Genomic DNA, 55,567 nt, shown 5'->3' on the forward strand with positions numbered 1-55,567 from the left:
CGATCAGGCGCTCAACCTCATCGCAACCAACAGCCTCTTCTGGACCTGGACATGACCAAAACGTACAAAGTCGAGCTGAGAGCCCGTTTGGAAATTCTACTCCAGCGGCCATCTGGAGGCGTTTTCTGCGCTTCCGTTGCTCACGGACTTATGTCCGCTCCGCTACGGTTCTCGAAAACACCACCATATGACTCGCCGGAACGAATTTCGAAACGGCCTCTGACGCCTTGCCTCCGGCCAAAGCAATTCATCCAGGTCGTCACCTTTTGCTGATCGACCGACTTCCTGATGGACACGGCCAGTTTTCGGCGCGAAGCTCCCGCCGGGGCTGGGATATCGTCACGTCACTGGGAAGGAAACCAATGTCGCATCTCACCCACCCCGTCTCTCGTCGCGGTTTTCTTGCCGGTGCGGCCGCTAGCGGGGCGCTGGTCATGCTGCATCCGTTCTCCGCCCGCGCTGAGGCCAATCAGGCGCATCTGAGGATCATGGAGACGACAGACATCCATGTGAATGTGCTGCCTTACGATTACTACGCCGACAAAGCGAACGACACGATGGGCCTGTCGCGGACGGCTTCGTTGATCGCGGCGGTGCGCAAGGAAGCCACCAACGCGATGCTGATCGACAATGGTGATCTGCTGCAGGGAAATCCGATGGGCGACTACATCGCCTACGAGAAGGGCCTCAAGGACGGCGACCTGCATCCGATCATGAAGGGCATGAATCTGCTCGGCTATGAATGCTCGACGCTCGGCAATCACGAGTTCAATTACGGCCTGTCGTTCCTCGACAAGGTGCTGGCCGGTGCCAATTTCCCGTTCGTGTGCGCCAATCTGATCCGTGGCACCGAACTCGCCACCAACCCGCGCGACGACAAGCTCTATCTCAGGCCCTATGTCATCCTCGACAAGAAGATCAAGGACGGGTCGGGCGCCGAACAGCCGATCAAGATCGGTGTCATCGGCTTCGTGCCGCCGCAGATCATGGTCTGGGACCTGAAGAATCTGGAAGGCAATGTCCGGACGCGCGACATCGTCGAGGCGGCCAAGGCCTGGGTGCCGCAGATCAAGGAAGAGGGCGCCGACATCGTCATTGCGCTCTCGCATTCCGGCATCGATACCAAGCAGGGCGACGGAATGGAGAACGCCTCGTTCTTCGTTGCCGGCGTCGAAGGAATCGATGCAGTGTTCACCGGCCACCAGCATCTGGTCTTCCCCGGCAAGAAGGATTTTCAGGCGCTCGACGGCGTCGACACCGAAAAGGGCACGCTGCAAGGCAAGCCGGCGGTGATGGGCGGCTTCTGGGGATCGCATATGGGCCTGATCGACCTGCTTCTGGAACGCGACGGATCGAAATGGCGCGTGGTCTCGGCGACCTCGGAAGCACGGCCGATTTACGAGCGCGTCGACAAGGCGAACAAGCCGACTGTTGCCGACGACCAGCGCATCGTCGATGCGTTGAAGGCCGACCATGAGGCGACACTTGCCTATGTTCGCCGTCCGGTCGGCAAAACGTCGGCGCCGCTCTATTCCTATTTTGCGCTGGTGGCAGACGATCCGTCGGTGCAGATCGTCAACCAGGCGCAGAGTTGGTACCTCAAGGACATATTGAAGAGCACGCGGTGGAAGGACGTGCCGCTCCTGTCGGCGGCAGCACCCTTCAAGGCCGGCGGGCGCAATGGCGCCGACTATTACACCGACGTGCCGGTTGGCGACATCGCCATCAAGAACGTCGCCGACCTCTATCTCTATCCCAACACCGTTCGGGCCGTCGAAATCACCGGGGCGCAGGTTAAGGAATGGCTTGAAATGTCAGCCGGCATCTTCAAGAAAATCGAACCTGGCAAGGCCGACCAGGCGCTGATTGACACCGAATTCCCGTCCTACAATTTCGATGTGATCGACGGTGTCAGCTACAGGATAGACCTGTCGCAGCCGCCGAAATACGATGCCAAGGGTGGCGTCGCCAATGCCGGCTCCAGCCGCATCGTCGACCTCAGCTTCGACGGCAAGCCTATTGATACCTCAGCGAGATTCGTCGTAGCCACCAACAATTACCGTGCCGGCGGCGGTGGTAATTTTCCTGACATCAACGCCTCGAAGATCATCTACGAGGCACCGGACACCAACCGCGACGTGATCGTGCGCTACGTCGTCAGCGAGGGCACGATCAATCCGTCGGCCGACGACAATTGGTCGTTCACGCCGCTGTCCGGAACCAGCGTCGTGTTCGAAACCGGACCCAGGGCGAAGGATTTTATCGCGGGGGTGAAGTCCCTCAAGATCGAGCCCCTTGGCGAGGGTGAAGCCGGGTTTGCGAAGTATCGCATCCTGCTTTGAGAAAGAAGCGGGCCAACACCCGCTCAACAGCCTCTACGCCTTGTAGACCACCTGGCGCACGTCGATGTAGCTGGCGCGGAAGCCGGCTTCGCAATAGTGGAGGTAAAACTCCCAGAGCTTCTTGAAGCGGTCGTCGAAGCCGAGCGGGACGATCTTTTCCCACGACTGCCAGAAGCGGTTGCGCCATTCGGCAAGCGTGCGGGCATAGTCGTCCGGAAAGACGCGCTCGCGCAGATGGGCAAGGCCATGGTCGCTGCCCAGCGACTTAAGGATCGACGGCGTCGGCAGCATCCCGCCCGGGAAGACGTAGCGCTGGATGAAATCCGGCCGCGCGCGATAGGTGTCGTAGGCGGCCTCGTTGATGGTGATGATCTGCAGGCCGGCGGTGCCGCCGGGCCTCAGGCACGCCTTCATCTTGCCGAAGAACACCGGCCAGTATTTCTCGCCGACCGCCTCGAACATCTCGATCGACGCAATGCGGTCGTAAGTGCCTGTTTCGTCTCGGTAATCCTGGAGCTTGATGTCGACCTTGTCAGACAGTCCGGCCTTCTGGATGCGCTCCTTGGCGAAGTCGTGCTGTTCGCGGCTGATGGTCAGGCCGGTGACGCGGCAGCCGATCTCGCGCGCGGCAAATTCGGCAAAGCCGCCCCAGCCGCAGCCGATCTCCAGCACATGGTCCTTCTTGCGGATGCCGGTGTCCTTGGCCAGGGCGCGGTATTTGGCGGCCTGCGCGCTTTCCAGGTCGTTGGCGCCCGTGGCATAGAGCGCCGACGAATAGGTCATCGAGGGATCGAGCCATTGCTTGTAGAAGGCATTGCCGAGATCGTAATGCGCCGAAATGTTGCGCTTCGAGCCGGTTCGGGTGTTTTCGTTGAACCAGTGGCGGATCCGCTGGACGGTGTTGATGAGCCAGTTGGCACCGCCGGCGACGCGTTCGCCGATGGCCGAGTTGACGACGAACAGTTCGAGGAAGCTGGTTACGTCAGGGCTTTCCCAGTCGCCGTCCATGTAGGATTCGGCAACGCCGATGGTGCCGCCGGAAAAGGCGCGGCCTGGCAAGCGCCAGTTCTTCAGCACCAGTTCGGCATCGGGGCCGGGCGCATTGCCACCGACAAGAACAGCGCGGCCATCCGGCATTCTTACCTTGAGCGAGCCGCGCGGCAGTTTCATCGCCGCCGACAGCACCATGCGCGCCTTGGCCGGCAAGCCCTTGACGATCTCGGCGAAGTTGAGCTCGTCCAGCCTGATGGCGTCGCCGATGCCCTTGTTTTCCCTAGCAGCCATCTCGCGTCCCCCTGGACTTCCGCGGGGACGGCGCAAAGATCTGCCGGCCTCCACATCCTCCACATTTCATTCGCAGGCGCGAACGCCGCTACCTGCGTGAATTTTCGCCACAATCTTCCACCGCATCGACCAGAACTTCAAGAGGCAGGCTGTGTGCGCGGCGGGACCCAAAGGCAAACCGGCCCGAGGCCAGAATTCGGGCGAGTATCGGCCGTCGGCGAAATCTCTATGGTTACGAACACCCGCATGCGCTAGCTTCAGTCATGCGTTATGTCGTCATCATCATGGCCATCGCCTTTTTCCTGATCTGGGATGGCCTCTACAACAATGGCCGTTATCTCGACAGCACGGTCAGGGAGATGTCGCGCGTCGTGCGCTACGTCACTGGCGGGGGCTAGGTTTTTGCGCCTGTGCAAAGTCGCCTTCCGGCGTTGCCGGGCGCGACATCGTGGCGGTTGACGCGACCGTTTCGCTCACACAAAACATGCCGGCAAATCGAATTTGGAGGCAGGCGTGATCCGGCATATCGTTTTCTTCAGCGCGCGGCGCAAGGACGATGTCGAGGCCGTGCGCACGGGTTTGCTCACGCTGGGCAAGATTCCGCATTCAAGCCTCTTCGAGGTCACGCTCAACACCAAGGTCGATCCGCTATCAGACGCGATCGACGTGGTCGTCTATGCCGAGTTCGAGGACGATGCGGCCTTGGCCGCCTACAAGGCGCACCCGCTCTATGCCGAGGCGACCAGTCGGGTCAAACCCTTGCGCGAATTGCGCTATTCGGCCGATGTCGTGGCGATGGCCTGATCAGGCCGGTAAGAAACTTGGCAGTACTTCACAGGCGGAATTCGTACATCGAGGTGCGCGAGCAACCGAAGCCGGCCTTGAACGGCTCGTCGCCAATGGCAGCCACCATCCGGCACATTTGACGCGCATCCTGGGCGACAGCTGCACTTGCCGTGGGCTGCCCGGAATATAGGTGGTGAGCACAGTCTGGGAGACGCCCGCACTGTCCATGCCTTGCGCGATGATCCAGGTCTGGTTCTGCAGCCCGCCGACCGGGTCGAATGCCGCCGGCCAGATGCCGGGGCGATAAAAATGCGGCGTGATCCGCAAGATCCTGAACGTGCTGCCCGTCATCTATCGCTCAATCCAGAAGTTCAAACGGGGGCAACGCTTGCCATTCGAAAACCGAATCGCACTTCAGAGCCATTTCGCCCAAAGCGAGACCCTTGGCATCTCCCGCGCGGGGGATGCCGTGGCATCAAGTTGGTTCCCGATTAGGGAAATCGCAGGAAACCGTCCTGGCATGACATGCTCCCTCATGAGCGGACGACGCCCCGATCAAGGCGCCATCGGCGGAAATGCTTGAATGGATTTCCGGAATGATGCACACCGCGCCGGCATGACCAGCACAATCCATCCGCTCGACCACCTGGTGCTGCCGACCGCGCGCCTCGATGTGGCGCGGGCGCGGCTGACATCGCTTGGCTTCATCGTCGCTCCAACCGGCATTCACCCCTTCGGCACCGAAAATTGCTGCGTCTTCTTCGCCGACGGCACCTATCTCGAACCACTCGCCGTGGGAGACCACCAAGCTGCCGCGCTGGCGATTGCCGATGGCAATGTGTTTGTCGCGCGCGATCGCCTTTATCGCGCCAATCTGGGCGATGAGGGCTTTTCCGCCGTGGTGGTGGGCACCGGCAATGCCGACGCGGATCACGCGCGCTTTGTCAAAGCCGGCCTGTCGGCGGGCGAGGTATTGAGTTTTTCGCGCGCGTTCACCGACACCGCCGGAAAGAGCGACATGGCGTCGTTCAAGCTGGCATTCGCTTCCGGCGTCGGGTCGACGGACGCTTTTCTGTTTGCCTGCGAGCGGATCAATGCGCCTGACATCGACCGCAGCGCGTTGCAAGCCCATGCCAATGGCGTGACCGGCATTGCCGAAATCGTCGCGGTCAGCGATGCGCCGTCCGAACAGGGCAAGCTGATTTCCGTGGCGACGGGTTTGGAGCAGGGCGCAACGTTCGACCTGCCGAATGCGACCTTGACCGTGCTTGACCCCCAAGCCTTTACCGCGCGCTTCAGGCTTGCGGCTGGTGAGCCGAGCGATCTGCACTTCGCTGCGGTAGTGTTCTCAGTCCGCAATGCCGATGCTACCGCAAGGCTGCTTGCAGCCAACGCCATCCAATACGATATAGCGGGCAACGAAATTGTCGTGCAGCCGGCATCCGGGCAGGGCGCGGCATTCATCTTCCGGGAGATTCAATGAGCAAGCCCATGGCTCCGAATTCGGCGGTAACCGTCGGCAACGTGGTCTTCGACAACAACGCAGCCCTGGCACTGATTGCCGGTCCGTGCCAGTTCGAATCGCGCCAGCACGCCTTCGACATGGCCGGCGCGCTGAAGGAATTGACCGGCAAGCTCGGCATCGGCCTCGTCTACAAGACCAGCTACGACAAGGCCAACCGCACCTCGCTGTCGGCGACGCGCGGCGCCGGGATGGATGCGGCACTTCCGGTCTTCGACGAGTTGCGCAAGGAATTTTCGCTCCCCATTCTGACCGACGTCCACACCGAGGAGCAGTGCGCGATCGTCGCGCAGCATGTCGATGTGCTGCAAATTCCAGCCTTCCTGTCGCGTCAGACCGATATGCTGGTCGCCGCCGCCAAGACCGGCAAGGTGATCAACGTCAAGAAGGGGCAGTTCCTGGCGCCCTGGGACATGAAGAACGTCGTCGCCAAGATCACCGGGTCCGGCAACGCCAATGTGCTCACCACCGAGCGCGGCGCTTCCTTCGGCTACAACACGCTGGTGTCGGACATGCGGGCACTGCCCGTGATGGCCGAGATCGGCGCGCCGGTGATTTTCGACGCCACCCATTCGGTGCAGCAGCCGGGCGGGCAGGGCGGTTCTTCCGGCGGCGAGCGCCGCTTTGTCGAAACGCTTGCTCGTGCTGCCGTCGCCGTCGGCGTCGCTGGTGTCTTCATCGAGACCCACCAGGATCCGGACAATTCGACCTCGTCAGACGGTCCGAACATGCTGCCGCTGAGGGACATGCCGGCTCTGCTCGAAAAGCTGATGGCGTTCGACCGCATCGCCAAGAACGCTGGCTGACCGGCCACGGTGACGGCTAGCTTGTAGTCGGCAAAGGCCGGCTGTAGGCTCCACCTTGCAAATGAGCGTCTTGGCAGGAGGAAGCCATGTCTGTCGCCCGCGTCACCGAAATCACGTCGTCGTCGAAAAAGAGCTTTCAGGACGCCATCGAGAAGGGAATTGCGCGCGCCTCAAAGACCCTGAAGAACGTCGAAGGCGCCTGGATCCAGGACCAGAAGATCGTCGTCGAGGACGGCAAGATCGCGGCCTATCGCGTCAACATGAAGGTGACTTTCATCCTCGCGGATTGAGCGCCTGCCGCTGAAAAAAATCGGGAACTTTCGCCCGCGCCCCTCATTGTCAAAGTACCATCAACGACAGTGAGGAGCATCGGACATGACCACCCAGACAGGCCACACCGAAGCCATTGCCGCTTCGCGCGTCATCGGCACGTCGGTGTACAACACTGAAGGCAGGAACATCGGCAGCATCGAGGACATCATGCTCGACAAGACGTCGAACGGCATCATGTTCGCGGTTATCGGCTTTGGCGGCTTTCTCGGCATCGGCGAGAAGTATCACGCCATTCCATGGGCGAGCCTCGACTACGATGAGAACAGAGGCGGCTATGTCGTGCCGTTCTCCAAGGACCAGCTGAAAGCGGCTCCAGCCTATTCGATCAATGAACTGGCCGGCGCCGACGGCGAGGCCGCACGTGACGCTTCCTATGACTACTACAAGGTCACGCCCTATTGGCATTGATCCGGCGCGCTGACGCCTGACGTGAAAAGGCCCCCGAGGGGGCCTTTTCAATCCGATGGGACGGTTCCTATTGGCCGGCGTAAAGCGTCGACAACTCAGTTGCCGCCTTTGGCGACTGCTGGGTGTCGCATGACGTCAGGAACGCCGCCGCGATCAGGAACAAACTCACGATACCGCTTAACTCGGACATGGCGAAACTCCTCCTGTTTCGCCCCGCGCAGTTGCAACCATAAACCAGAAACGGCCACGCCATGCATGAATTATGATGACAGAAAATTGCGCTTCGTGAATCCCTGACGCGGCACTATTTGCAAGCGCCCCGATTGCCTTTTGCGGCGCTTTGGCTAAGAGGGGCGCGACGCTTAATCGATCAATCGGGGACATCGCAATGACCGCCATCATCGACATTATCGGGCGTGAAATTCTGGACAGCCGCGGAAATCCGACCGTCGAGGTCGATGTTGTTCTCGAAGACGGCTCGATGGGCCGCGCCGCGGTGCCGTCGGGCGCCTCGACCGGCGCCCACGAAGCCGTCGAGCTTCGCGACGGCGGCGCCCGCTATCTCGGAAAGGGCGTGCTCAAGGCAGTCGAGGCCGTCAATGGCGAGCTGTTCGAGGCAATCGGCGGCATGGAGGCCGAGAACCAGATCCACATCGACCAGACCATGATCGAGCTCGACGGCACGCCGAACAAGAGCCGCCTCGGCGCCAACGCCATCCTCGGCGTCTCGCTGGCGGTGGCCAAGGCGGCCGCGGAAGCCGCCAGCCTGCCCCTCTACCGCTATGTCGGCGGCACCAAGGCCCATTTGCTGCCAGTGCCGATGATGAACATCATCAATGGCGGCGCGCATGCCGACAACCCGATCGACTTCCAGGAATTCATGATCCTGCCGGTCGGCGCGCCGACGCTGCGTGAAGGCGTGCGCTGGGGTTCGGAAATCTTCCACACGCTGAGGAAGAAGCTCAAGGACGCCGGCCACAACACCAATGTCGGCGACGAAGGTGGCTTTGCCCCGAACCTGAAGAGCGCGCCGGTGGCGCTCGACTTCATCATGGAATCGATCGAGAAGGCCGGCTTCAAGCCGGGCGAAGAGATCGCGCTCGGCCTCGATTGCGCGGCGACCGAATTCTTCAAGGACGGCAACTATGTCTATGAAGGCGAGAAGAAGACCCGCGATCCCAAGGCGCAGGCCAAATACCTGGCCAAGCTCGCCGCCGACTATCCGATCATCTCGATCGAGGACGGTCTGGCCGAGGACGACTGGGAAGGCTGGAAGTACCTGACCGATTTGATCGGCAAGAAGACGCAGCTGGTCGGCGACGATCTGTTCGTCACCAACACGGCGCGGCTGCGCGACGGCATTCGCATGGGCGTCGCCAACTCGATCCTGGTCAAGGTCAACCAGATCGGGTCGCTGACCGAGACGCTCGACGCCGTCGAGACCGCGCACAAGGCCGGCTACACTGCCGTCATGTCGCACCGTTCGGGCGAAACCGAGGATTCGACCATCGCCGATCTCGCCGTCGCCACCAATTGCGGGCAGATCAAGACCGGTTCGCTGTCGCGCTCCGACCGCATGGCCAAGTACAACCAGCTGATCCGCATCGAGGAAGAGCTCGGCCAGCAGGCGCGCTACGCCGGCACGTCGGTGGTGAAGGGCTGATCTGCGCGTCCTCGGTCGGGCCCCTGGGCGCCATGCACTAGCGAGCTTGAACTGGAACGCTTTCTGCTGCGGCGGAAAGCGCTCAAGCGCTTCCCGTGCGATGCACGCCTAGCGCCACCGAGAGATTTGCAGTGATTTTCTGCATTGCATCCGGCAAGTTTCGGTCGACACCGTAGACGAAGCTTGGGAAATCGAGCGGTTTCTGGTGAGACCAGATCGCCTCATGCTGGTCGGGAGGCAGGAGTTGAGCCGGGTCGCCAACGGCAATCCAGCCGATCGGTACGATCGTACCAGGTTCGAGGCGGGTGCGCAGGTGAACGGTGCCATTGATGCGGACTTCCGATCCGCGCCCTATGTGCGCACCATGGAAAACCGCCGCACCTGTGGCGATAAAAACTTCATCGCCGACTTCTGCACCAACCACGTGGCTGTTGGGACCTACAACGCAATAATTCCCGATAGTACAAGGGTGACTTGCTGTGGCCCGGATCACCGCATTTTCCAACACGATACAGTTGCGGCCAATGCGGATCGATCCGCCAGCCTCGGCCACAAGGCGTGCGCCATGCATAACCCGGCTGCCAGCGCCGATGACGACATCGCCGGATACTGTGGCATCTGGGGCGGCCCAGGCATCGGTATCGATCGCAGGCGAATGCCCCGCATAAGAAATGATCATCGCTCGCTCTCCTTTATCTCGATCTCAGCCGCGCGGCAGCCGATCGGACAAATCTCAGCTCCGCAAAGATCATGCTCGCAGAGCCGACACGTTGTTTTCGCGAAAGCACGGGAAGTAGTCGCGTCGGCAAGAATCTCGTCCAGCATGGACACAAAGTGCCGCCGCTCATCCGGTTGCAGCACAGACAGCAATCCGTCGAGCGCCACGAGCCGGAGAGCTTGCATTTCCTTTACCTGTACGTGGCCAGTCTCCGTCAGCGTCAGCGGAGTGACGCGACCCTCCGGTTTGCCACGCACTATTAGCGCCTGCCGCTCCAGTCCGTCGATCAAACGCACGGCAGTCGGTTGACTGACGCCGACGACCTCGGCTAGCTCCGTCGTCGTCAACCCCGGTTTGAAGTGCAGCATCGACAGCACTGCCGCCGCGCTCGGTGAAAGCTCTCTCAAGGACCCTTCCGTCCTGTCGCGAATTATGGCGCCGAGCGCGCCGAGTTTGTTGGCGTCTAATAATTGCATAGCGTATGCATATATTACTGGGAGAGAACGTCAACCGCTTTTCGCGCATTGCAAGCTGCGACCGCAAAGGGATGGAGAAGAAAATCGACAAGCTGGGATGCAACTTGCCGAGTTGGTCATCTCCGCTCGCAAAATCCCATGGTCCGTAACCCTCCATTAAGCACAATCGGGCGACAAAAGGCGGTCAAAGGATTGCGACCATGTGGACACGCCAGCACAAGCAGAGAAACACCGGCCGGCTGATCATCCCGTCGCTTTGCGTGGCGTTCCTGGCCTATTTCGGATTCCACGCCTATCATGGCGAGTTCGGCATCTACTCCAAATACCAGCTCGAAGCACAGACCGTCGAATTGCAGGCGAAATACGATGCCATCAAGGCGCGCCGGGTCGATCTGGAGCGGCGCGTGCAACTGATGCATGAAGGCACGCTTGAGAAGGATATGCTTGACGAGCAGGCGCGCCGGGCGCTCAATCTGTCCCAGGCCGATGAAATCACCATCATGCTGCCGGCCAATCGAAATAACTGAATTCCAGTTAATCGTTGTTATCTCTAATGATTCTAACCGTTTAGACGCATGCCAGCCATGCATTTTTCTGCATGGCGAAACGCGGTCTCGCATGTTAGCCTCCTCCAAATCGGTGGGGAGGAGCTGATCTCCCCAGAGCAGGCTTGATCTGCTTTAGTGTCCGCAAAGAGACGCCAACAGGGAGTGATGCATGGCCACCGCCGCCAAAAAAGCGCCTGCCAAATCCGTTAAATCGACATCCGCCAAATCGTCGGGACTTTCCGCCCCCAAACCGGCCGACTTCACCAAGGACGAGGAGCTTGCCGCCTACCGGCACATGTTGCTCATCCGCCGCTTTGAGGAAAAGGCCGGCCAGCTCTACGGCATGGGCTTCATCGGCGGCTTCTGTCACCTCTATATCGGCCAGGAAGCGGTCGTCACCGGCATGAAGATGGCGCTGATCGACGGCGACCAGATGATCACCGCCTATCGCGACCACGGCCACATGCTGGCGATGGAGCTGTCGCCGCGCGGCGTCATGGCCGAACTGACCGGCCGCCGCGGCGGCCTGTCGAAGGGCAAGGGCGGCTCCATGCACATGTTTTCCAAGGAGAAGCATTTTTATGGTGGCCACGGCATTGTCGGCGCGCAGGTGTCTCTCGGCACGGGGCTGGCCTTCGCCAACCGCTACCGCGACAACAACAATGTGTCGCTGACCTATTTCGGCGATGGTGCTGCCAACCAGGGCCAGGTCTATGAAAGCTTCAACATGGCCTCGCTGTGGAAGCTGCCGGTGATCTACATCATCGAGAACAACCGCTACGCCATGGGCACTTCGGTGTCGCGCTCGTCGGCCGAAACCAATTTTTCGCATCGCGGCGCCTCGTTCAAGATTCCCGGCATCCAGGTCGACGGCATGGATGTGCGTGCGGTCAAATCTGCAGGCGATCAGGCGACTGAATGGTGCCGTGCCGGCAACGGGCCGATCATTCTGGAAATGCAGACCTATCGCTATCGCGGTCATTCGATGTCGGACCCCGCGAAATACCGCTCGAAGGAAGAAGTGCAGAAGATGCGGTCCGACCATGACCCGATCGAGCAGGTCAAGGCACGGCTGACGGCCAAGAAGTGGGCCAGCGAGGACGAGCTCAAAAATATCGACAAGGAAGTCCGCGACATCGTCGCCGACGCCGCTGAATTCGCCCAGCACGACGCCGAGCCGGATCCGTCCGAGCTCTGGACCGACATCGTATTGTAACGGGAGGGCAAGGACATGCCGATCGAAATTCTCATGCCCGCTCTCTCGCCGACGATGGAAGAGGGCAATCTTTCCAAGTGGTTGAAGAACGAAGGCGACAAGGTCGTCGCCGGCGACGTGATCGCCGAGATCGAGACCGACAAGGCGACGATGGAAGTCGAAGCGGTGGATGAAGGCACGCTTGCCAAGATCGTGGTGCCTGCCGGTACCGAAGGCGTCAAGGTCAACGCGGTGATCGCCGTGCTTGCGGTCGACGGCGAAGACGTCGACAAGGCTGGCGAAGGCATCGGCGAAGAGCCTCCCAAGGCTGATGCAGCCGCGCCTGCGCCGGCTGCTGCCAAGAGCGAGGCTGCCGCGCCCGTCGCTGCCGCACCGAAGACGGAAGTCGCCGCCGATCCCGACATCCCGGCCGGCACCGAGATGGTCTCGACCACGGTGCGCGAGGCGCTGCGTGACGCCATGGCCGAAGAGATGCGTCGCGACGGCGACGTCTTCGTCATGGGCGAGGAGGTTGCCGAGTACCAGGGCGCCTACAAGATCACGCAAGGGTTGCTGCAGGAATTCGGCCCGCGCCGCGTCGTCGACACGCCGATCACCGAGCATGGCTTTGCCGGCGTCGGCGTTGGTGCGGCGATGGCCGGCCTGAAGCCGATCGTCGAGTTCATGACCTTCAACTTCGCCATGCAGGCGATCGACCAGATCATCAACTCGGCGGCCAAGACGCTTTACATGTCGGGCGGCCAGATGGGCGCGCCGATCGTGTTCCGCGGACCGAACGGGGCTGCCGCCCGCGTCGGCGCCCAGCATTCGCAGTGCTACGCCGCCTGGTACAGCCACATCCCCGGCCTGAAGGTGGTGATGCCGTATACGGCGGCCGACGCCAAAGGCCTGCTCAAGGCGGCGATCCGCGACCCGAACCCGGTCATCTTCCTCGAAAACGAAATCCTCTACGGCCAGTCCTTCGACGTGCCGAAGCTCGACGATTTCGTGCTGCCGATCGGCAAGGCGCGCATCCACAAGCAGGGCAAGGATGTCACCATCGTCTCCTTCGGCATCGGCATGACCTATGCCATCAAGGCGGAAGCCGAGTTGCGTGGCATGGGCATCGATGCCGAGATCATCGATCTCAGGTCCATCCGTCCGCTCGACCTCGACACAATCATCGCTTCGGTGAAGAAGACCAACCGCCTGATCGTGGTGGAGGAAGGCTTCCCGCAGAGCTCGGTCGGCGACCACATCGCCAACCAGGTATCGCAGCGCGCCTTCGACTTCCTCGACGCGCCGGTGATCACCATTGCCGGCAAGGACGTGCCGATGCCTTACGCGGCGAACCTCGAGAAGCTGGCCCTGCCCAATGTCGGCGAGGTCATCGAGGCGGTCAAAGCCGTCACCTATCGCTAAGCCGGCCGGGAGGACATCATGCCAATCAACATCACCATGCCGGCGCTCTCGCCCACGATGGAAGAGGGCAATCTTTCCAAATGGCTCGTGAAAGAGGGCGACAAGGTTTCGCCGGGTGACGTGATCGCTGAGATCGAGACCGACAAGGCGACGATGGAGGTCGAGGCGGTCGATGAGGGTACGGTAGCCAAGCTCGTCGTTCCCGCAGGCACCGAAGGGGTCAAGGTCAATGCGCTGATCGCGATCCTCGCCGGCGAAGGTGAGGATGCAGGGGCCGCGGCAAAGGGTGGCGGCGATGCCGCGCCCAAGGCCGAGGTTCCGAAAGCCGAAGCTCCGAAAGCTGAAGCACCAAAGGCGCAAGCCGCTGCCGCGGCGCCCGCGCCGACGAAGGCCGAGGCCGCGCCAGTTGCTAACGGCCACGCCGGGGGCGAGCGTACCTTCGCATCACCGCTGGCACGTCGCATTGCCAAAGACGCAGGCGTCGACGTCTCTGCCGTGACGGGCACTGGGCCGCATGGCCGAGTCGTCAAGGCCGATGTCGAAGCGGCGATTGCCGGCGGCGGCGCCAAGGCGGCCCCGGCCGCAAAGGCACCTCCTGCTGCCGGCGCGCCCGCTGCTCCGGTTGCCGCGCCCAAGGCGATGTCGGACGAGCAGGTGCTGAAGCTGTTCGCCGAAGGCTCCTACGAACTCGTTCCGCACGACAATATGCGCAAGACCATCGCGCGCCGCCTGGTCGAGGCCAAGTCGACCATCCCGCACTTCTACCTGACGCTCGATTGCGAGCTCGATGCGCTGCTCGCCCTGCGCACGCAGTTGAATGCCGCCGCTCCGACGAAGAAGACCGACAAGGGTGAGGCTCCCATCTACAAGCTGTCGGTCAATGATATGGTGATCAAGGCGATGGCGATGGCGCTGATGGCGGTGCCGGATGCCAATGCGTCGTGGACCGACAGCGCCATGGTCAAGCACAAGCATGCCGATGTCGGCGTTGCCGTGTCGATCCCCGGCGGCCTGATCACGCCGATCATCCGCCACGCCGACGAAAAGACGCTGTCCACAATTTCCAACGAGATGAAGGATCTCGCCAGCCGCGCCCGCAGCCGCAAGCTGAAGCCGGAGGAGTATCAGGGCGGCACCACGGCGGTGTCCAATCTCGGCATGTTCGGCATCAAGGACTTTGCCGCCGTCATCAACCCGCCGCATGCGACAATCCTCGCGGTGGGTGCCGGCGAGCAGCGCCCGGTGGTCAAGAATGGCGAGATCAAGATCGCCAACGTCATGTCGGTGACGCTGTCGACCGATCACCGCGCCGTCGACGGTGCGCTTGGCGCCGAACTTCTGGTCGCCTTCAAGCGCATGATCGAAAACCCGATGGGCATGCTGGTTTAGGGTAGGAAAAGGGCGGTGCGGATAGTCTTCACCTCCTTCATGGCCTTCTTCCTGTCCTTGCTTGCCGGCGCCATCGGTGCGGTAGGATTGGCAGTAAACACAGGCGCGCACGAGGAATACATTCTCGTGTTCTTCGCGAGCGGGCTGGTCACCACTGTCGTGACGATATTGTTTTTCATTGCACAGTTTTTTCCCAATTCGCTCAAGGCCATCAATTGGGTTGGGATCGGGACATTCGCCTTGTTCGTTCTGATTGGTTTCGGCTTGATCGGCTGGACTTTTTCCCAACCGCCCGAGGGACGCGATTGGGGAGGGAACCTGCCAATCATCGCAGGGTTGGTTCTGCCGAGCCTGGGTACGATTGTGGTGCATTGGCTGTTCGTACGGTGGCGGGTTAGACGCGGGCAGCCGGGTTTTGGCAGAGGCGAGGCAAGGGCGTGAAGACAATTCTCTGCTATGGCGACTCCCTGACCTGGGGCTACGACGCCGCAAGCCTTGGCCGGCATGCTCTGGAAGACCGCTGGTCGAGTGTGCTCAAGGTGGCGCTGGACGACGATGATATCGAAGTCATTGCCGAGGGCTTGAATGGCCGCACCACCGCCTTCGACGACCATCTGGCAGGCGCGGACCGCAACGGTGCAAGACTGCTGCCGACGATCCTGACGACGCATGCACCGATCGACCTGATCGTCATCATGCTCGGCGCCAACGACATGAAGCCGTGGATCCACGGCAACCCGGTCGCCGCCAAGCAGGGCATGCAACGCTTGATCGACATCGTGCGCGGCCACGACTATCCGTTCGACTGGCCCGCGCCGCAGATCCTGATCGTGGCACCGCCCGCGGTCAGCCGCACCGACAATGCCGAATTCAAGGAAATGTTTGCCGGCGGCGACGAAGCTTCGAAGCGGCTGGCGCCGCAATATTCGATCCTTGCCGACGAGGTCGGCTGCGGCTTTTTCGACGCCGGAACCGTGGCTGAGACCACGCCGCTCGACGGTGTTCATCTCGATGCGGAAAACACACGCAACATAGGTGAGGCATTGGCGCCATTGGTGCGCGTGATGCTGGAACTCTAGATCATAGAAGTGAGCATGACGTCGTCCGAAAACCGCTTCACACATTTCGGCATCATGCTCTGAACAATCAGGGAGAAACCCCGTGGCAGAATCCTACGACGTCATCATCATCGGCTCCGGCCCTGGCGGCTATGTCACGGCGGTGCGCTCCGCGCAGCTCGGCTTCAAGACGGCGATCATCGAGCGCGAGCATCTCGGCGGCATCTGCCTCAACTGGGGCTGCATCCCGACCAAGGCGCTGCTGCGCTCGGCCGAGATCATGCATTATTCGGATCATCTCAAGGACTACGGCCTCAAGCTCGAAGGCGGCAAGGTCAGCGCCGATACGGCCGCCGTGGTCGACCGCTCGCGCAAGGTGTCGCTCAGGCTCAATGGCGGTGTCGCTTTCCTGATGAAGAAGAACAAGGTCGACGTCATCTGGGGCGAGGCCAAGCTGTCCAAGGCTCCTTCAGGTGAAAAATTGGGCGAGATCGTCGTTTCCAAGACCGCCAAGAAGCCGATGGAGCCGCAGCCGCCGGTGCCGAAAGGCGTCAAGGGCGAGGGCACCTACGCCGCCAAGCACATCATTCTGGCGACCGGCGCACGGCCCCGCGCGCTGCCCGGCATCGAGCCGGACGGCAAGCTCATCTGGACCTATTTCGAGGCGATGGTGCCGAAGGAAATGCCGAAGTCGCTGCTGGTGATGGGCTCCGGCGCCATCGGCATCGAGTTCGCCTCCTTCTACCGCACCATGGGTGCCGAGGTGACGGTGGTCGAACTGTTGCCGGCGGTGATGCCGGTCGAGGATGCCGAGGTCTCGAAATTCGCGCAGAAACAGTTCGAGAAGCAAGGGATGAAGATCATCCTCGAGGCCAAGGTGACCAAGGTCGAGAAGGGTGCAAACTCGATCACCGCGCATGTCGAGATGAAGGACGGCAAGGTCGAGAAGATCACCGCCGACCGCATGATCTCGGCCGTCGGCGTGCAGGGCAATATCGAAAACCTCGGCCTCGAGACGCTCGGCGTGAAGACCGACCGCGGCTGCGTCGTCGTCGATGGCTACGGCAAGACCAACGTGCCTGGCATCTACGCCATCGGCGATGTCGCCGGACCGCCGATGCTGGCGCACAAGGCCGAGCATGAAGGGGTGGTCTGCGTCGAGAAGATCGCTAATTTCCCTGGCGTGCATGCAACAGACAAGCTGAAGATTCCGGGCTGCACATACTGCAACCCGCAGGTCGCCTCCGTCGGCTTGACCGAAGCCAAGGCCAAGGCTGAAGGCAAGGACATACGCGTCGGCCGCTTCCAGTTCGGCGCCAACGGTAAAGCGATCGCGCTCGGCGAGGACCAGGGTTTCATCAAGACCATCTTCGACAAGAAGACCGGGCAGCTGCTCGGTGCCCACATGGTCGGCGCCGAAGTGACCGAGCTGATTCAGGGCTTTGTCGTGGCGATGAACCTCGAAACCACCGAGGAAGAGCTGATGCACACCATCTTCCCGCATCCGACGCTGTCGGAGATGATGAAGGAAAGCGTGCTCGACGCCTATGGGCGCGCGCTCAACGCATGATAAATTGCTGCCGCGAGACTCAGACGCATGCGCCGGAGGAACCTTACGGCAAGGCAGTTCGTATCCGGATGCATTTTCACCTGATCAAGGAGGAGTTGGCATATGGACGTGAATGGCGTGGGCTGGATTGCAGCCATCATCATCGGCGGCTTGGCCGGGTGGCTGGCCGAGATGGTCATGAAGAGCAACACCGGCATCTTGATGAACATCATTATGGGCATTGTCGGCGCGGTGGTGCTCAACGCCATCCTCAGGGCTCTCAACATCGAGCCCTTCGGCGTCGGCTGGCTCGCTTACCTGATCACCGGCTTCATCGGCGCCTGCCTGCTGATCTTTGCAGGGCGGCTCATTCGCCGGTAGAGCACGCTATGCGAAAAAGGCTGTGGCGGCATGCGCCGCCGCGGCCTTTTTCTTTGCCTCGAAAAGTCTTAAGTGACGTTTTAAAGGCGAATGCCGACGGGCAGACGCCAACAAGTCAGGTTTGAGATGGTCACTGTCCTCGACACGATCGCCAAGGCGCCGCGCCTGCGGCACCCCGAAAAGGCGCACAAGCCCGACCAGGAGGTGCTGCGCAAGCCCGACTGGATCCGCGTCAAGGCGCCGGTGTCCAAGGGTTATGCCGAAACGCGCGAGATCGTGAAGTCGCACAAGCTGGTGACGGTGTGCGAAGAGGCCGGCTGCCCCAATATCGGCGAATGCTGGGAAAAGAAGCACGCCACCTTCATGATCATGGGCGAGATCTGCACGCGCGCCTGCGCCTTCTGCAATGTCGCCACCGGCGTCCCGACCGCGCTCGATGCCGATGAGCCGGCGCGCGTCGCGCACGCCGTCAAGCAGATGGGGCTGAGCCACGTGGTCATCACCTCTGTCGACCGCGACGATCTTGCCGATGGCGGCGCGCAGCATTTCGCCGAGGTCATCCGCGCGATTCGGGCGGCGACGCCTTTGACCACAATCGAAATCCTGACGCCCGATTTCCTGCGCAAGGAAGGCGCGCTGGAGATCGTCGTGGCGGCGAAGCCCGATGTGTTCAACCACAATCTCGAAACCGTGCCGTCGAACTATCTGACGGTGCGACCGGGCGCGCGCTATTTCCACTCGATCCGGCTGTTGCAGCGGGTGAAGGAACTCGATCCGTCGATCTTTACCAAGTCCGGCATCATGGTAGGCCTCGGCGAAGAGCGAAACGAGATCCTGCAGCTGATGGACGATCTGCGTTCGGCCAATGTCGACTTCATGACCATCGGCCAGTATCTGCAGCCGTCAAAGAAGCACCATCCGGTGATCCGCTTCGTCACGCCGGAAGAGTTCAACTCCTTCGCGACGATCGGCAAGACCAAGGGTTTCCTGCTGGTGGCGTCGAGCCCGCTGACGCGCTCCTCGCATCATGCCGGCGACGATTTCGCCAGGCTGCGGGCGGCGCGCGAAGCGCAGCTCAAAAAAGCTGCCAACGCCCTGCTTTAAATCTGTGATGCAAGTCGTTTTCTCAAAACCGGGGCCACTTTTGAGCGACATGCATTAATGCCGAAATTCGAAGCCACCCGCCGCGTTTCCCACACGCCGGAGCAGATGTTTGCGCTGGTCGCCGATATCGAGACCTATCCGCAGTTCCTGCCACTCTGCGAAGCGCTGACGGTGCGCTCGCGCAAGGAGCGTGACGGCCGCACCATTCTCGTCGCCGATATGAGCATCGGCTACAAGGCGATCCGCGAGACCTTTACGACGCAGGTGCTGTTGAAGCCGGACGAGAACACCATCGACGTCAAATACATCGATGGGCCATTCAAATATCTCTCCAATATCTGGCGCTTCGAGCCGGCCGACGGTGGCGGCTGCAGTGTGCGCTTCTTCATCGACTACGAGTTCAAGAGCCGCATCCTCGGCGCGCTGATGGGGACCATGTTCGACCGCGCCTTCCGCATGTTTTCGGAAGCCTTCGAAAAGCGCGCCGACGTCATCTATGGAACGACGCCCATTTCGTGAGTGTCGCCCAGCGCCCGCAGGCCGATCTCCAGCGCATGCCTGACCGTCTCGCTGCGAATGAAGTCGCGGCCATTGTCGGCAAACAGATTGAGCTCGGCGGCCACCGGCCCGCCCTTGAGCGCCACCCCGAACCAGACCAGGCCGACCGGCTTGTCCGACGAGCCGCCGCCGGGGCCGGCAATGCCGGTGACGGCAAGCGCCAAGCCGGCGCGCGAGCGGGCCAGTGCGCCGGCAGCCATCTCCAGAACCGTTTCGCGCGAGACGGCGCCATGCGCTTGAAGCGTGGCGGCCGAGACGCCAAGCATCTCCATCTTGGCTTCGTTGGAATAGGTGATGAGGCCGCGATCGACGACGGCGGACGAGCCGGCAATGTCGGTGAGGGCAGCAATGATCATGCCGCCGGTGCAGCTCTCGGCCGTCGCCAGCATGATGCCGCGCTGCTGGCAGGCCTGGAGGAGGGCGTTAGCGAGGTCGCTGTTACTCATGCCGGGACGTCACCGGGAAAGACGACGCTGGCGGTGGCGATGGCGGCAATGCCTTCCTCGCGGCCGACAAAGCCGAGTTTTTCGTTGGTGGTCGCCTTGATCGAGATGCGATCGGCGGAAATTCCTAGCATCGCCGACAAGGCCATTGTCATGGCCTCGCGATGCGGGCCGACGCGCGGCGCCTCGCAGATCAGCGTGATGTCGGCATTGGCGATGCGCCCGCCGCGTTCGCGCACCAGCTTTGCTGCATGTTCGACGAAAAGTTTTGAAGCCGCGCCCTTCCATTGCGGATCGGAAGGCGGGAAATGCGTGCCGATGTCGCCGGCGCCGCAGGTGGCAAGCAGCGCGTCGGTAAGCGCATGCAGGCCGACATCGGCATCCGAATGTCCGGAGAGCTTTTTGCCGTGGGGAATGGCAACGCCGCACAAGGTGACATGGTCGCCAGGCTCGAAGGCATGCACGTCATAGCCATTGCCGGTGCGGATGTCGGGAAAGCGTTCGCCGGTAAGCCGCTGATCGGCCATCGCAATATCCCTTGCCCAGGTGAGTTTGACATTGTCCGGCGACCCCTGGACGATTTTGACCGGAATATGCGCCCATTCGGCGATCGCGGCATCGTCGGTGAAATCCGATTTGCCAAGATGATGGGCCTTTTCGTGTGCCGCGAGCAACGGCCAGAACGGAAAGCCTTGCGGCGTCTGTGCAGCATGAAGGCCGGCCCTCGGCACCGTCTCCTTGATCATGCCGGTGACCGATTCGCGCTTCAGCGTATCGGCGACGGGCAGCGCCGGCAGCGCGCCCTGGCGCTCGCCAATGGCCGCGATGGTGCGGCCGATCAGGGCCGCGTCGACAAATGGCCGCACCGCATCGTGCACGAGGACACGGCCCGGCGCCTGGCCTCTCAGTTCAAGCAGTCCCAGCCGAACCGAAGCTTGGCGCGACTCGCCGCCAATCACGGTGGTGACCCGCTCGGCATTGGCGCCGGCTGCCTTGTCGAAAAGCGCGCGGTCATCGGCATGGATGGCGACGACGACTGGCCCAATCTCAGGGTGCGCCAGGAATGTCTCCAGCGTGCGCGCAATGACGGCACGGCCGCCGATGCGCTGATATTGTTTCGGTCCGTCGGCCTGTCCGGCGCGCGCGCCGCGGCCGGCGGCGACGATGACCACGCCGACCTTGTCGGTCGCCGGCCCGGCCAGTTTTTCGCTTGCTTGTGTCATGGCGAGAGGCTTAGTCGCGGCTCATGGCTAAGGCCAGCAATTTCCCAAATACGCCTCAATGTGACGTCATTGCGCGTTGCACAATGCCTTTCTTATGTCTAGAGAATGTGCAGCGATCCGATATGCTTGGTTTTTGTGCATGCCTGAAGTGACAAAATTGGCCTCGCCGCTCGATGTCGGCGGTGTAAGGATCCGCAATCGCGTCTTCCTCGCGCCGATGTCTGGGATAACCGACGAGCCGTTCCGGCAGCGCGCTTACGCGCATGGCGCAGGCCTGGTCGTATCGGAGATGGTGGCGAGCGGCGAGCTTGCCAAGGGCAGGGCCGGCTGCGACCTGCGCATCCGTCATTCCGGGCTGCCTGTCCACATGGTCCAGCTTGCCGGCCGCGAGGCCGTGCACATGGCCGAGGGCGCGCGCATCGCTGCCGGTGAGGGCGCCGACATCATCGACATCAATATGGGCTGCCCGGCCAAGAAGGTGACCGGCGGCTATGCCGGTTCGGCGCTGATGCGCGATCTAGACCACGCACTGTCGTTGATCGAAGCGGTGGTCGGCGCGGTCCAGGTACCGGTCACGGTGAAGATGCGGCTCGGCTGGGACGACAATGCGCTGAACGCGCCCGCTCTGGCGCGCCGTGCTGAAGAGGCCGGTGTCAAAATGGTGACGGTGCATGGCCGAACGCGGTGCCAGTTCTATCAAGGCAAGGCCGACTGGGGCGCGATCGCCCGAATCAAGGACGCCGTCTCGATCCCGGTCGTTGCCAATGGCGATGTCGGCTCGCCGGCGGAAGCTGCCGAAATCCTCGAACAGTCGGGCGCCGATGCGGTGATGATCGGCCGCGCGCATTACGGCGCGCCGTGGACGGCCGGCCGTATCGCGGCGACGGCTGCGGGCGGGGCGCCCTCCGGCGTGCCGGACAGCCCGGAAGCCATGGCCGACTACATTGCTACCCATTACGAGGACATGCTGACGCTTTACGGCGTTGAAAGCGGCCTGCGTCAGGCCCGCAAGCATCTCGGCTGGTATATCGACCGCCATGCCGCCGGCGTCACTGACGACCGGCGCAAAGTCGTCCTCACCTCGTTCGAGCCCGCCCGCGTCATCGCTGTGTTGCATGAGGTGTTTTCCGGCGAAGCCGCGCCCCTGCGGAGTGCCGCATGAACGCGCCTGCCGCTCCGGGCACCGAGATGGCGGATGCCGCCCATATCGTGCTCAACACCATCCGCCGTCCGGTGATCATGGTCGATCCCGATGGGTTCATCACCTACGCCAATGCCGATGCGGAGGATTTCTTCCGCTCGAGCGCGACCATGCTGGCGCGCAACACGCTATCCAAGCTTATCCCGTTCGGCAGCCCGCTGTTACAGCTGGTCGACCAGGTGCGCGAGCGCCGAGCGCCGGTCAACGAGTACCGTGTCGACGTGTCGTCGCCGCGGCTCGGCATCGAGAAGGTCGTCGATCTCTATGTCGCGCCGGTGCCGGAATTCCCGGGCTCGGTCGTGGTAATGTTCCAGGAACGCTCGATGGCCGACAAGATCGACCGGCAGATGACGCATCGGGGTGCTGCCCGTTCAGTCACCGGCCTTGCCGCCATGCTGGCGCACGAGATCAAGAACCCTCTGTCGGGCATACGCGGCGCGGCACAGCTGCTCGAACTGTCGGCGTCCGACGAAGATCGCGCTCTGACCCGGCTTATCACGGATGAGACCGATCGCATTGTCTCGCTGGTCGACCGCATGGAGGTGTTTTCCGACGAGCGCCCGATCGACCGATACCCCGTGAATATCCATGTCGTTCTGGATCACGTAAAGGCGATCGCCAAGAACGGTTTTGCCAAAAGAATCAGGATATTGGAGGACTATGATCCATCATTGCCTCCGGTTTTCGCCAATCGCGACCAGCTGATCCAGGTGTTTCTCAACCTGGTCAAGAACGCCGCCGAGGCGATCGGCGGCGACCCGCAAGGCGAGATCGTGCTGTCGACCGCGTTCAGACCGGGCATTCGAGTTTCCGTGCCGGGGACGCAAGACCGCGTATCGCTGCCGCTGGAGTTCTGCGTGCGCGACAATGGGTCCGGCGTTTCGGAAGACATCCTGCCGATCCTGTTCGACCCGTTCATAACCACCAAGCCGAACGGCTCGGGGCTCGGCCTGGCGCTGGTGGCGAAAATCGTCGGCGAGCACGGCGGCATCATCGAATGCGATTCGACGCCGCGCGGCACCACGTTCCGCATCCTGATGCCGGCCTGGAAAGAAACACCGATCGACACTGCCGATGATGAAGGCGAAGGAGACCGCAAATGACGGTTCGCGGCAATATTCTCGTCGCCGACGACGATGCGGCCATCCGCACCGTGCTCAACCAGGCGCTGTCGCGCGTCGGCCATGAGGTACGCGTGACCTCCAACGCTTCGACGCTGTGGCGCTGGGTGGCGGCGGGCGAGGGCGATCTGGTCATCACCGACGTGGTGATGCCGGACGAAAATGCGTTCGACATGCTGCCGCGCATCAAGAAGGCGCGGCCTGAGCTGCCGGTCATTGTGATGAGCGCCCAAAACACCTTTATGACCGCGATTCGTGCTTCAGAAACAGGCGCTTACGAGTATCTTCCGAAGCCGTTCGACCTGACCGAACTGCTCAGCATCGTCAACCGGGCGCTGTCCGAGCCGCGGCGGCCGAAGATCGACGCCCGGCCGGAAGAACAGCCTGACGCGATGCCGCTGGTTGGCCGCTCGGCGGCCATGCAGGACATCTATCGCATGCTGGCGCGCATGATGCAGACCGATTTGACGGTGATGATCTCGGGCGAATCCGGCACCGGCAAGGAACTGGTGGCGCGCGCGTTGCACGAGTACGGCCGGCGCCGCGGCGGTCCGTTCGTGGCCATCAACATGGCGGCGATCCCGCGCGACCTCATCGAATCGGAACTGTTCGGCCACGAGAAGGGCGCGTTCACCGGGGCGCAGAACCGGTCGACCGGCCGTTTCGAGCAGGCGGAAGGCGGCACGCTGTTCCTGGACGAGATCGGCGACATGCCGATGGAGGCGCAGACGCGGCTGCTGCGCGTGCTGCAGCAGGGTGAATACACCACGGTTGGTGGGCGCACGCCGATCAAGACCGACGTGCGCATCGTCGCCGCCACCAACAAGGATCTGCGCACACTGATCAACCAGGGGCTTTTCCGCGAGGATCTGTTCTATCGCCTGAACGTCGTACCGCTGCGGCTGCCGGGCTTGCGTGAGAGGTCGGAAGACATTCCCGATCTGGTGCGGCATTTCTTCAAGGTCGGCGCCAGCGAAGGCTTGCAGACCAAGCGCATTTCGACCGGCGGCATCGAATTGATGAAGCGCTATCCTTGGCCGGGCAATGTGCGCGAACTGGAAAACCTGGTACGCCGGCTTGCCGCGCTCTACTCTCAGGACGAAATATCTGCCGAGATCATCGAAGCCGAACTGAAGACAGGCGAAAGGCCGGTCGTTCCCGGCGGCGGCAACCTGATCCCGGACGATCTGTCCATCGGCCAGGCGGTGGAGCACTTCCTGCAGCGCTATTTTGCCTCTTTCGCCGGCGAACTGCCGCCGGCCGGCCTCTATGAGCGCATCCTGTCCGAGGTTGAATATCCGTTGGTCCTCGCTTCCATGACGGCAACGCGCGGCAACCAGATCAAGGCGGCCGAATTGCTGGGTTTGAACCGTAACACGCTGCGCAAGAAGATTCGCGAACTCGGGGTCAACGTCTACAAATCGTCGAGATCGTGAACGCGCATCGGTCGAAGTGACGCGAGGTCATCCCCTTTTCAGGGGATCGGCGGCTGAAAGTTTCCCTCGCGGCCACACTTGTTGCATAATCGCCACAATGCGTTGCATACATCCGACGCAATCACTGGCTCTTAGACGGCGACATGGCTTCGCAGGCTCTTACATCAAACGAACCGCTTTTCAGCAGGCCCGGCGGAAGGGATGGACGCCGGCTGCTTGCGCTGCCCGGCGTTGTCGCAATCGCCGGTGCGCTGGTTACGGCCGCAATCTCCTTTGCGATCCTCGTCGGCGCGACGCCGATCACGCCGGACGCAAACACGACGCTGACGCTGATTGCCGTCAACGCCGGGTTCGTGCTGGCGCTGATTGCCCTGGTCGGCCGCGAGGTGCATCGCATCGTCATGGCGCGACGGCACGGCAAGGCGGCGTCGCGGCTGCATGTGCGCATCGTGGCGATGTTTGCGCTGGTCGCCGCCATCCCCGCCATCATGGTGGCCATCATTGCCTCGATCACGCTCGATATCGGCCTCGACCGCTGGTTCGAGATCCGCACCAAGACGATCGTCAACTCGTCGCTGTCGATCGCCGATGCCTATGTGCAGGAAAATGCTCGCAATCTTCAGGGCACGACGCTGTCGATGGCTTACGATCTCGATGCTTCACGCACGCTTTACGGCCTCGATCGAACCGGTTTTCTCGACCTTATGAACAAGGAAGCCGTGGGCAGGACCCTGGCGCATGCGGCGCTGATCAAGCCGGATGGCTCTTTCGTCATGAGCGCCAAGACCGATACGAATTTCGCCATGCCGGAGCCGCCGGAAGGGGCTGTGGCGAGTGCGGCCGACGGCAAACCGGTGCTGATCGAGCCGAAGACGCGCAACATCATGGGCGCCATCGTCAAATTGCGGGAGATCGAAGGTCTCTACCTCTACACCATTCGTCTCGTCGATCCCCAGGTGATCAAGGCGCGGCAGATCGTCCAGTCCAACACCGCAGAATATCGCGGCCTGGAAGATAACAGACGGACCTCGCAGGTGGCGTTCGCGCTGCCCTATCTGTCGCTGACGCTGATCATCATCCTGTCGGCCATCTGGACCGGCATGGCGGTGGCCGACCGTCTGGTGCGGCCCATTCGGCAGCTCATCGGCGCGGCCGACGAGGTTGCCACCGGCAATCTCGATGTCGCCGTGCCGGTGCGGCCTTCCGACGGTGATGTAGCCTCGCTTGGCGATACGTTCAACAAGATGCTGCTTGAGCTGAAATCGCAGCGCAACGAGATCCTGTCGGCCAAGGATTTGATCGACGAGCGGCGGCGTTTCTCGGAAGCGGTGCTGGCCGGCGTCACCGCCGGCGTCATCGGCGTCGACCCCTACGGCATCGTCACCATCGTCAACAAGTCCGCCGAAACGATGTTGGCCATATCGGCGACGGCAGCGCTCGGGCAGAACCTGTCGGCCGTGCTGCCTCATGTCGGCCGCGTCTTCGAGATCGGCCGCAAATCCGGCAAGCCGGTCTACCGCGAACAGGTCACCTTCTACCGCGCCGGCGCCGAGCGCACCTTCAACGTGCAGATCACCATCGAGGCCGGCGACGACGGCTCGGAGGAGAAATCCTACGTGGTGACGGTCGACGACATTACCGATCTGGTCCAGGCGCAGCGCTCTTCGGCCTGGGCGGACGTGGCACGGCGTATTGCGCATGAAATCAAGAACCCGCTGACGCCGATTCAGCTTTCGGCCGAGCGCATCAAACGCCGTTTCGGCAAGGTCATCACCGAGGACCGCGAGATTTTCGATCAGTGCACCGACACCATCATCCGGCAGGTCGAGGACATCGGCCGCATGGTCGACGAATTTTCTGCTTTCGCCCGCATGCCGAAGCCCGAGATGAAGGTCATCGATCTGCGCGAATCATTGCGCGAGGCCTCGTTCCTGGTCGAGGTGAGCCGTGCCGACATCGCTTTCGAACGCGTCTTCGGCAACGAGCCGCTCAAGGGCACTTTCGACAGCCGCTTGATGGCGCAAGCTTTCGGCAACGTCATCAAGAACGCCGCCGAAGCGATTGACGGATTGGAACAAAAGGACGGTTCGCACGGCATAATCCGGATTCAAGCAACCCGGCAGAATGGCGCGATCAGAATCGACGTCATCGATAATGGCAAAGGCCTGCCGCGCGAGAATCGCCAAAGGCTGCTCGAGCCCTATATGACGACACGCGAGAAGGGCACCGGGCTCGGCCTCGCCATCGTCAAGAAGATCGTCGAAGACCACGGCGGGCGGCTCGAACTGCACGATGCGCCTGCGGACTTCCACGGTGGACGCGGCGCGATGATCTCGATCATCCTGCCACCAGCCGCCGCAACCGCGCCGCCACGCGGTCAAGGCGAAACGGAACACGAAAGAGAAACTGAAAAGGTCGGTAATGGCGTCTGATATTCTCATCGTCGATGACGAGGAAGACATCCGTGAACTCGTTGCGGGCATATTGAGCGACGAAGGGCATGAAACCCGCACGGCGTTCGATGCCGACAGCGCGCTCGCGGCAATAGCCGATCGTGCGCCGCGGCTGATTTTCCTCGACATCTGGCTGCAGGGCTCGCGCCTGGACGGGCTGGCGCTGCTCGACGAGATCAAGACGATGCATCCGAGCCTGCCGGTCGTGATGATCTCGGGCCACGGCAATATCGAGACGGCGGTGTCGGCCATCCGCCGCGGCGCCTATGATTTCATCGAGAAGCCATTCAAGGCTGACCGGCTGATCCTGATTGCCGAGCGGGCGCTCGAAACCTCGAAGTTGCGGCGCGAAGTTTCCGACCTCAAGCAGCGCAGCGGCGAAACCTTCGACCTGATCGGCATGTCGTCGGCGATGAGCCAGCTGCGCCAGACCATTGAGCGCGTCGCGCCGACCAACAGCCGCGTCATGATCATCGGTCCGTCCGGTTCGGGCAAGGAGCTCGCCGCGCGGGCCATCCACACGCTGTCGACGCGCAAGGGCGCGCCGTTCGTGACGCTGAGTGCGGCCAACATCACGCCCGAGCGCATGGAGATCGAGCTGTTCGGCACCGAATCGAACGGCACCGAGCGCAAGGTCGGCGCGTTGGAGGAGGCGCACCGCGGCATTCTCTACATCGACGAAGTCGCCGACATGCCGCGCGAGACGCAAAACAAGATCCTGCGCGTGCTGGTCGAACAGCAGTTCGAGCGGGTCGGCGGCACCAAGCGGGTCAAGGTCGACGTCCGCATCATTTCCTCGACCTCGCAGAACCTCGAAGCGATGATTGCCGACGGTCGTTTCCGTGAGGACCTCTATCACCGTCTGGCGGTGGTTCCGGTCATGGTGCCGGGTCTGGCCGAGCGGCGTGAGGACATTCCGTACCTCGTCGACAATTTCATGAAGCAGATCGCACGCCAGGCCGGCATCAAGCCGCGCCGCATTGGCGACGATGCGCTGGCCGTGCTGCAGGCGCACAACTGGCCGGGCAATGTCCGCCAGTTGCGCAACAATGTCGAACGGCTGATGATCCTGGCGCGCGGCGACGATGTCGATGCACCGATCACCGCCGACCTTCTGCCGTCGGAGATCGGCGATGTCATGCCGCGTACGCCGAACCAGTCGGACCAGCACATTATGGCGCTGCCGCTGCGCGAGGCCCGCGAACAGTTCGAGAAGGATTACCTGATCGCCCAGATCAACCGGTTCGGCGGCAACATCTCGAAGACGGCGGAGTTCATCGGCATGGAGCGCTCCGCGTTGCACCGCAAGCTGAAGTCGCTGGGGGTCTGATCCATCTAACGCTTTGCTTTAAGCAATTCCGGACGGAAAACCGCTTCTCACTTTTCCTGGAATTGCTTTGTTGTTGGGCCAGCGGGCCGTGGCCCATGCAATTGCGGTTACGGCAGCGGCGGAATCGCCTAGAAATAGCGGGACTTTTCTGAGGGACCACTGGATGCCGCGCATTGCCTATGTGAACGGGCGCTATGTCGCCCATGCCGACGCTGCCGTGCATATCGAGGATCGCGGCTATCAGTTCGCGGACGGCGTCTACGAGGTCTGCGAGGTGGCGCAAGGCTTTATCGTCGACATGCCGCGCCATCTTGCCCGGCTCAACCGTTCGCTCAGCGAACTGTCGATCGACTGGCCGGTCACCAAAGGCGTGCTGCCGCTTCTCCTGCGCGAGGTCGTGCGGCGTAATCAGGTCGTCAACGGCCTGGTCTATGTCCAGGTGACGCGCGGTGTCGCCAGCCGCGACTTCGTTTTCCCGGCCGACACACCGTCGTCCCTGGTGATTACGGCCAGAAAAGCCGACCCGGCCGCTGCCGCAAAACGCGCCGAGACCGGCATCAAGGTCATCACCGTGCCGGAAAACCGCTGGGACCGGGTCGACATCAAGAGCACCGGCCTGCTGCCCAATGTGCTGGCCAAACAGAAGGCCAAGGAAGCCGGCGCCCAGGAGGCCTGGTTCGTTGACAACGACGGCAACGTCAAGGAAGGCGGGTCCTCGAATGCCTGGATCGTCACCCGGGACGGCGTCCTGGTGACCCGGCCGGCCGAGCACGGCATCCTGCGCGGCATCACCCGTACCACCATGTTCGAGGTGGCGGCCAAGCTCGGTTTGAAGATCGAGGAACGCGGTTTTTCGGTCGCCGAGGCCAAGGCGGCGCGCGAAGCTTTCATCAGTTCGGCAACGACAATCGCCATGCCGGTGGTGGCAATCGACGGCGCTGCGGTCGCCAATGGCCATCCCGGCTCAATAACACTTTCATTGCGGCAAGCCTTTTTTGACGTTGCGGAAAAAAGTCCAGCCTGATAACCGCACAGGTGGAATGAACATCAATATATCTCGTTCTGCTTGTCGTTACTGACGGCAAGGGGGTGTTTGCAAGCTTGACATGTGCCAGCTAATTTGGCGCATTGGCCTGCAAACCGAAGGGGATCGGCGAAAGACAAAAACAATGGCGGAACGATCGCAAAACCTTCAGGACCTGTTCCTGAATTCAGTTCGCAAGAGCAAAAATCCACTCACCATCTTTCTCATCAACGGCGTCAAGCTGACCGGCGTGGTCACTTCCTTCGACAATTTCTGTGTTCTGCTGCGCCGCGACGGCCACTCCCAGCTCGTCTACAAGCATGCCATTTCCACGATCATGCCGAGCCAGCCGGTTCAGATGTTCGATGGCGAGGAAAGCCAGGGCGCCTGATTGGCACGTGAGAAAGACGCGGACCGCAGCGTCCGCGGGAAACCAGCGCATCACACCGGGACGGAAGCCAAAGGTCCGACCCGGGCGGTTGTCATTGTGCCGGTGCTTACCCGGCATCAGCGCAGCGATGACGAGACGAACCGTCCACGGCTAACTCGATCGACCGAGGCCCGCCACGACGAGGCGGTCGGCCTTGCCCGCGCCATCGACCTCGACCTGATTCATGCGGCGGTGGTGACCGTCAACGATCCACGCCCGGCAACCTTGCTCGGCAGCGGCAAAGTCGCGGAGTTTGCCGAGATCGTCAAAGAAGGGCACGCGGAGGTGGTCATCGTCGACCATCCGCTGACGCCGGTGCAGCAGCGCAATCTCGAGAAGGAATTCAACGCCAAGGTGCTCGACCGTACCGGGCTGATCCTGGAAATCTTCGGCGAGCGCGCGCGGACCAAGGAAGGCACGCTGCAGGTCGAGCTTGCCCATCTCAACTACCAGAAGGGCCGCCTGGTGCGGAGCTGGACCCACCTTGAACGCCAGCGCGGCGGCGCCGGCTTCCTCGGCGGCCCCGGCGAAACGCAGATCGAGTCGGACCGGCGGCAGCTGCAGGAAAAGATCATCAAGCTCAAACACGAGCTGGAAACGGTGCGCCGCACCCGCGACCTGCACCGCGCCAAGCGCAAGAAGGTGCCGTTCCCGGTGGTGGCGATCGTCGGCTACACCAATGCCGGCAAGTCGACGCTGTTTAACCGGCTGACCGGGGCAGACGTGCTGGCTGAAGACATGCTGTTTGCCACGCTCGACCCGACGCTGCGCCGCGTGCGCCTGCCGCACGGCACGCCGATCATCCTGTCGGATACGGTCGGCTTCATTTCGGATTTGCCGACGCATCTGGTCGCCGCCTTCCGCGCCACGCTGGAAGAGGTGGTCGAGGCGGACCTGGTCATACATCTGCGTGATATCTCGGATCCGGACACCGCTGCCCAGGCCGAGGACGTCGAACGCATCCTGGCCGATCTCGGCGTCGATGCGGGCGACGCCAAGCGGGTCGTCGAAGTGTGGAACAAGGTCGACCTGCTCGACGACGGCAACCGGGAGCGCCTGCTTGCCGATGGCGCCGACGGCAACAAGGCGCCGCCGATCGCCATCTCGGCCGTTACCGGCGAGGGCATCGATGCTCTGAAGGCGCTGATCGAGACCAGGATGTCGGGCGAGTTGGAAGAGCTGACGGTGACGATCGAGCCGGCGCAGTTCGGCCTCGTCGACTGGCTCTACCGCAATGGCGACATCGTTGCGCGCACCGACAATGAGGATGGCAGCGCGACCATCGCGCTCAAGGCGACGCACAGCGCCCGGCAAGAGATCGAAAGCCGATTGCACCGTAAAAGCAAAGCGTAAGCCCGCTCACGTCTTGCCCTTGGCCTGCTGCCAGAGGGCTTCCATCTCGTCCAGCGTGGCTTTTTCCAGCGTGCTTCCCGACGTCTCAATTGCGCGCTCGACATAGTGGAAGCGCGAGCGGAACTTTTCGTTGGTGCCGCTCAGCGCCGCCTCCGAATCGAGCTTGAGGTGACGTCCCAGATTGACGACGGCAAACAGCATGTCGCCGAACTCGTCCTTGATCTCGGCCGTTTCGCCCTTGGCCAGCGCCTCGCGCAACTCGCCGATCTCTTCCTCGAACTTGTCGAGAATGGGGGCTGCCTCGCTCCAGTCGAAGCCGACCCGGGCCGCCTTCTCCTGCAGTTTCAGCGCGCGCGTCAAGGCGGGCAGGGCGACCGGCACGCTGTCCAGAAACCCTTTTCCATTGTCTTCCGGGTCGAGGCCGCGGGCCAGCCGCGCGCTTCGCTTTTGGGCCTTCTCCTCAGCCTTGATTTTTTCCCACATGCCCTTGGCCATGCCAGCGCTTCGCGCCTCTTCGTCGCCGAAGACATGCGGATGGCGGCGGATCATCTTGGTGGTGATGGCCTCAACCACGTCGCCGAAAGCGAAGTCGCCGGTCTCCTCAGCCATCTGCGCGTGGTAGACAACCTGCAGCAGGAGGTCGCCGAGCTCGTCGCGCAGATCGTCGAGATCGCCGCGCGCAATGGCGTCGGCAACCTCATAGGCTTCCTCGATCGTGTAGGGCGCGATGGTCGAGAAATCCTGCTCGATGTCCCAGGGACAGCCGGTCTTCGGCGCCCTGAGCGCGGCCATGATCTCGATCAGCCGGGAAATGTCTTGCGAAGGTTTCATGGCCAGGATGCTATCGTGCATGCGGCTTGCCGGCCAATGCCGTCGGCCGGCGAGGGGAGATTGTCCACAGGCGGCGGCAGACCCAGCCACTCTGCGAAGGTCGGTTGACCAAGACTTCTCGCCGCCGGGCCGCGGTGAAGGCTATCCTTCGTTATCCACACGCTGCAGGATCGCGCGATAACGGCTGCACACGGCGGGATCGGCATAGAAGTCCACTTCCGTATCAATGATCTCGTCAAGGCTTAGTTCAGGGTAATGCGCCTTGACTTTTGCCAGCACGTCTTGCGCTTGCTTGATTTCGCCGAGTTCGGAATGGCAGATGACAACACGAACGAGCGACCAGGGTGTTACAGTCGCCATTTTCGCGTAGCAGGCAGCCGCCTCGCGATATCGGCCAGCCGTCGTCAGTAAGACGCCGCGAAAGTCGTCATACCATCCCACAGCGTACGGGTCGCGGCGCTGAGCTTCGTTTATTTCACCGAGCCCTTCCTCGGGCCTGTCCGTGTGGTTGAGGAAAATAGCGCGGATACTGAGAATTAACGGGTCGTTCGGATTAAGCGCGACTGCCCGCTCAAGGCTGATTTCGGCTTGCCTGAACTGGCGCAAATACAAGTGAGCGAAGCCGGTGGCGAGATGCCCATAGGCCTCGTCGGGGTCAAGGCTCAATGCGGTTCTTGCTATCTCCAGTCCGGAACGCAAATGACCGGGATTGTTGTAGTCCCAATAGTACTTGAAGGACTCGACAAAGCTGAGCATGGCGTGGGCGGCAGCAAACCGCGGATCGAGCTTCACCGCCTGGCGCAGAAAGGGTTCTGCTTCGAGCACCGTGTCATAGACGGCTGCGAGTTGCAGCGCCCGCAAGTAATACTCATAGGCCGACATATTGTTGGTCGGCCGGGACCTGGCGCGCGACGCAATCGCTGTTCTGGTCTGTCGGGCCAGACGCGCCGCAATCATCTGGGTGATTTCGTCCTGAATGGCGAAAATGTCGTCGAGCTCCCGGTCGTAATGTTCGCCCCAGATATGAGCCATCGAGACTGCGTCTGTCAGCTGCACGGCAATCCGCACCCGGTTGCCGATCTTTCGCACGCTGCCATCGACGACGTACTGCACGCCAAGTCTCTTTGCCACCTCGGCTAGGTCATTGGCCTTGCTGCGGAACTGGAAGGATGAGTTCCGCGCAATGACCAGAAACTCCTTGAACTTGCCAAGCTCGGCGATGATGTCTTCGGTAATCCCGTCGCTGAAATAGTCCTGCTCCGGGTCGCCGCTCATATTGTCGAAGGGAAGTATGGCAATTGACGGTCTGGTCGGCGCCTTAGCATCTGCCGTCGCCACTAAGGGCTTGGGGCCTGCATATTTATAGCCGCGGCCATGCACGGTTACGATCATCTCGGCGGGCAGCAGTTTTCGCAGCGCCGAAATGTGCACCTGCAGCGTGTTCTCCTCCACCACCAGGCCGGGCCAGACCGCATCGAAGAGCTCGGTCTTGCCGACCACCTCGTCCGGCCTCGCCAGCAATGTGGCGAGGATGTCGAAGGATCGCCCCGAAAGTTCCACCGGCCCATTGGGGCCCAGCAGCAGCCTTTCGGTGCGTTTCAGTTGATAGTTCCCGAACTCCAAGTCCATTTGCCAAGAACCTGTCCCTCGGGGGCAAGGATAACCCAAGACGGTTCTGAAGGCGAACTTCAGAGCTGTTCAGGACTGGTCAGGACTATTCAGGTCCGAACCAAGGACCTGAGTGGGGAGCGGTGTCATGCTTACCGTCACAGGAGGACACCATGACCGACATCTCCACCACCGCAGCGATCACCCTTCGCCGCCTTAGCCGGCTACGGCCAAGCCTTCCGAGGCTCGAAATCGGTGCATCGCTTGCCGCCGTATCCAGCGTGGTGGGAGATGCGCTCAAAATGGCATACGTTGGCCCCTACGCCAGTCGCCGTCGCCAGACGGAGGTCGTCCCGGACGATGATCTTGAAGGTCGGGATCCCACCTGGTGAGAGGCGAAAGCCCGTTTCACACTTCCCGGAATTGCTCTAGTCGAGCACCGAGACGACCGCCTTGGCGAGATCGTCCATGCCGTCCTCGGGTAGGCCGGCGACGTTGATGCGGCTGTCGCCGACCATGTAGACGCCGTATTCGGCCCGCAGCCGCTCGACCTGCGCTTCGGTGAGACCAAGCCTTGAAAACATGCCGCGATGGCTGGCGATGAAATCGAAGCGGTCGGAATTGGATTGCCGCCGCAACGCGTCGGCGAACTGGACGCGAAGTCTCAGCATGCGCAGCCGCATCTCCTCGAGTTCCGCCTCCCAATCGGCGCGAAGGCCATCGTCTTCCAGCACCATGCGCACCGCGGCGGCGCCATGGTCCGGCGGCATCGAATACATGGCGCGCGCCGCCGCCAGCATCTGGCTCATCGCCACATCGGCCTCAGCGCTGTTCCTGGCCATGATCATCGCCGCGCCGACGCGGTCACGGTAGACGGCAAAGTTCTTCGAACAGCTCGAGGCAACGACCATTTCGGGAACCTTTGCCGCCAGCAGGCGCAAGCCGGCGGCGTCGGCGTCGAGGCCTTCGCCAAAGCCCTGATAGGCAATGTCGACGAACGGCAACAACCCGCGCTCGGCGACGAGATCGGTGACCTTCGCCCATTGCGCGGCATCGAGATTGGCGCCGGTCGGGTTGTGGCAGCAGCCATGCAGCAGCACGATGTCGCCGGCCTCAGCTGTACCCAGCGCTGCCAGCATGTCGTCGAAGCGCACAGCGCCCGAAGTTGCGTCGAAATAGGGATAGTCGCGCACTTTGAGGCCGGCGCCGCGCATCACCGGCGGGTGGTTCGGCCATGTCGGGTCCGACAGCCAGACGGTTGCGTCCGGGCGGGTCCGCTTAAGCAGCTCCGCCACCAGCCGCAGCGCGCCGGAACCGCCCGGCGCCTGCGCGGCACGGATGCGTGTCATGTCGGCCGCGGGACCGAAGGCCAGCTTGACCATCGCGATGTTGAAGCCGGTGTCACCCGGAAGCCCGAGATAGGTCTTGGTGTCCTGAGCCTGCAGCAGCCGCTTCTCGGCCTCGCGCAGAGCGCGCATGACCGGCGTCCTGCCGTGGCGGTCCTTGTAGACGCCGACGCCGAGGTCGATCTTGCCGGGCCGCGGATCGGCACGGTAGGCGCCGATCAGAGCGATGATCTTGTCGGCGGGAGCAGGCTGCAGTGTTTCGAACATGGAGAGCGGTTTCCGGTGGCGGCGGAGTGATACGCAAATCGGCCGTGCTTCGCCAGCGCTTTCATGTGCGCCAGGCGGAAAGCCCTGCCAGGACCATTGTCGAGGCCGAAGCCCAGCCTACACGTTCCTGTCACATCGGCGTAGTTTGAATAGGTTTGCCGGGATAGGACAAAGAGCGGTGGCGAAAGGACAATGATGAGTCAGCACGACAAGTTCGATCTCGCCATTGTCGGCGCCGGCATTGTCGGTCTTGCGCATGCGCTCGCAGCCGTCCGCCGTGGCCTTTCCGTCGTCGTCGTCGACCGCGACGCGCAGGCCAACGGCGCTTCGGTGCGCAATTTCGGCTTTGTCACGGTGAGTGGCCAGGAACGCGGCCAGGTGTGGCGGCGCGCCATGCGCTCCCGCGACATCTGGCTGGAAGTGGCCGGGCCGGCCGGTATCGGCGTCATCCAGCGCGGCACGGTCGTTGTCGCGCGTCGCTCCGAAGCCCGCAGCGTGGTCGAGGCATTCCTGCGGACCGAGATGGGCGAGGGATGTTCGCTGCTGGAACCGGACGGCCTGCGCCGCCAGTATCCGCATCTCGCCGGGCAGGATTTCGCCGGCGCCCTTTGGAGCCCGCACGAGGTGCGCGTGGAATCGCGTGAGGCAATTCCGCGCCTTGCTGCTTTCCTCGCCGAGCGGCACGGCGTCGAATTCCGGCGCGAAACGGTGGTGCGCGGGATCGACCCGCCTGCCATCGAGACCAGCCGCGGCACAGTTCGCGCGGACAAGGTGGTTGTCTGCCCCGGCGACGATTTGGCAACGCTCTATTCCGAACGCATCGCGCTTTACGGCGTGAAGCGCTGCAAACTGCAGATGATGCGTCTTGCCGATCCCGGCTTCCGGCTTCCGGCCCCGGTGATGTCGGATCTCGGGCTTGCCCGTTACGCCGGCTACGCGGCCTTGCCGGAAGCTGTGGCCTTGCGGCGTCGGCTTGAGAGCGATCAACGCCATGCGCTGGACAATGGCGTGCATCTGATCGTGGTGCAGAGCGCCGACGGGACGCTGGTGGTCGGCGATTCGCACCATTACGCGGCGACTCCCGACCCGTTCGCCTCGGAGCGGGTCGACGAAATCATCCTGGAGGAATTCAGCGCCGTCTTCGGCGGTACGCCGCCGCGCGTGCTGGAACGCTGGACCGGCATCTATGCCTCGGCGGCCGACCGCACGATGTTCGCCGACGCGCCGCAGGAGAATGTGCGACTGGTGATGATCACCAGCGGAACTGGCGCCTCAACCTCGTTCGCAATCGCGGAAGAGGTGATCGACGAACTCTTCGGTTCAACTACGGCAGCCGCCAGAAAGATCGCCTGATGACCCCCCAGCACCTGCTTCGCGCCGTCGTTTTCGACTGGGCCGGTACTGTTGTCGATCACGGCTCGCTGGCGCCAATGGGTGTCTTCGTCGAAGCGTTCCAGGAATTCGGCGTTGCCATCAGCATCGAAGAGGCGCGCGGACCGATGGGCATGGCCAAGCGCCCGCACATTGCCGCGCTGATGGCGCTGCCGAGAATCTCGACCGCCTGGGCCAGGCAGCATGGCCACGCACCGACCGAAGCCGATATCGACGCCGTTTACGATGTCTTCGTGCCGAAGAACCGGGCGGTGGCCGCTCGCTTTTCCGATGTCATTCCCGGCGTTGCCGACGTGGTCGCCACACTGCGCGCGCACGGCCTCAAGATCGGCTCGACCACCGGCTACACGCGCGACATCATGGCCGAAATCCTGCCGGGTGCGGCAGCGCATGGTTTTGCGCCGGATTGCCTGGTCTGCACCGGCGACACGCCGGATGGCAGGCCTACGCCGTTCATGCTGTGGAGGGCGCTGACCGAGCTCGGCGTCTATCCGCCATGGCTCAGCGTCAAGGTCGACGACACCGAGGTCGGTATTTTAGAAGGCATCAATGCCGGCGCCTGGACGGTCGGGGTGTCGGTCACCGGCAATGTCTTCGGCCACTCGCTGGCCGAAACGCAGGCACTGGCGCCGGACCTGTTTCGCACCAAGCGCGCCGAGGCAACGGCCAAGCTCAGCGCTGCCGGCGCGCACTATGTCGTCAACGGCGTTGCCGATCTGTTGCCGGTCATCGCGATGATCGAGGGCAGGCTGCGGCGCGGCGAGCGGCCCTGAGCAGGGCCATTCCGAGGCGGTCAGTGTCTCGTGATGACCCGCCGCACAAGCGCCCTCCCAAGCACGGTGAGCACGATGCCGATCAGCAGGAAGAAACCGCCCAGCACGCCCGCCAACCCGGCAAGGAACCAGCGTCCGGCGAAGCTGTCGACGGAGGCATTCTGCGGATTGGTTGGATCGTAGGCGACTGGGACGCTGTCGCCATCGCCCCAGAACGAGCTGTGGACGGCATTGTTGAAGCGGACGACAGTGCCGTCGGCTGTCGAGAACTCGATGAGGGGATTGTATTCGGCGGCGACAATCTTGCCTGTCGCCGAAGAGGTGCGAGGGCCATACATCTCGACGATGGTCAGCACGCCGGAGACGATCACTCCGACAATGCCAAGAATCATGAACACCCTGCCGACGATCGGCAGCGCCGCGGCACCCGTCACCCGATCCCCGCCGACCATCTTTTGCTCCTTGGAAAGACGGAAAGGCTAAGCTATCAGCATAAAGCAAACATCTGCCGCGCGGGAGATGGGCGGTTGCGAAGTGCACTTCTGACGGCATGGATGCGCACGCCGCAGAAAGTTTTGGCGTGCGAGGGATTAAAATCCCCACATGCTCCGTAAACGGGGCATGAAACGGTCGATGCCACGCTTCGATATTGTCGGACAGCTGGGTTCGCTGCGGCGCTACGCCCGATCGCTGACGCGCGACAGCACCGATGCCGAGGATCTGGTGCATGATGCGTTGGTGCGCGCCTATGAGCGGCGCGGCACGTTCCGCTCCGGCGGTAATCTGCGGGCATGGCTGCTGTCGATCGTCCACAACGCTTTCATCGACAAAATGCGCTCACGCCGTTCGGAAGCGGCGCGTGTCGAACAGGCCGGCTATCTCACTGACGCCAGCACCCCGCCGCCGCAGGAGCATTCCGTGCGTCTGGCGCAGGTGCGCGAAGCCTTTTTCAGCCTGCCGGAAGAGCAGCGTTCGGCGCTGCATCTGGTCGCCATAGAGGGCCTTTCCTACCAGGAGGCTGCCGACGCCAGCGGGGTGCCGCTGGGAACACTGATGTCGCGCATCGGCAGGGCGCGTGCCGCGCTGCGCTCGATGGAAAGTGCAGCCTTCTCGCCGGCCAAAAACCATCTGAGGATCGTGGGAGACCCGTCATGACCGATCTGTTGCGGGACCCGGTGACCGATGCCGATCTCGACGCCTATGTCGACGACCAGTTGGATGTTGCGCGCCGCATTGAGGTCGAAGCGTTTCTGTCGGCTCGTCCGGAAGCCGCGGCGCGGGTGATGTCAGACTTGAGGACGCGCGACGAGCTGCGTCTGGCGCTGGCTGCGTCCACCGGAATGGCGCGGCCGGCCACGACTGAAGTCGCACGCCGGCTGGGCAGGGGGCTGGCCAGTCGCCGTGTCTTCGCCGTGCTGCAGCGGGCGGCCGCGGTCGCCGTCTTTGTCGCCGCCGGCTGGCTGGCGAACGGCCTCTTCGGACCGCTGCTGGTGACCAAGGTGGTGGCTTCACCGCCGCCACCGGCCTATGTCGAAGAAGCGATCCGGGCGCACAAGACGACGCTTATGCGCGAGGCCATGCCCTCGCAGCTCGAGGCACCGAACTACAATGCCGATGAAATTCGCGCCGCGACCGCCATCGTCATGCCGTCGCTGCCCGCAAACTGGACGATCCGCGACGTGCAGATCTACCCGTCGCGCTTCGGGCCGAGCGTTGAAGTGGCGCTGGAGACGAAGGATATGGGGCTGGTCTCGCTGTTTGCGATCCGGCCGGGAACGTTCGACGTGGTCAAGCCGGCAATAGCGCCCTCGGGCGATATTTCCTCGGCCTATTTCCAGATTGGCGAGGTCGCTTACGCGGTCGTTGCGCGCAGCGACGTCCACGACCTCGACCGCGCCGCCGAGACACTCGCCAAAACGCTCTACTGATTTAGACCCCAAAGGAGAATCCGCATGAACACCCCCGACCTCGGATACCGCATGGGCGCTGGTGCCCGCGCCGGCGCCGTCTATGACGAGGGCCTGCGCAGCCACATGCTGCGTGTCTACAACTATATGGGCATCGGCCTGGTCGTGACCGGCCTCGTCGCCATGTTTGTGGCCTCAACGCCGGCGCTTTACGTGCCGATCTTCTCCAGCCCGCTGAAATGGGTGGTGATGCTGGCGCCGCTCGGCTTCGTGCTGTTGTTCTCGTTCAAGATGCAGACGATGTCGGCATCAAGCGCCCAGGCAATGTTCTGGGCCTTCTGCGCGGTGATGGGCCTGTCGCTGGCCTCGGTGTTCCTGGTCTTCACCGGCACCAGCATCGCGCGCACCTTCTTCATCGCCGCCACCATGTTTGGTGCCACCAGCCTCTACGGCTACACGACCAGGCGCGACCTGACCCAGTTCTCGTCGTTCCTGATCATGGGCCTGATCGGCGTGGTGATCGCCAGCGTCGTCAACATCTTCCTTGGCTCGACCGCGCTGCAATTCGCCATCTCGGTGATCGGTATCGCCGTGTTCGTCGGCCTGACCGCTTGGGACACGCAGACGATCAAGGAACAGTATGCGGAGAATTTCGATGCGGAATCGCGGCAGAAGCTCGCCGTCTTTGGCGCGCTGTCGCTCTACCTGAACTTCGTCAACATCTTCCAGCTGTTGCTGAATTTCACCGGCGAACGCGAATAGTCGAACCGTAGCAGGCAACAATCTCGATCTTGCAGTGGCCGGGACACCTCCGGCCACTGTTGTTTTTGCCATGGGTCATTTCCCGCGGCTCCGTAAGCGGTGTCCTGCCGCCTTTGAGTCCACGCGGGCTTTTGCTAACCTGCCGCTCGCACGCAGCTTTCCGCGAGGACGCATGGAACAAGTGACGCTTCACGGCGACGGGATTTCGGCGACCATTGTCGGGCAGGGGGCTGAACTGGTTTCTCTGCGCAACGCCGAGGGTATCGAGTTTTTGTGGCAGGCCGGACCGGAATGGCGGCGGCATTCGCCGGTGCTGTTTCCGATCGTCGGTCGGCTGAAGGGCGACCAGCTGCGCCACCGTGGCCAGGCCTATCCGCTGACGCAGCACGGCTTTGCTCGAGACAAGCCGTTTGTGTGGGCTGAGACGACCACCGGATCCTGCACGCTGGTGTTGACCGACGACGCCGACACCCGCGCACGCTATCCTTTCGCGTTTCGCCTGGCGGTCACCTACACGCTGGAACGCCGGCAGCTTGATATTTCCTTCGATATCACCAACACCGGCGACGAGATGCTGCCTGCCTCGATCGGAGCGCATCCGGCATTCAACTGGCCGTTGCTGCTAGGCCTCGCCAAGACCGATTACCAGCTGACCTTTGCCGCTGATGAGCCGGCGCCGATCCGCCGGCTGAAGGACGGCTTGGTGCTGGCTGCGCCGCAGCCGACGCCCATCGAAGGCAGAACGCTGGTGCTGTCGGAACGGTTGTTCGACGCGGACGCCGTGATCCTCGACCGGCCAGCCACTGAGAGCGTTCGTTATGGCGCCACGCACGGTCCGGCGATCGAAATGGCTTGGCAGGGTTTCAAGGAACTGGGTATCTGGTCGAAACCCGGCGGCGCGCCGTTCCTGTGCATCGAACCCTGGCACGGCTTTGCCAGCCCAGTCGATTTCGATGGCGAGTTCGCGGACAAGCCGGGAGTGATGCTGATCGCGCCCGGTGAAAAGCGTCTGCTGAGCTATCAGGTAAAGCTGACATCCACCTAACTGACGCTGCACTCTTCAGGTGCTTGAATTTCCCTGAAATGACCAGAATATGTGTCCGACAATATTTCCGGACGGTTGGGAGGGGTCGGCGGATGCCTGGCGGCTTGAAGATCGCTTTTGCCGCAGTGGCGCTGGCGGCGCTGGTTGCCTTTCCCGTCGCGGCCGCTGACATTGACCGCGCCAGTCTCTACCGTGCGCAATCGGTGACCAGCGGCACTGGTGACGAGAATCGGGCGTGGGGCCTGGCACCGTGCCTTGAAGAAGTGCTGGTCAAGGTTTCCGGCGACCCGCGGCTGATTGGCGATCCGCGCGTTGCGGAGATGAGCCGGCATGCAGCCGACCATGCCGCTGATATCAGCTACCGCGACCTGCTCAACAACCGCCCGCCGCATGACGAGCAGGGCACTCACGACCGGCCGCAATACATCACCGCCGATTTCGATCCGGACAAGATCGATGCCTTGCTGGCATCGCTGGGACGTAAGCCATGGCTGTTGCCACGACCCGCAATCGTCGCGTTGCTCGAGGTAAAGCCGATGAAGGGGAACGGCTTCACGCTGGTGCGCGATGGCGGCGACAAGCTTGAGGCGGATATGCGTGTCGCGTTGGCGGACGCCGCGCACCGGACCGGTTTGCCGCTGGAGCTCCCCAAACCGCAGGACGTCGCCGTTGCCGATGTAGCCAACACCCTGGAAGGCGATGCTCTGCTTTCCGGCACTTTGGCATGGCGCCAGAAAGCGCTGGGTTGGGTCGGCGACTGGCGGCTCGGCTTCCACGGCAGGGAATATGGCTGGCAGGTGCGAGGCGTCAGCTTCGACGATGCGTTCCGCAATGCTGCGCGGGGAACATTGCAGATCCTGTCGGGCAACGGACAGCCGGACACGCCGCACTGATCCAGGCGTTTTCCTGGGTGCGAAGGCTGGCCCATTGCGGGCACAAGTTAGCCAGTGAACATTTGGTTCTAGCGTTGCCTTCTGGAGGAATAGTGCGGCCAAAATTCTCCTCGCGGGCAGGGTTCCTTGTCGGCCTCGGCATCACTCCCATTGCCTTCTTCCTGGCACTCTATTCGGTCGGCGCAGGGCATGGACACTATGTGTTGGCGCGCCTTCTCTATCCGATTCCCATGCTGGCAACCCTTTTGACCAACACAACCATCACCGGCCTTTCCATCGGATTGGCGGCGCTGCAGTTTCCTGCCTATGGGGCATTTGTTGGTCAAGCTGGCGCAGGCCGCTTGAGATGGCTGGCCCTTGGCGTCTTCCATGGTGTCGCAATCCTAGCCGCCTTCAGCGGGGCCCTGGCGAGTTTTTCGGGATGAAAACTTCGCGATAGCCGCTTATCGCGGAGAAAGCCCGCCGAGCAGGAAGCCGAGGCCTTTGCGGAAGGCGCCGTCCCAATCATCGTCCAACAGCAGGCGGGAGCGCCCGATTGTCGGGTAGGGTGGTCCGCCAAGATGCTCAAGGTGCTGCTGCGCGGCGGCCCTGTCTTCGGCAGAGACATCGAAGCTTGCCCGGGTGATGGTGGCCCCCATCACATAGTTCCAGAGCGACCATATCGCCGCGTTCAGGTCGGCGTCCGCGACGCCGGCCGTGGACAAGATCTTGCCCATGAGTTCCAGGCGACCGAGGATGTTCTGGCCGAGCGCCCGGCGCGGCAACAGCGATGTCGACCAGGGATGGAGGAGCATGCTGGCCCGCCAGTCGTCGAGCATATGAATGACTTCCGCGCGCCAATCTTGAGGCTCGTCCAACTGCTGCAAGGCGCGATAATCAAGCACCGAATCGAGCGCCAGATCCAGGACGTCGTCTTTGTTGTCGACGTGCCAATACAGGCTCATCACGCCCGCACCGAGGCGGTCGGCTAGCCGACGCATCGTCAATCCGTCGAGCCCCTGAGCGTCCAGCAATTCCACCGCGGTCGCCACGATACGGTCCCGGGAAAGAGGCGGTTCGCTGGTCGGCTCCTTCACGGGCCTGGGCTTGGTCCGTGGCGGTCGTTCGCTTCGGGCGCCGTCGCGTTTGGCTGCCATCTGTCGTCCTCGCTGACTGAGCGTCGATTTTGGCAGGCAGCGTCAGGAATGTCGACGCTCACCGCTTGACTAGTACGTTGTACCATAGCATGACTCGTACATCGTATGAGTCATGCTATGGCTGATATGGCCAAAGTTCAAATCATGCGGCCGCGAGGGACTTCGCTCGCGGTCCACGGAGCCAAAGAAAATCATGTCACGCGCAATCAGGCATCTGCTTATCGGAGGGTTAATCATCATGAACCTATCAATTCCCACAGCGACGACGGCCACTGAGCTGACCATCGTCAATCCGCAAACCCTCTACGACCCGTCGCCAAACGGTTACAGCACGGCGGTGATCACGCCGCCCGGAGCCCGGGTGGCGTATATTTCCGGGCAGGGCGGCCAGGACGCCACGGGAGGCTTGTCGCCCGACTTCGCTGTCCAGGTGAAACAGGCCTATGCGAATTTACGCGCCGCGCTTGAGGGTATCGGTGCGAAACCCGATCAGGTCGCCAAGCTTACGGTGTTCGTGGTCGACCACGACATGTCCAAGCTCGCGGTGCTGACCCAGAACGTCAAGGAGATGTTCGGCGACGCGCTGCCGGCACAGACCCTGGTTCCCGTTCCCAAACTTGCGATCGACCCGATGCTGTTCGAGGTTGAGGCCGTGGTCATGCTCGACTAGCGGGCCGACCACATAACGGGCAAATCGGGGCGTGACATAGAAGAGACTGGCAGTTCTCGACCGCATCGCGGATATTGCCTTACGTCAGCGAGCGTAGGCATTTTGTGTCCACTCCAATTAGGACTGGCAGATTTGAGCGATGACCGGGCCAACGAAACTGTTGCCGCAGAAGGATCGCCGACTCCCGCCACGAAGTTAAGGTGCATCGTGACGGCGATAGCGACTTGCCTTCCCATCGCCGCAGCGGGTGCTTCCGAAGTCGCGCCCGACCAGCTCGTCGGGAACTACATTAGGCTTTCGATCGAAAATCCGGACCAGAGCAAAAGTTTCCTGGCGCCTGATGCAGCCTGGATCATATTTGACTACGGAGCGGCCTTGGCGGGGGTTTTTCCAGAGTTTGTAAAACGTCTTCCTGAAGCGGATTGTTCGAAGCCTCTGATTCAAACAGAAAGAAAAATCACTAGCGACAAAGGCGTTGATGCAGAGGTTGTTAGAGTTGAATGGAAATGCGCGAAGCCCACGGAGTTCATGCTGGCATCAAACGTGCTGCGTTTCGTCGTCGTCCAGCAAAAGATAGTGATGGTAGTGGTTGAAGATCCGCCCGGCTATCCGCCCGAACTGCCTCGCTCCTCGAACCAACGGTGATAGCTGCCGTCGATCTGCACCAGTTCGCCATAAAGCTCACGGTCGGAAAAGTGTTCTCGGACCAACCGAATCTCCAGTTCACCAACGCCGGTTCCATATCTAGGGTTCGACGGCCCAGAAAGTCGCATAAGATAGATTATGGAACTTATGCGTTGAGCGGTAGCCGGGAATTGCTGCTGATTTTCCTAGGCTTGGCAAGATCGATCCGTGTTGCCTCGAGCTTAAGACCAACGCTACGCTGCATGAATGACGACAGCAAAGCGTGAGATCCAAGCGGCGATCGAAGTGTTCGTCCACGGCTACAGCACCGACAAGAGCCGCACCTTTCCATATGAGGCCAGCCGCGTCGGACCCTTGTGGCTGATGCGCGATGCCGAGCGCAAGAATGCGCGCGACTACCGTGGCCAAGAATGGGTCGTCCATGACGTCGCGGCCGAGGAAGCCGATGCGATCGTGCGGCAGCATGCACGGTCAAGCTTTGCTGTTTCGGTCGCGATCGCCGACGGCGAACCGGAGGAGCCGGTGCGGACCGCCTACAGGGCTCTCGGCTACCGGCTGCTGCGGACGGAAGGTTTCTTCGTCCAGCCATTGCGTCAGATCCCGGATCCGCCGGCGGCCGTCTTGCCAGAGGTCGTGTCGATTGAGCGCGTGCAGACAGTCGAGCGAGCAGCGCAACTGGCGGAGATCATTCGCAGGAGGCCGATCGCGGCCGATCTGCTCGGCGACGGTGCGCCGTTGCGCCAGTATGTGGCGCTCGATGGCGACACTATCGTTGGACGCGTGCGCAGCATAGACGCTGTCGGCGCCACCTGGTGCACGGCCATGTATGTCGAGCCTTCGCACCGGCGTCGCGGTATCGGCAAGGCACTGATGTCTAAAATGCTGCAGGACGACCGCGCTCGTGGGGCGCGATGCTCGATGCTGTTGGCGACGCATGCCGGAGCGCTGCTTTATCTCCGGATGGGCTATGAGCGGATTGGAACGCTGCTGATCTTCGGACCAAAGAGCCGAACGCCCTCATGAAAAGCCGTTGACATCACGCTGATTCATAAGGGATTTCGATCACCATGCCATCATAGGCCGGGGTGATGCTGGCCGGCACCTCGGCCTTGACCGTCGCATAGTCGAGCGGCACATGCATATGCGTCAGCACGGCCTGTTTCGGGGTCAGTTTTTCAATCCAGCCGAGCGCCTGACCGAGCGACAAATGGCTGGGATGGGTGTTGTACTGCAAGGCATCGATGACCAGCATCTCCAGGCCGCGCAACCGGTCGGCGGTGGCGTCGGGAAAGTCGCTGATATCAGGGCAATAGGCCAGCCCGCCGATGCGGAAACCAAGCGAAATGATGTCGCCGTGGATCTGCGGCAGCGGCTCAAGGGTGAGGGCTCCGCCCTCACCTTCAATCGTCACCGGCCTGGCGTGATCGATGATGTGCGGCCTGACGATCGGCGGATAAGAGCTGCCCAGCGGCGTCTCGAAGCAATAGCCGAACGCTTCGCGCAGCCTAAGCATCGTCGGCTGGTCGGCATGGACATCGATCAGATGGCGTTGTTCGAGCACGTAGCCGCGCAGATCGTCGATGCCGTGGATGTGGTCGGCATGCGGATGCGTATAGACGACGGCGTCGATGCGCCGGACCGCCGCCATCAGCATCTGCTCGCGAAAATCCGGCCCGGTGTCGATGACGACCGTGGTGCGCTCGCCGTTGGCGGCGATCCGCTCGACCAGGGCGGCCGTGCGCATGCGGCGGTTCTTCGGATTGGCCGGGTCGCAATTGCCCCAGTCGCCGGTGATGCGCGGCGTGCCGGGCGACGAGCCGCAGCCGAGGATGGTGAGGCGCAGCCGGTCGCCCATGCGTCAGAGCCCGGCAGGCCGCGGCATCTTGCCGAACAGACGGAAGAAATTCGCCGTCGTCAGCGTCGCGATCTCGGCCTCGCCGACGCCAACGGTTTCGGCCAGCACCTTGGCGGTGTGCGCAACATAGGCCGGCTCGTTGCGCTTGCCGCGAAACGGCACCGGCGCCAGATACGGCGCGTCGGTCTCGACCAGCAGCCGGTCATGCGGCATATCGGCGGCGATAGCGCGCAATTCGGCTGAGTTCTTGAAGGTCAGTATGCCCGAGAAGGAGACATAGCCGCCAAGCGCCACGCCCACTTCGGCCAGCCGGCGCCCCGAGGAAAAACAATGCAGGATGAAGGGGAAGGCGCCCTTCCCTGTTTCGTCCTCGAGGATGGCAGCCATGTCGTCGTCGGCGTCGCGCGAATGGATGACCAGCGGCAGGCCGGTCTCGCGCGCAGCTGAGATGTGGGTGCGGAAGCCTTGCGCCTGCGCGTCGCGCGGCGCCTTGTCGTAGTAATAGTCGAGCCCGGCCTCGCCGATCGCCACCACCTTTGGATGCGCGGACAGGCGAACCAACTCCTCAGCCGTCACATCGAGCTCTTCGCCGGCATTGTGCGGATGGGTACCGACCGAGCAGTAGACTTCGTCGAAAGCCTCCGCAATCTCAAGCACTTGCGGAAACCGCTTCACGCGTGTCGAGATGGTCACCATGCGACCGATCCCGGCGGCCTTGGCGCGGGCGACGATGGCCGCCCGCTCCTCGGCGAAATCCGGAAAGTCGAGATGGCAATGGCTGTCGACGAGCATCAGGCGCTCGCCTCCGGCTTTTCGACGTAACGCGGAAACACCCCCTCCGGCACGGGCAGTTCCGTGCCGGGCACCAGCGCGTAGTCGGCGTGGACATGGGCGAAGTCACGATTGTCCGCCGGCACCGCCAGCAGGTCGAGCAGCTTCGCCGCCGATCCCGGAATGTAGGGCTGGCACAGAAGCGCCACGCGACGCACGAGCTCGGCGGTCGTCCACAACACCGTTTCCATGCGCGCCGGATCGGTCTTCTTCAGCGCCCAGGGTGCCTGCGAGGCGAAGTAGCGATCGGCTTCCGCCACCACACTGAAGATTGCCGCCAGCGCCAGATGGATGCCCTGTTCCGCCATCGCCTTGCGCGCCGCCCCAAGCGCTTCCACTGCCTGGTCGAGGATGGCGCTGTCGGCCTCGGTCAGTTCGCCGCGCTGCGGCACCGCGCCGCCGCCGTTCTTGGCGATCATCGACAGCGAGCGCTGCGCCAGATTGCCGAGGCCGTTGGCAAGGTCGGCATTGGTGCGGTTGACGATCGCGTCATGGCTGTAGCTGCCGTCCTGGCCGAACGGCACCTCGCGCAGGAAGAAATAGCGCACCTGGTCGAGGCCGTAATGCTCGACCATGGTGAAGGGGTCGACAACGTTGCCGACCGACTTCGACATTTTCTCGCCGCGGTTGAACAGGAAGCCATGTGCGAACACGCGCTTTGGCAGTTCGACGCCCGCCGACATCAGGAAAGCCGGCCAATAGACCGCATGAAAGCGGACGATGTCCTTGCCGATGATGTGCGTGGCCGGCCAGTAGCGCCATTGCTCGGCCTTGGTGTCGGGATAGCCGGCGGCGGTGATGTAGTTGGTCAAGGCATCGACCCAGACATACATCACGTGCTTGTCATCGCCGGGCACCGGCACGCCCCAATTGAAGGTCGTGCGCGAGACCGAGATATCCTTGAGGCCGGACCTGACGAAGCTCATCACCTCATTTCGGCGCTCGGCCGGACCGATGAAATCGGGCTGGTTTTGGTACAGCGCAAGCAATTTGTCCTGATAGGCGGAAAGCCGGAAGAAGTAACTTTCCTCCTCGTTCCACTCGACGGGCGAGCCAAGCGGCTCGCGCCGTACACCGTCGTCGCCGAGAGTGGTTTCGCTCTCTTCGAAATAGGCTTCCTGGCGGACCGAATACCAGCCGCTATAGCGGTCCAGATAGATGTCGCCATTGGCGGCCATCGCCTTCCAGATCGCCTGGCAGGACGCGTAGTGGCGTGGTTCCGTCGTGCGGATGTAGTCATCATTCGAGCCGCCCATCGCCTCGGTCATCGAACGGAAGATCGCTGAATTGCGGTCGGCCAGCGCCAGAGGCGTTATGCCATCCTTCTCGGCTGTCTGCTGCATCTTGAGGCCGTGTTCGTCGGTACCGGTGAGGAAAAACACATCCTTGCCGTCGAGACGCTGGAAGCGAGCCAGCGCGTCGGTCGCGATAACGGTATAGGCGTGGCCGATATGAGGCTTGCCGTTCGGATAGAAAATCGGTGTCGTGATGTAGAATGTGTCGCGTGACATGAATGAACCGTCATGAATGTCCGAATTGAATGTGAGGCGGTGGATATCGCATCGAGACGGCGATTGCCATCCCGACCCGAGGCCGGATCCGGTCACATTCGCATTGCGGAATTCAGGCGGTCGATCATGGTCAAGGCGTGCTGCTTCTTGTCGAGATTGTAGGTATCGGTCTCAGATATAGCGTTCAGCGCCTCGTGCCAAGTGTCCGACAGGGTTTTCGCCCGCGCGAGATCACCGGCCAGTGCCGCTTCGCTGGCGCCTGACGACAGCAGATCGAGTGCCCGACGGTTGAAGATGTCGAACTGGATCGCCTGGTCGCGACCGGCGACGGCCTCGGCAAGGCGATAGGCGCCGGCGACGTCGTTCTTGCCTGATGTGACCAGGGCATCGAGCGTGCCCGCAATCTCCAGTCCGCCATATTGCGTCAACAGGATCGCGTTGCGGGCGCTGCCCCCTGCCCGTTCCGCCAGTGCCGCGCGCGCCGCCGGATCGGCTGGCGGCGGCGGCTCGACAGTCTCCAGAACGCTCATCAGGCTGACGGCATCGAGCGGCGTCAGCCGCACCATCTGGCAGCGCGAGCGGATCGTCGGCAACAGGCTGCCCGGCGCATGGACGATGAGGATGAACAGCGTGCGGGTCGGCGGCTCCTCAAGGTTTTTCAGCAAGGCATTGGCGGCGTTGGTGTTCATGTCGTCGGCCGGATCGACGATCACCACCCGGTAGCTGCCGTCATGCGAGGTCAGCGACAGGAAGCGGTTGACCTTGCGGATCTCATCGACGGTGACGACGGTCTTGAAGCTCTTGGTCTTGTCGTTCAGCGGCCGGGTCAGATGCAGCACGCCAGGATGCGCCCCGGTGGCGATCTGGCGAAACAGTGATGAGGCCGGATCGGGAACGGCAAACACGTCCGGCGCCCGCTCGAAGGCCGGATGCTTCAACAGATGATGCGCCAGGTGGAAGGCGAGCGTCGCCTTGCCGATGCCGACCGGTCCGGCAAAGATCAGCGCATGCGGCAGTTTTCCCGAGCGATAGGCGGCGGCGAGCATCGCGGCCGCCTGCTCATGGCCGACCAGGCGCAGCGTTTCGGACGGCTCCGGCACGCCGTCCAGCGTGTCGTGCTGCTCAGGGGCGATGCGTTCGAACATCATGCCGGCGCCGCCTGTCTGTTGCGCGCAGGCGCCCTCGCCTCAAGTGCTGCGAACACGGCCGCGGTGACGACGTCTTCCACCGTATCGGGAGGCGCCGACGCATCGATGACGATGCAGCGGTCCGGCTCGGCGGCTGCGATCGCCAGGAAGGCGTCGCGGCGACGCTGGTGGATATCCAGCGTCTCCTTTTCGAAGCGGTCCGGACCGTCGCTGGCGCCACGTCGCGCGGTAGCGCGCCGCAAGCCTTCGGCGGGGTCGATGTCGAGGATCAGCGTCATGTCTGGCATCATGCCGTTGATGGCGACCTCTTCCAGCGCTTCCATGAAAGCCGGGTCGAGGCCGCCGGTGACCCCCTGGTAGACGCGCGAGGAATCCAGGAAACGGTCGCACAGCACGACGGAGCCTTGCTCCACCGCCGGCCGGATGACCTGCTCGACATGGTCGGAACGCGCGGCGGCGAACAGCACCGCTTCCATCTTCGGCCCGAACGGCTCGGCGGCGCCGGAAAGCAGGACATGCCTGACCGCCTCGGCGCCGGGCGACCCCCCGGGTTCGCGGGTGACGAGAACATCATACTTCTTGGCGCGCATCTTCCTGGCCAGCCGCTCGATCTGTGTCGACTTGCCGGCGCCCTCGCCGCCTTCGAAGGTGATGAAAAATCCGCGCGCCAACCGAAAGGCCTTTTGTCCTGCTTTGCGCTGACGTCATAGTCCGGACCTTGTCAAAGGTCCACGATTCTAACGCTGCTTTAACGCAGCCAGCCCACGGCCAGTTCCCTGGCGGCATCGAACGCGCGTTGTGGCAGCGTGCCGACGCCGACCGATTCGGCGGCGAAAAGCGGCGTCTCCTGGCTCAGCGTGTCGCCGATCCAGATGCGCAGCACACCGACGGGCTGGCCCTCCTCCACCGGCGCCGATACCGGTCCCAGATAGACGATCCTGGCCGTCAGCTTGTCGCGGTTGGCGATCGGCAAAAGCACGTTAATCGGCGCCTTCGCCTTCAGCGCCACGCCGGATTTGGCGCCGCCGAACACCTGGGCCTCGCCGACCACTTCATTGCTGGCGAAAATCTCGGTCTTCTCGAAGGAACGGACGCCCCATTCGAGCAGTTTTCGCGCTTCCTCGGCGCGCTCGCGGTCGTTCGCCAATCCGCTCATTGCTGCGATCACCCGCGTGCCGTCATGGCTGACCGAGCCGACAATGCCGAAACCGCCCGCCTCGCTTGAACCAACCACCAGTCCATCGGCACCGATGCCCATGGCCAGCAACGGGTTGCGGTTCCTTTGCGTAATCTTGTTCCAGGTGAAATCGGGCCGGCCATAATAGAGATAGAGATCAGGGTATTCGCGCCACATATGCAGGCCGAGCTGCGCCAGTTCATGCACCGTCGTTTGCTGGCCATCGGCCGGCAGGCCTGTCGAATTGACGAATGTCGATTTCGCCAGTCCGATCTGGCGGGCGCGATCGTTCATCTGCGCGGCGAAATTCTCTTCGGAGCCCGCCATGCCCTCGGCCAGCACCATGCAGCCGTCATTGGCGGCCTGTATGGTGACGCCCTGGATCAGGTCCTCGACCCGGACCGCCGATTTGAGCTTGGCGAACATGGTCGACGTTCCAGACGGGGCGCCGCCCTTGCGCCAGGCGTTCTCCGAGACCACGAAGGTGTCGTCGAGGGTCATGCGCTTCGACTTGATGGCGTTGAAGACCATTTCCATGGTCATCAGCTTGGCCATCGAGGCCGGCGGAATCGGCTGGTCGGCATCCTTGGAAAACAGCACCGTGCCGGTTTCGGCATCGATCATGAAAGCCTGCGTGGCCTTGGTCTCAAAAAGCTGCGCGTTGGCCGGAACCAGCAACGCCAACAAAAGGCCAAGACCCAAAAGCCCGGCAAAAGGGTGGACAAGGCGAAATCGCATGAGAGGCTCGACCCGTTGGCCTGCAGGAAACGTGCTGCAAAGCTATCAGGCTTCTTCCCGGCGGATCAACCACGCAATGGCAAAGCCGGCCTTGTTGATCAGTTGCGCACAGCCAGCGCGTCCGGCGCGCCGTGCGACCATGCTGCGCGCAGGAGATCGTCGACATTGCCGTGGCCATCCGGATAAAGATTGACCGCGTACCAGTCATTGCCGTCGAGTTCGGTGCTCTGGATTTCGGTCCTGCCGAAGGGCTTGAGGGCTTCAGCCACCCGCTTAGCCTCGGCCGCATCGTCGAAGGAGCCCGCCGCGACATAGTCCGAGACGGCAGGCACCGCCTGCGGGTTGGATTTCTTCCACGATTGCAGGATGTCGGCCGGCGACATGCCCTGGTCACCGAGTGCGGCAAAGACGTCGGCGCGCTGCACGCGTTCATCCGCATAGGAGAGCGAAGCCACGACGAAGGGCGTCTCCGGCCGCTGAGGCACGATCGGCCCGAATTCAGGCAGTGTCACATCGCCGAAAGCCGGCGCCTGCACCGACATCACCGGCTGTGCTTCGGTGCCGGAATTGGTCAGCTGGCCGGGGAACGGCACGGCGGCCGCCCCAACCGGCAGGCTCGGCGGAGGTCCGTTCATCGCCACCATGACGCCGGTCGGCAAGCCGTCCGACGGGTCCGGTATCCGGTTGCCGGGATGGTAGGACGCCATCAGATACTGATCGTCGTCGCCATCGAGCGGAGCGCGGCCGACATATTCGACCTTGACCTTGGCGGTGCCGACCTTTGCGTAGTTGAGCATCTGGGCGGCACGCTCCGAAACGTCGATGATGCGGCCTTCATGGTACGGGCCGCGGTCGTTCACGCGCACGATAACCGAACTGCCGGTTTCGAGGTTGGTGACACGGGCGTAGCTCGGCAGCGGCATGGTCGGATGCGCCGCCGTCAGATGCGTCATGTCATAGACTTCGCCATTGGCTGTGAGGCGGCCGTGGAAGGCGTCGCCATACCAGGAGGCGAGACCCACCTTGGCGTAGCGCTTGTCTTCCTTGGGGTAATACCACTTGCCGCGCACCTGATAGGGCTTGCCCAACTGGTCGCGGCCGCCGCCGCGCCGCATGTATTGGACGCGCGGGCTGGCCTTCACGCCATACTCGGTCTCGGCAAAATACTCCTTCGAGCGCGGCTTTCGGGTGTCGACCATGGCCTTGGGCTGCGGCGACGCGCATGCGGCCAGCAACACAGCCGAAAGAGCGCACAAAACCAAAGCAGGAGCGCGACGAAGACGCCGATGCGTCGTGGTCTGCATGTTTTCAGATGTCCCCTACGTGTCGACACAGGCGCCGCTTCTAGAATCTCGGCGAAGCCAGAACTGCAATGCCTGCGACGCGCCAATCCCCATCCCCTTGTGCGCAGGAATTGTTTATCAGCCTATTAATCGATTGTGTCCGGAACCGGGCAGGATTGTGGCGGCGGTGGCAAGGCGATGGACCTGAGAAATCGGGCTGTCTGGACTCGACCGCTGTCCATTTTGCCCAGGCGGACTGACCCATGCCGGTTGACACGGCTTTGCCGAGCGCACTAGAGCAATGAACGCACATGATCGACCTTTCGCTGTTGCTTCCGGCAGCCAGGAGCGGCGATCAGGGACGAGCGCGCAAGTGATTGAAAAATCACGACGGAGGGATGGCCGAGCGGTTTAAGGCACCGGTCTTGAAAACCGGCGTGGGCGCAAGCCCACCGTGGGTTCGAATCCCACTTCCTCCGCCACAATCAAAGCATAATCAATGACTTAGATGGTTCTTTAGAGCCTTGCCATAACCTTTGCCCCACATGCTAAAAAACCGCAAACTCGATAAGGGGATGTAAAGTTAGGTAACATTTGGGCTAACTAAAGCGCGGAAAGGCTCCGTCTGAGCGCCTCGCAATTGCGACTTTTTCACCGGTGGGGAGCGGTGAAGCGGTCGGAGTCGGCAATCTGCAGCATATTAAGTGGGTCGGAATCGTACTCGGCGCCGAACCAATCATGATACGCAATGCGGATCGGAAACATCGCCGCCAGCCACCGATTTTGGTCATCCTCACTAGCACCGGCTCCAAGCGCCGCTTTGAGCCCGCTCGGTCGTAAACGATGAGGCGGATATTTGTCTCGGGAATTGACCCGGAATTCAGCACGACGAGCTTATAGGCGATCCCATGGTTCCCCGCCGCTGAGTTTTAACTGTAGCCGTTACCATCGGGCGAAACTGGCGCTTCCAAAAGTAGAACGACATACCGAGAGCAAGCAGAGATATGGCCAGTGCGGCAAGCGCTAATAAGGTGTCCAAGTTCGTTCTCCTTCTTGCCGCCTAACGGTGGCGGGCTTCTTCAAGGCGGAAGCACACTTGTTTCTTGCACAATCCTGGTCACCTCTTCTTCCTCGTCAACCATGGGCTTTGAGCGTCTCCCCTGAAGCGGACCGCAACCGATGGAGTCAAGGCCGAATCCGGAATGCAAGATGGTCGAATGAGGTAGGTTGCTGACCTAGTGGGGCGACGACCATTATGCGCAATCGCTAAACTACGGAACGTCCAATGGACATTGCCGGAACCGAACAGGTCAATTAGACCTTTGCGCGAGTAAGTCTGAGACCTTGGTCCCCATCAATTTGAGGTAGGAGCGCCGGGCATGGGACGCTTCCTTGATCATTTTTGGCCCGCCTGGCCGAGCGCAGCCGCAGCAGCCCCAAGCTGACGTTGGAAAGCGCCAGGCCCCGCGATCAAGCCCGACGTATGACGTTACGTCAAGAATCAGGTATCGCTGAGTTACTGCGGACCAACCGCCCTGCCGGCGCTGATCAGGCAACCTCCCAAGCAGCGCCGGCCTTTTTCCAAGCGGGCGACCCGCAAAATTTAGATCGGCCGCAGGTCGCCACTAAGCACATTGGCTGAGGCTGCAGAAGCGAACGTATGAGACGGCGCCGATTGCCTTCAAAGCAGCTTGCGCTCATTCTTAAGTCAGCCAGCACCGCGCCTCGTTCAAGCCAGACTGGTCAGGCCCAGCAGCAGCCGCCGCTAGTCCCCTAGACCATGCCGCTGGGCCGCCCTGCTACAAGACGCGCTGGGCCGCGGGCGCTCCCGAGCGGCAAGGTCACCGTCTCTTCCGCGATCACACCATATGCAACTGCGGCCCGTCTGTTAGCCTATCTTGGCGGCGGACCATTTTCCGCCATGGCCGGCGTCCCCCACCTAAGGCACCCCAACAAGCGCCCTTGCGGCGCCGGCCATCTTCACCGGCGTTCGCTGTCGGACATCGTCCAAAAGGCTGTATTCCCACAACTCTAGCGAGAGCGGTACACTCACTACTCGGCGCGCTTCCCTCAAAGCGCCGTCGGTAAAGGCTCGGCGCCCTCTGGTTTGTTCAGTGTCAAAAGGAGGGCGCCGGCCCCAGCCATTGCCGTTCGCCTGCGCCCTCGGTGTTGAGCGATACGAAGGGCAATTCG

Annotated in this window: 57 protein-coding genes and 1 tRNA gene; 40 read left to right on the forward strand and 18 right to left on the reverse strand. The window is 62.3% G+C overall.

Features of this window, described 5'->3' with window-relative positions; translation table 11 throughout:
- The first annotated feature begins 362 nt into the window (after positions 1–362).
- Entirely contained in the window at positions 363–2,342 is a 1,980-nt protein-coding gene (locus ACWGTI_RS27240; RefSeq protein ID WP_454589984.1) for a bifunctional 2',3'-cyclic-nucleotide 2'-phosphodiesterase/3'-nucleotidase, read from the forward strand.
- Between the two features lie 33 nt (positions 2,343–2,375).
- On the opposite strand, the gene ACWGTI_RS27245 is transcribed toward ACWGTI_RS27240, so the two are convergent.
- Entirely contained in the window at positions 2,376–3,626 is a 1,251-nt protein-coding gene (locus ACWGTI_RS27245; protein WP_454589985.1) for a class I SAM-dependent methyltransferase, read from the reverse strand.
- Positions 3,627–3,889: 263 nt separating this feature from the next.
- Between ACWGTI_RS27245 and ACWGTI_RS27250 the strand changes: the two genes are divergently transcribed.
- The 7 genes from ACWGTI_RS27250 to ACWGTI_RS27280 all read left to right on the forward strand — a co-directional run bounded on the left by ACWGTI_RS27250 (position 3,890) and on the right by ACWGTI_RS27280 (position 7,481).
- A complete protein-coding gene (locus tag ACWGTI_RS27250; protein ID WP_454589986.1) occupies positions 3,890–4,024 on the forward strand; it encodes a hypothetical protein in 135 nt (44 codons plus the stop codon).
- 115 nt (positions 4,025–4,139) lie between these two features.
- A complete protein-coding gene (locus tag ACWGTI_RS27255; protein ID WP_454589987.1) occupies positions 4,140–4,430 on the forward strand; it encodes a Dabb family protein in 291 nt (96 codons plus the stop codon).
- A gap of 298 nt (positions 4,431–4,728) precedes the next feature.
- Positions 4,729–4,995 carry a hypothetical protein gene (locus tag ACWGTI_RS27260; RefSeq protein WP_454589988.1) on the forward strand — a complete coding sequence of 89 codons (267 nt, stop codon included), beginning with the start codon at positions 4,729–4,731 and terminating at the stop codon, positions 4,993–4,995.
- Positions 4,996–5,895 (forward strand): VOC family protein, encoded by a 900-nt coding sequence (locus ACWGTI_RS27265; RefSeq protein WP_454589989.1) that lies wholly within the window; start codon positions 4,996–4,998, stop codon positions 5,893–5,895.
- A complete protein-coding gene (gene kdsA / locus ACWGTI_RS27270; RefSeq protein ID WP_454589990.1) occupies positions 5,892–6,740 on the forward strand; it encodes a 3-deoxy-8-phosphooctulonate synthase in 849 nt (282 codons plus the stop codon). Before ACWGTI_RS27265 ends, kdsA begins: the two co-directional genes overlap by 4 nt.
- An 86-nt stretch (positions 6,741–6,826) precedes the next feature.
- A complete protein-coding gene (locus tag ACWGTI_RS27275; protein ID WP_454575177.1) occupies positions 6,827–7,030 on the forward strand; it encodes a dodecin family protein in 204 nt (67 codons plus the stop codon).
- Between the two features lie 85 nt (positions 7,031–7,115).
- The gene (locus ACWGTI_RS27280) at positions 7,116–7,481 is read left to right on the forward strand and encodes a PRC-barrel domain-containing protein (RefSeq protein ID WP_454575176.1); all 366 of its coding nucleotides are present in this window, start codon (positions 7,116–7,118) and stop codon (positions 7,479–7,481) included.
- A gap of 67 nt (positions 7,482–7,548) precedes the next feature.
- Here ACWGTI_RS27280 and ACWGTI_RS27285 read toward each other — a convergent pair whose 3' ends face one another.
- Entirely contained in the window at positions 7,549–7,671 is a 123-nt protein-coding gene (locus ACWGTI_RS27285) for a hypothetical protein (RefSeq protein ID WP_454575175.1), read from the reverse strand.
- A 198-nt stretch (positions 7,672–7,869) separates the two neighbouring features.
- Between ACWGTI_RS27285 and eno the strand changes: the two genes are divergently transcribed.
- The gene (gene eno, locus ACWGTI_RS27290) at positions 7,870–9,144 is read left to right on the forward strand and encodes a phosphopyruvate hydratase (RefSeq protein ID WP_454589991.1); all 1,275 of its coding nucleotides are present in this window, start codon (positions 7,870–7,872) and stop codon (positions 9,142–9,144) included.
- An 82-nt stretch (positions 9,145–9,226) separates the two neighbouring features.
- Here eno and ACWGTI_RS27295 read toward each other — a convergent pair whose 3' ends face one another.
- On the reverse strand, positions 9,227–9,823 hold the full coding sequence (locus tag ACWGTI_RS27295) for a gamma carbonic anhydrase family protein (RefSeq protein ID WP_454589992.1): 597 nt from the start codon (positions 9,821–9,823) through the stop codon (positions 9,227–9,229).
- Positions 9,820–10,338 carry a MarR family winged helix-turn-helix transcriptional regulator gene (locus ACWGTI_RS27300; protein ID WP_454589993.1) on the reverse strand — a complete coding sequence of 173 codons (519 nt, stop codon included), beginning with the start codon at positions 10,336–10,338 and terminating at the stop codon, positions 9,820–9,822. The genes ACWGTI_RS27295 and ACWGTI_RS27300 overlap by 4 nt, the downstream gene beginning before the upstream one ends.
- Positions 10,339–10,538: 200 nt before the next feature.
- Between ACWGTI_RS27300 and ACWGTI_RS27305 the strand changes: the two genes are divergently transcribed.
- From ACWGTI_RS27305 to ACWGTI_RS27350, 10 genes are all read left to right on the forward strand, one after another.
- Positions 10,539–10,865: an FtsB family cell division protein gene (locus tag ACWGTI_RS27305; protein WP_454589994.1), complete on the forward strand. Its 327-nt coding sequence runs from the start codon at positions 10,539–10,541 to the stop codon at positions 10,863–10,865.
- Positions 10,866–11,055: 190 nt separating this feature from the next.
- A complete protein-coding gene (gene pdhA, locus ACWGTI_RS27310) occupies positions 11,056–12,102 on the forward strand; it encodes a pyruvate dehydrogenase (acetyl-transferring) E1 component subunit alpha (protein WP_454589995.1) in 1,047 nt (348 codons plus the stop codon).
- Positions 12,103–12,117: 15 nt separating this feature from the next.
- On the forward strand, positions 12,118–13,503 hold the full coding sequence (locus ACWGTI_RS27315; RefSeq protein WP_454589996.1) for a pyruvate dehydrogenase complex E1 component subunit beta: 1,386 nt from the start codon (positions 12,118–12,120) through the stop codon (positions 13,501–13,503).
- An 18-nt stretch (positions 13,504–13,521) separates the two neighbouring features.
- On the forward strand, positions 13,522–14,892 hold the full coding sequence (locus tag ACWGTI_RS27320; RefSeq protein ID WP_454589997.1) for a pyruvate dehydrogenase complex dihydrolipoamide acetyltransferase: 1,371 nt from the start codon (positions 13,522–13,524) through the stop codon (positions 14,890–14,892).
- Between the two features lie 15 nt (positions 14,893–14,907).
- Complete coding sequence (locus tag ACWGTI_RS27325; protein WP_454589998.1) at positions 14,908–15,333, forward strand: hypothetical protein; 426 nt, start codon at positions 14,908–14,910, stop codon at positions 15,331–15,333.
- Entirely contained in the window at positions 15,330–15,971 is a 642-nt protein-coding gene (locus tag ACWGTI_RS27330) for an SGNH/GDSL hydrolase family protein (protein WP_454589999.1), read from the forward strand. Before ACWGTI_RS27325 ends, ACWGTI_RS27330 begins: the two co-directional genes overlap by 4 nt.
- A gap of 82 nt (positions 15,972–16,053) precedes the next feature.
- Complete coding sequence (gene lpdA / locus ACWGTI_RS27335; RefSeq protein ID WP_454590000.1) at positions 16,054–17,520, forward strand: dihydrolipoyl dehydrogenase; 1,467 nt, start codon at positions 16,054–16,056, stop codon at positions 17,518–17,520.
- A gap of 102 nt (positions 17,521–17,622) precedes the next feature.
- Positions 17,623–17,880: a GlsB/YeaQ/YmgE family stress response membrane protein gene (locus ACWGTI_RS27340; RefSeq protein WP_181056890.1), complete on the forward strand. Its 258-nt coding sequence runs from the start codon at positions 17,623–17,625 to the stop codon at positions 17,878–17,880.
- A 126-nt stretch (positions 17,881–18,006) separates the two neighbouring features.
- Positions 18,007–18,984 (forward strand): lipoyl synthase, encoded by a 978-nt coding sequence (lipA, locus tag ACWGTI_RS27345; RefSeq protein WP_454590001.1) that lies wholly within the window; start codon positions 18,007–18,009, stop codon positions 18,982–18,984.
- A gap of 57 nt (positions 18,985–19,041) precedes the next feature.
- Positions 19,042–19,503: a type II toxin-antitoxin system RatA family toxin gene (locus ACWGTI_RS27350; RefSeq protein ID WP_454575166.1), complete on the forward strand. Its 462-nt coding sequence runs from the start codon at positions 19,042–19,044 to the stop codon at positions 19,501–19,503.
- Here the strand turns inward: ACWGTI_RS27350 and ACWGTI_RS27355 are convergent.
- Together ACWGTI_RS27355 and ACWGTI_RS27360 are read right to left on the reverse strand one after the other, a co-directional pair.
- Complete coding sequence (locus tag ACWGTI_RS27355; RefSeq protein WP_454590002.1) at positions 19,479–19,988, reverse strand: CinA family protein; 510 nt, start codon at positions 19,986–19,988, stop codon at positions 19,479–19,481. The genes ACWGTI_RS27350 and ACWGTI_RS27355 overlap by 25 nt on opposite strands.
- A complete protein-coding gene (locus tag ACWGTI_RS27360; RefSeq protein WP_454590003.1) occupies positions 19,985–21,208 on the reverse strand; it encodes a bifunctional 2-C-methyl-D-erythritol 4-phosphate cytidylyltransferase/2-C-methyl-D-erythritol 2,4-cyclodiphosphate synthase in 1,224 nt (407 codons plus the stop codon). The genes ACWGTI_RS27355 and ACWGTI_RS27360 overlap by 4 nt, the downstream gene beginning before the upstream one ends.
- A 139-nt stretch (positions 21,209–21,347) precedes the next feature.
- Between ACWGTI_RS27360 and dusB the strand changes: the two genes are divergently transcribed.
- From dusB to hflX, 8 genes are all read left to right on the forward strand, one after another.
- Positions 21,348–22,370: a tRNA dihydrouridine synthase DusB gene (gene dusB / locus ACWGTI_RS27365; protein WP_454590004.1), complete on the forward strand. Its 1,023-nt coding sequence runs from the start codon at positions 21,348–21,350 to the stop codon at positions 22,368–22,370.
- Positions 22,367–23,512, forward strand: a complete 1,146-nt coding sequence (locus ACWGTI_RS27370; protein ID WP_454590005.1) for a two-component system sensor histidine kinase NtrB — start codon at positions 22,367–22,369, stop codon at positions 23,510–23,512. Before dusB ends, ACWGTI_RS27370 begins: the two co-directional genes overlap by 4 nt.
- Positions 23,509–24,966, forward strand: coding sequence for a nitrogen regulation protein NR(I) (ntrC, locus tag ACWGTI_RS27375; RefSeq protein ID WP_454575161.1), 1,458 nt, complete (start codon positions 23,509–23,511; stop codon positions 24,964–24,966). The genes ACWGTI_RS27370 and ntrC overlap by 4 nt, the downstream gene beginning before the upstream one ends.
- Positions 24,967–25,109: 143 nt before the next feature.
- Positions 25,110–27,398 (forward strand): ATP-binding protein, encoded by a 2,289-nt coding sequence (locus ACWGTI_RS27380; protein ID WP_454590006.1) that lies wholly within the window; start codon positions 25,110–25,112, stop codon positions 27,396–27,398.
- A complete protein-coding gene (gene ntrX / locus ACWGTI_RS27385) occupies positions 27,388–28,749 on the forward strand; it encodes a nitrogen assimilation response regulator NtrX (RefSeq protein WP_181056899.1) in 1,362 nt (453 codons plus the stop codon). Before ACWGTI_RS27380 ends, ntrX begins: the two co-directional genes overlap by 11 nt.
- A 163-nt stretch (positions 28,750–28,912) precedes the next feature.
- Positions 28,913–29,773, forward strand: coding sequence for a D-amino-acid transaminase (locus ACWGTI_RS27390; protein WP_454590007.1), 861 nt, complete (start codon positions 28,913–28,915; stop codon positions 29,771–29,773).
- 145 nt (positions 29,774–29,918) lie between these two features.
- The gene (gene hfq, locus ACWGTI_RS27395) at positions 29,919–30,164 is read left to right on the forward strand and encodes an RNA chaperone Hfq (protein ID WP_006202172.1); all 246 of its coding nucleotides are present in this window, start codon (positions 29,919–29,921) and stop codon (positions 30,162–30,164) included.
- The gene (gene hflX / locus ACWGTI_RS27400; protein WP_454590008.1) at positions 30,165–31,556 is read left to right on the forward strand and encodes a GTPase HflX; all 1,392 of its coding nucleotides are present in this window, start codon (positions 30,165–30,167) and stop codon (positions 31,554–31,556) included.
- 6 nt (positions 31,557–31,562) lie between these two features.
- Here hflX and mazG read toward each other — a convergent pair whose 3' ends face one another.
- Entirely contained in the window at positions 31,563–32,387 is an 825-nt protein-coding gene (gene mazG, locus ACWGTI_RS27405) for a nucleoside triphosphate pyrophosphohydrolase (RefSeq protein ID WP_454590053.1), read from the reverse strand.
- A gap of 141 nt (positions 32,388–32,528) precedes the next feature.
- Positions 32,529–34,016 (reverse strand): winged helix-turn-helix domain-containing tetratricopeptide repeat protein, encoded by a 1,488-nt coding sequence (locus tag ACWGTI_RS27410; protein ID WP_454590009.1) that lies wholly within the window; start codon positions 34,014–34,016, stop codon positions 32,529–32,531.
- A 152-nt stretch (positions 34,017–34,168) separates the two neighbouring features.
- Here ACWGTI_RS27410 and ACWGTI_RS27415 point away from each other — a divergent pair, with 152 nt between their 5' ends.
- Positions 34,169–34,387 carry a hypothetical protein gene (locus ACWGTI_RS27415; RefSeq protein ID WP_454590010.1) on the forward strand — a complete coding sequence of 73 codons (219 nt, stop codon included), beginning with the start codon at positions 34,169–34,171 and terminating at the stop codon, positions 34,385–34,387.
- Positions 34,388–34,423: 36 nt separating this feature from the next.
- On the opposite strand, the gene ACWGTI_RS27420 is transcribed toward ACWGTI_RS27415, so the two are convergent.
- On the reverse strand, positions 34,424–35,608 hold the full coding sequence (locus tag ACWGTI_RS27420) for an amino acid aminotransferase (RefSeq protein ID WP_454590011.1): 1,185 nt from the start codon (positions 35,606–35,608) through the stop codon (positions 34,424–34,426).
- Between the two features lie 192 nt (positions 35,609–35,800).
- On the opposite strand from ACWGTI_RS27420, the gene ACWGTI_RS27425 reads away from it, so the two are divergent.
- Together ACWGTI_RS27425 and phnX are read left to right on the forward strand one after the other, a co-directional pair.
- Positions 35,801–36,961, forward strand: coding sequence for a TIGR03364 family FAD-dependent oxidoreductase (locus ACWGTI_RS27425; protein WP_454590012.1), 1,161 nt, complete (start codon positions 35,801–35,803; stop codon positions 36,959–36,961).
- Positions 36,961–37,773 carry a phosphonoacetaldehyde hydrolase gene (gene phnX, locus ACWGTI_RS27430; protein WP_454590013.1) on the forward strand — a complete coding sequence of 271 codons (813 nt, stop codon included), beginning with the start codon at positions 36,961–36,963 and terminating at the stop codon, positions 37,771–37,773. Before ACWGTI_RS27425 ends, phnX begins: the two co-directional genes overlap by 1 nt.
- A 20-nt stretch (positions 37,774–37,793) precedes the next feature.
- Here the strand turns inward: phnX and ACWGTI_RS27435 are convergent, their stop codons facing one another.
- Positions 37,794–38,225 carry a DUF3592 domain-containing protein gene (locus tag ACWGTI_RS27435; protein ID WP_454590014.1) on the reverse strand — a complete coding sequence of 144 codons (432 nt, stop codon included), beginning with the start codon at positions 38,223–38,225 and terminating at the stop codon, positions 37,794–37,796.
- A gap of 181 nt (positions 38,226–38,406) precedes the next feature.
- Here ACWGTI_RS27435 and ACWGTI_RS27440 point away from each other — a divergent pair, with 181 nt between their 5' ends.
- The 6 genes from ACWGTI_RS27440 to ACWGTI_RS27465 all read left to right on the forward strand — a co-directional run bounded on the left by ACWGTI_RS27440 (position 38,407) and on the right by ACWGTI_RS27465 (position 42,805).
- Positions 38,407–38,928, forward strand: coding sequence for a sigma-70 family RNA polymerase sigma factor (locus ACWGTI_RS27440; protein WP_454575152.1), 522 nt, complete (start codon positions 38,407–38,409; stop codon positions 38,926–38,928).
- Positions 38,925–39,701 carry an anti-sigma factor family protein gene (locus ACWGTI_RS27445; protein WP_454590015.1) on the forward strand — a complete coding sequence of 259 codons (777 nt, stop codon included), beginning with the start codon at positions 38,925–38,927 and terminating at the stop codon, positions 39,699–39,701. The genes ACWGTI_RS27440 and ACWGTI_RS27445 overlap by 4 nt, the downstream gene beginning before the upstream one ends.
- Before the next feature lie 24 nt (positions 39,702–39,725).
- Positions 39,726–40,442 (forward strand): Bax inhibitor-1/YccA family protein, encoded by a 717-nt coding sequence (locus ACWGTI_RS27450; RefSeq protein WP_454590016.1) that lies wholly within the window; start codon positions 39,726–39,728, stop codon positions 40,440–40,442.
- A gap of 172 nt (positions 40,443–40,614) precedes the next feature.
- On the forward strand, positions 40,615–41,487 hold the full coding sequence (locus ACWGTI_RS27455) for an aldose 1-epimerase family protein (protein WP_454590017.1): 873 nt from the start codon (positions 40,615–40,617) through the stop codon (positions 41,485–41,487).
- Positions 41,488–41,579: 92 nt separating this feature from the next.
- Positions 41,580–42,380: a DUF2066 domain-containing protein gene (locus ACWGTI_RS27460; RefSeq protein ID WP_454590018.1), complete on the forward strand. Its 801-nt coding sequence runs from the start codon at positions 41,580–41,582 to the stop codon at positions 42,378–42,380.
- A gap of 17 nt (positions 42,381–42,397) precedes the next feature.
- On the forward strand, positions 42,398–42,805 hold the full coding sequence (locus ACWGTI_RS27465) for a hypothetical protein (protein ID WP_454590019.1): 408 nt from the start codon (positions 42,398–42,400) through the stop codon (positions 42,803–42,805).
- An 18-nt stretch (positions 42,806–42,823) separates the two neighbouring features.
- On the opposite strand, the gene ACWGTI_RS27470 is transcribed toward ACWGTI_RS27465, so the two are convergent.
- Positions 42,824–43,516: a TetR/AcrR family transcriptional regulator gene (locus ACWGTI_RS27470; RefSeq protein WP_454590020.1), complete on the reverse strand. Its 693-nt coding sequence runs from the start codon at positions 43,514–43,516 to the stop codon at positions 42,824–42,826.
- Between the two features lie 193 nt (positions 43,517–43,709).
- Between ACWGTI_RS27470 and ACWGTI_RS27475 the strand changes: the two genes are divergently transcribed.
- From ACWGTI_RS27475 to ACWGTI_RS27485, 3 genes are all read left to right on the forward strand, one after another.
- On the forward strand, positions 43,710–44,186 hold the full coding sequence (locus ACWGTI_RS27475; protein WP_454590021.1) for a RidA family protein: 477 nt from the start codon (positions 43,710–43,712) through the stop codon (positions 44,184–44,186).
- Positions 44,187–44,318: 132 nt separating this feature from the next.
- A complete protein-coding gene (locus ACWGTI_RS27480) occupies positions 44,319–44,831 on the forward strand; it encodes a hypothetical protein (RefSeq protein ID WP_454590022.1) in 513 nt (170 codons plus the stop codon).
- Positions 44,832–45,077: 246 nt separating this feature from the next.
- Positions 45,078–45,854, forward strand: coding sequence for a GNAT family N-acetyltransferase (locus ACWGTI_RS27485; protein WP_454590023.1), 777 nt, complete (start codon positions 45,078–45,080; stop codon positions 45,852–45,854).
- A gap of 13 nt (positions 45,855–45,867) precedes the next feature.
- Here the strand turns inward: ACWGTI_RS27485 and ACWGTI_RS27490 are convergent, their stop codons facing one another.
- From ACWGTI_RS27490 to ACWGTI_RS27520, 7 genes are all read right to left on the reverse strand, one after another.
- Positions 45,868–46,686 carry an MBL fold metallo-hydrolase gene (locus ACWGTI_RS27490; RefSeq protein ID WP_454590024.1) on the reverse strand — a complete coding sequence of 273 codons (819 nt, stop codon included), beginning with the start codon at positions 46,684–46,686 and terminating at the stop codon, positions 45,868–45,870.
- A 3-nt stretch (positions 46,687–46,689) separates the two neighbouring features.
- Entirely contained in the window at positions 46,690–47,478 is a 789-nt protein-coding gene (locus tag ACWGTI_RS27495; RefSeq protein WP_454590025.1) for a TatD family hydrolase, read from the reverse strand.
- Positions 47,478–49,028 carry a methionine--tRNA ligase gene (metG, locus tag ACWGTI_RS27500; protein WP_454590026.1) on the reverse strand — a complete coding sequence of 517 codons (1,551 nt, stop codon included), beginning with the start codon at positions 49,026–49,028 and terminating at the stop codon, positions 47,478–47,480. Before metG ends, ACWGTI_RS27495 begins: the two co-directional genes overlap by 1 nt.
- 92 nt (positions 49,029–49,120) lie before the next feature.
- On the reverse strand, positions 49,121–50,176 hold the full coding sequence (locus ACWGTI_RS27505) for a DNA polymerase III subunit delta' (protein WP_454590027.1): 1,056 nt from the start codon (positions 50,174–50,176) through the stop codon (positions 49,121–49,123).
- Positions 50,173–50,847 carry a dTMP kinase gene (gene tmk, locus ACWGTI_RS27510; RefSeq protein ID WP_454590028.1) on the reverse strand — a complete coding sequence of 225 codons (675 nt, stop codon included), beginning with the start codon at positions 50,845–50,847 and terminating at the stop codon, positions 50,173–50,175. Before tmk ends, ACWGTI_RS27505 begins: the two co-directional genes overlap by 4 nt.
- A gap of 77 nt (positions 50,848–50,924) precedes the next feature.
- Positions 50,925–52,091: a D-alanyl-D-alanine carboxypeptidase family protein gene (locus tag ACWGTI_RS27515; RefSeq protein WP_454590029.1), complete on the reverse strand. Its 1,167-nt coding sequence runs from the start codon at positions 52,089–52,091 to the stop codon at positions 50,925–50,927.
- Positions 52,092–52,189: 98 nt separating this feature from the next.
- A complete protein-coding gene (locus tag ACWGTI_RS27520; RefSeq protein ID WP_454590030.1) occupies positions 52,190–53,395 on the reverse strand; it encodes a septal ring lytic transglycosylase RlpA family protein in 1,206 nt (401 codons plus the stop codon).
- A gap of 371 nt (positions 53,396–53,766) precedes the next feature.
- Here ACWGTI_RS27520 and ACWGTI_RS27525 point away from each other — a divergent pair.
- Positions 53,767–53,856 (forward strand) — tRNA-Ser (locus ACWGTI_RS27525).
- The last annotated feature ends 1,711 nt before the right edge of the window (positions 53,857–55,567 follow it).

It is taken from the genome of Mesorhizobium sp. ArgA1 (genome assembly GCF_053714375.1).

Coding starts and splice junctions, on each gene's coding strand:
- ACWGTI_RS27320 (WP_454589997.1), top strand. CDS start 13,522: ATGCCAATCAACATCACCATGCCGGCGCTCTCGCCCACGATGGAAGAG.
- ntrC (WP_454575161.1), top strand. CDS start 23,509: ATGACGGTTCGCGGCAATATTCTCGTCGCCGACGACGATGCGGCCATC.
- ACWGTI_RS27285 (WP_454575175.1), bottom strand. CDS start 7,671: ATGTCCGAGTTAAGCGGTATCGTGAGTTTGTTCCTGATCGCGGCGGCG.
- ACWGTI_RS27370 (WP_454590005.1), top strand. CDS start 22,367: ATGAACGCGCCTGCCGCTCCGGGCACCGAGATGGCGGATGCCGCCCAT.
- ACWGTI_RS27495 (WP_454590025.1), bottom strand. CDS start 47,478: ATGCTCGTCGACAGCCATTGCCATCTCGACTTTCCGGATTTCGCCGAG.
- ACWGTI_RS27460 (WP_454590018.1), top strand. CDS start 41,580: ATGCCTGGCGGCTTGAAGATCGCTTTTGCCGCAGTGGCGCTGGCGGCG.
- pdhA (WP_454589995.1), top strand. CDS start 11,056: ATGGCCACCGCCGCCAAAAAAGCGCCTGCCAAATCCGTTAAATCGACA.
- ACWGTI_RS27455 (WP_454590017.1), top strand. CDS start 40,615: ATGGAACAAGTGACGCTTCACGGCGACGGGATTTCGGCGACCATTGTC.
- lipA (WP_454590001.1), top strand. CDS start 18,007: ATGGTCACTGTCCTCGACACGATCGCCAAGGCGCCGCGCCTGCGGCAC.
- kdsA (WP_454589990.1), top strand. CDS start 5,892: ATGAGCAAGCCCATGGCTCCGAATTCGGCGGTAACCGTCGGCAACGTG.
- dusB (WP_454590004.1), top strand. CDS start 21,348: ATGCCTGAAGTGACAAAATTGGCCTCGCCGCTCGATGTCGGCGGTGTA.
- mazG (WP_454590053.1), bottom strand. CDS start 32,387: ATGAAACCTTCGCAAGACATTTCCCGGCTGATCGAGATCATGGCCGCG.
- ACWGTI_RS27315 (WP_454589996.1), top strand. CDS start 12,118: ATGCCGATCGAAATTCTCATGCCCGCTCTCTCGCCGACGATGGAAGAG.
- ntrX (WP_181056899.1), top strand. CDS start 27,388: ATGGCGTCTGATATTCTCATCGTCGATGACGAGGAAGACATCCGTGAA.
- ACWGTI_RS27245 (WP_454589985.1), bottom strand. CDS start 3,626: ATGGCTGCTAGGGAAAACAAGGGCATCGGCGACGCCATCAGGCTGGAC.
- eno (WP_454589991.1), top strand. CDS start 7,870: ATGACCGCCATCATCGACATTATCGGGCGTGAAATTCTGGACAGCCGC.
- ACWGTI_RS27360 (WP_454590003.1), bottom strand. CDS start 21,208: ATGACACAAGCAAGCGAAAAACTGGCCGGGCCGGCGACCGACAAGGTC.
- ACWGTI_RS27485 (WP_454590023.1), top strand. CDS start 45,078: ATGACGACAGCAAAGCGTGAGATCCAAGCGGCGATCGAAGTGTTCGTC.
- ACWGTI_RS27445 (WP_454590015.1), top strand. CDS start 38,925: ATGACCGATCTGTTGCGGGACCCGGTGACCGATGCCGATCTCGACGCC.
- ACWGTI_RS27475 (WP_454590021.1), top strand. CDS start 43,710: ATGTCACGCGCAATCAGGCATCTGCTTATCGGAGGGTTAATCATCATG.
- ACWGTI_RS27390 (WP_454590007.1), top strand. CDS start 28,913: ATGCCGCGCATTGCCTATGTGAACGGGCGCTATGTCGCCCATGCCGAC.
- ACWGTI_RS27440 (WP_454575152.1), top strand. CDS start 38,407: ATGCCACGCTTCGATATTGTCGGACAGCTGGGTTCGCTGCGGCGCTAC.
- ACWGTI_RS27295 (WP_454589992.1), bottom strand. CDS start 9,823: ATGATCATTTCTTATGCGGGGCATTCGCCTGCGATCGATACCGATGCC.
- ACWGTI_RS27515 (WP_454590029.1), bottom strand. CDS start 52,091: ATGCGATTTCGCCTTGTCCACCCTTTTGCCGGGCTTTTGGGTCTTGGC.
- ACWGTI_RS27340 (WP_181056890.1), top strand. CDS start 17,623: ATGGACGTGAATGGCGTGGGCTGGATTGCAGCCATCATCATCGGCGGC.
- ACWGTI_RS27350 (WP_454575166.1), top strand. CDS start 19,042: ATGCCGAAATTCGAAGCCACCCGCCGCGTTTCCCACACGCCGGAGCAG.
- ACWGTI_RS27355 (WP_454590002.1), bottom strand. CDS start 19,988: ATGAGTAACAGCGACCTCGCTAACGCCCTCCTCCAGGCCTGCCAGCAG.
- ACWGTI_RS27250 (WP_454589986.1), top strand. CDS start 3,890: ATGCGTTATGTCGTCATCATCATGGCCATCGCCTTTTTCCTGATCTGG.
- ACWGTI_RS27505 (WP_454590027.1), bottom strand. CDS start 50,176: ATGATGTTCGAACGCATCGCCCCTGAGCAGCACGACACGCTGGACGGC.
- ACWGTI_RS27435 (WP_454590014.1), bottom strand. CDS start 38,225: ATGGTCGGCGGGGATCGGGTGACGGGTGCCGCGGCGCTGCCGATCGTC.
- ACWGTI_RS27265 (WP_454589989.1), top strand. CDS start 4,996: ATGGATTTCCGGAATGATGCACACCGCGCCGGCATGACCAGCACAATC.
- ACWGTI_RS27520 (WP_454590030.1), bottom strand. CDS start 53,395: ATGCAGACCACGACGCATCGGCGTCTTCGTCGCGCTCCTGCTTTGGTT.
- metG (WP_454590026.1), bottom strand. CDS start 49,028: ATGTCACGCGACACATTCTACATCACGACACCGATTTTCTATCCGAAC.
- ACWGTI_RS27240 (WP_454589984.1), top strand. CDS start 363: ATGTCGCATCTCACCCACCCCGTCTCTCGTCGCGGTTTTCTTGCCGGT.
- ACWGTI_RS27415 (WP_454590010.1), top strand. CDS start 34,169: ATGACCGACATCTCCACCACCGCAGCGATCACCCTTCGCCGCCTTAGC.
- ACWGTI_RS27450 (WP_454590016.1), top strand. CDS start 39,726: ATGAACACCCCCGACCTCGGATACCGCATGGGCGCTGGTGCCCGCGCC.
- phnX (WP_454590013.1), top strand. CDS start 36,961: ATGACCCCCCAGCACCTGCTTCGCGCCGTCGTTTTCGACTGGGCCGGT.
- hfq (WP_006202172.1), top strand. CDS start 29,919: ATGGCGGAACGATCGCAAAACCTTCAGGACCTGTTCCTGAATTCAGTT.
- ACWGTI_RS27275 (WP_454575177.1), top strand. CDS start 6,827: ATGTCTGTCGCCCGCGTCACCGAAATCACGTCGTCGTCGAAAAAGAGC.
- ACWGTI_RS27280 (WP_454575176.1), top strand. CDS start 7,116: ATGACCACCCAGACAGGCCACACCGAAGCCATTGCCGCTTCGCGCGTC.
- ACWGTI_RS27380 (WP_454590006.1), top strand. CDS start 25,110: ATGGCTTCGCAGGCTCTTACATCAAACGAACCGCTTTTCAGCAGGCCC.
- ACWGTI_RS27305 (WP_454589994.1), top strand. CDS start 10,539: ATGTGGACACGCCAGCACAAGCAGAGAAACACCGGCCGGCTGATCATC.
- ACWGTI_RS27420 (WP_454590011.1), bottom strand. CDS start 35,608: ATGTTCGAAACACTGCAGCCTGCTCCCGCCGACAAGATCATCGCTCTG.
- ACWGTI_RS27300 (WP_454589993.1), bottom strand. CDS start 10,338: ATGCAATTATTAGACGCCAACAAACTCGGCGCGCTCGGCGCCATAATT.
- ACWGTI_RS27470 (WP_454590020.1), bottom strand. CDS start 43,516: ATGGCAGCCAAACGCGACGGCGCCCGAAGCGAACGACCGCCACGGACC.
- ACWGTI_RS27410 (WP_454590009.1), bottom strand. CDS start 34,016: ATGGACTTGGAGTTCGGGAACTATCAACTGAAACGCACCGAAAGGCTG.
- ACWGTI_RS27490 (WP_454590024.1), bottom strand. CDS start 46,686: ATGGGCGACCGGCTGCGCCTCACCATCCTCGGCTGCGGCTCGTCGCCC.
- ACWGTI_RS27425 (WP_454590012.1), top strand. CDS start 35,801: ATGATGAGTCAGCACGACAAGTTCGATCTCGCCATTGTCGGCGCCGGC.